Below are 57,409 nucleotides of genomic sequence, written 5' to 3'. Positions count from 1 at the left end.
TTTTTCATTATGGGAGGCTACCCTTATGCGGGCGTTATCATCGGATCCTTCGCCACGCATTTGACCGGAAAGAGCGAGGAAACATGGTGGTTGTGGGCAATTATCCTCTGGGCGGTCGTATCCGTTCTGGGATACTTTCGTATCACACTGTCGGCACGGGTTCTCACGTTGGCCCTGGTGTGCGAGATCCTGCTCGTGGCGGTCTGGGAAGGCGCAATCGCACTGACCAAAGGGTATTCCTTCCTGTCTCCTGTCTGGCTTTCTCCGACAGCCGTCATGTCGGGGTCCGTTGGACTCGCGATCCTGTTTGGCGTCACGTGCTTTGCGGGCTTTGAGGCGACAGCCGTATTTCGCGAGGAAGCGAGAGACCCGGAAGTAACGGTGCCGCGGGCGACGTATCTCTCGATCATCATCATGGCATGTGTGTTTGTCTCGGCCACGTACTTCTTTATCGTCGCGTACGGTCCCGCAGGCGCGCTCGCCAAGGCAGGCAGCGAGCCTGCGACGGCTGCGCTGGACAGCATAGCGGGATACCTCGGACATGTCGGGCAGGCCGCGGTGAGCGTACTGATGTGCACGAGCATGTTCGCCTGCCAGCTTGCGTTGCACAACATCCTCGCGCGCTATATCTATTCGCTGAGTATCGATGGTGTACTGCCGCCCGGGCTCGGTGCGATTCACAGCCGGCACGGCTCTCCGTATCGGGCTTCGCTTCTTGTCTCTGTTCTGGGCGTTGTTTCAGTCACTGTCCTGACCGTGACAGGCGCCGACCCGTTTACGGCCTATGCTGCGCTGGTGGGCATCACTGGGTTCACGCTCATCCTGTTGCAGATCCTGACGTCCCTGTCGGTCATTCTCTTCTTTCGACGCAGTCGCGTACATCCGGGACGATGGAAGACGATGTATGCGCCCGCGGCGAGTCTCGTCGGCCTTGTCATGACAGGCTGGCTTGCGATCAGCAATATCGAGATGCTGACCGGCAATCTGAGAGTCGCGCAATGCCTGCTCGCCATCATTTTTGCCTCGCTGATTGGCGGAATTGCTTACGCCAACCGGCTCAGGTCAAGGCGTCCCACAGTATTCGCGGCTATCGGGAGAAAAATGAGGTAGCGCTGCAATGGCGGAGCGCGTGCGGACTTTCGTCTCGCGCGTTCCGTCTGGCTGGACGTTTCGCATTGGGATTCAGCCTGAGAGACGCGACGAATATAATAAGGATTTCGAATGAACAATAATCCATTGTGGCGGCGCAATCGAACGTATCAATTGCGGCCGCCAGACTGTATCCGCTGGTGAAGCCGCCCGGCGCGAATGTCATTCGTATCCCGTTGCTTTGCTCAGGACGCTGCCCCGCCAGGAGGAAGCCCTGCTTTATCGATCCCTCGATTTGCGGATGGTAGACGTTCATAAAATTTTCAAATAACTCGCGAGTTTGCCGCTTACCCTGACAAATTCGTCCACTGGACGTTTACCCGCCCTTACAGGATCGTTGCCATGTTCTCGTCCATCCGCGCTCGTATCCTTGCTGCGAGTGTCGCCATTGTCGTATTTGCGCTCGTTGCCTCCACCCTCATCAACTATTTCATCGCACGGTCCTACAACGACGACGCGATCGACCGGCATCTGAGCTCCGTCGCGAGCGGCCACGTGGTCGGGATCGCCGACTGGGTCGTGACGAAGAGCCGGATGATCGTGTCGCTGCAGGACGCCGCGCTGGCTCCCGATCCGCTCCCGGTGTTCAGGCAGGTGGCCGCGGCGGGTGGTTTCACGAATGTCTACGCGGGCTACGCGGACAAGGTGTTCAGGTTCTCAGATCCGACCGGCATCCCGCCCGACTACGACCCGACCGGCCGCCCGTGGTACAAGCAGGCCGCGCAAGCCGGCAAGCCGGTTGTCGAGCCGCCTTACGTGGACGGGGCCACCGGCCGCCTCATCGTCACGTTCGCCGTACCGATCGTGCGTGACGGCGCGCTGAAGGGCGTCGTGGCAGGAGACGTCGCGATCGACAGCGTGATCGCCAATGTGAAGTCGATCCATCCGACGCCTGCCAGCTTCGGCATGCTGATCGACAGCAGCGGCCACATCGTCGCGCATCCTGACCCGAAGCTCACGCTGAAACCGGTCACCGACGTGTTGCCCGATCTCGGCGGCGTAAGCGGTGCGGCGCTGGCGAGCGCAAGCGGGCCCGTGGAGATGAGCGTCGGCGGCAAGACGAAGCTGGTGCGGGCGCAGCCGGTGCCGGGCACTGACTGGTATGCGCTCGTCGCACTCGACAAGGCGGACGCGACGGCTGGGATGCGCTCGCTGCTGACCGCGTCGCTGATCACGCTGGTCGTGATTGTCAGCGTCGCGTCGCTGGTCGTCGGCGCAATCACCGCGACCGCGTTCCGCCGACTGTCGCAGGTGCGCCAGGCAATGGCAGCGATCGGCTCCGGCGCCGGCGACCTGACGCAGCGCCTGCCGGCCGACGGCCACGACGAGGTCGCGGACATCGCGCGTTCGTTCAACAGATTCGTCGACAAGCTGAACGACGTAATGCGGCAGATCCGCGACGCGAGCGAATCGGTGCGCACGGCCGCAAACGAGATCGCGGCGGGCAATCAGGATCTGTCGTCGCGTACCGAATCGGCGGCCGCGAGCCTTGAGGAAACGGCTGCGTCGATGGCAGAGATTACCGCCACGGTCGGCCAGTCAGCGGCGGCGGCCGGCAAGGCCGACGAACGCGCGGCAGCGGCATCGCGGATCGCGTCGCGCGGGGGCACGGTCGTATCGGCCGTCGTCGCGACGATGGGCACGATCGAGGAGGCGTCAGGGCGGATCGGCGACATCATCGGGGTGATCGACGGGATCGCGTTCCAGACCAACATCCTGGCGCTGAACGCGGCCGTGGAAGCCGCGCGTGCGGGTGAGCAGGGCCGTGGCTTCGCGGTCGTCGCGCAGGAAGTCCGCAGCCTCGCGCAGCGCAGCGCGCAGGCCGCGCGCGAGGTGAAGGTGCTGGTCGAGTCGACAGTGGCGAGCGTGTCCGCAGGCTCGGAGCAGGTGCGCGAGGCCGGCGAGACGATGCGTGAGATCGTGTCCAACGTTACGAACGTGACGACGATCATCTCGGAGATCACGCAAGCGGCGAACGAGCAGACGCGCGGCATCCAGGAAGTGAACCGCGCGGTCACGCAGCTCGACGAGATGGTGCAGCAGAACGCAGCGCTCGTCGAGCAATCGACCGCCGCCGCGACGACGCTCCAGACGCAGGCGAACGCGCTCGCGTCGACGGTCGGACTGTTCAGGGTCGTCTGACGCCGCCCAGTCGGGCAGCAGGCGCCGCTTTCGCGTTCGGAAGCCTAAGGAGGAATTCGGCTCGCGTATCAGCGCGAGCCGGTTGTACGGCGTCTTGAGGGTGATCCCGGGCGCTTACACAGCGCGCGGCATGTTACCGTCGAAGGGACGAAACACTGCGGCGAGGAAGCAATGATGCGCAGGATGCAGCATCGCGTCGGGCGGCAACGATATTATGTTCTCGGGCGTAGGGTTGAGCGGCAGTGCCTGTTTCGGCAGGTTGGCGTGGACTCCGTCGTCCGCGAGCAGGTACGCGCGCTCGAGCGTGTTGTGTAGCGCGATGGACTGAACGCCGCCGCGCCGGCGCTTCATCTCTTAAGCGCGGTTGCCTACCCAGACGGAGACACTGCGTTAAACCCAACAGCCATGGGAATATGACGGCGAACGCGCCAAGCCAACCCACAAGGGACACTCACTCTTGCGGGAAGCGATCACACAGATGTTTTCGGCATACCTCGATCGCCACCCGTTCCGATCTGTTCAGATCGACCCCGTCAGGATGCCTTCGCCGGCTGCTCACGTTTTTTTCATGCCCGTACGCAACGACCGCGAAGGTTCAGGAACGACGCCTTGCAGCCTCCGCTCAAGAGCAGATCGGCAATGCCAGTGATCGGAAAATCGTGAGATGGATTTCGGGGCGCATTGAGCCGGAGACTGCGGCTCTGTTCGCGACGGTCCTTTTGAATACGGTTGCGGACCGGCTCGTTAGGCCGTCTGCCATCTGACCGGTGAACTCCGCACCCTGCGGGTCCGGACATTTCTGGACGAAAATTCAGATGACCCGTTGCGAGCGGAACACGTCGATCTCTTCCGCGGCGTAACCGAGCGAGCGAAGGATCGCATCCGTGTGCTCGCCCAGCATGGCCGGCTTCTCACGGATCCCGCCCGGGGTCTCCGAAAGGAACACAGGTGCGCGCGCGAGAGGAACAGTACGGGGAGGGGTGCCGTAGTCGATCCACTCGAAGAGACCAGTTGCCTCGGCTTGCGGATGCCTGACCAGCTCACCAGGCCGGAGAACCGGACCTGCGGGGATTCTCGCCGCTGCGAGCTCGGTCAACGCATCGGAGCTCGTTCGGCTCTGGCACCACAGCTGCATGCGATCGCTGATGATGCCGCCATTCAGGGCGCGCGAATCGTCCGATCTGCAGCGTTCGTCGTCCAGCCAGCCGGGTTCTTCCATCAGCGCAGCCCAGCGTTCGAACAGCGGTTTGCCGACCACCTGACAGATGATCCAGCCGTCTTTCGTCGCAAATATATCCGCCGGCGCGGCGGCGAAGCTGCGATTGCCGACGCCAACCCGGTCTCGTCCTGTCAGCTCTGCTTCCATTGCGAATGCGCTACCTAGCATTGCGGCTGTCGCGAAGAGCGAACTGTCAACCACCTGGCCACGCCCCGTCGTTTCGCGCGCAATTAGCGCCATTGCCGTGCCGTACGCGCAGTGAAGCGCTGTGCCGAAGTCGCACCAGAGAATCTGGGTGCGACTCGGCTGTCCTTCGTGGCCGCTCAGATAAACGCCGCCCGACATCGCCTGCCCGATCGAATCGAACGCAAGATGACCGGCCATTGGCCCGCTTTGACCGAATCCCGTCGCCAACGTAAGGATCGTTCTGGGATTGGCGGCAGAGATTGAGGCGAAGTCGAGCCCCATCGCCTTCAGTGTTGAGGGAGGGAGATTCGCCACGACTACGTCGGCCGTCGCGACAAGCCGCTTGACGACTTCGCGGCCTTCGTCCTTCATTGGATCGAGCGTCATGGACTTCTTGTTCCGGCTCATTTGCAGGAACAGGGCTCCCTCGCCAGTCTCCAGTGCAGGCAGCAGGAACCGGTCCTCGCTGCCGCCGATCTTCTCGATACGGATGACCTCTGCTCCGAATTCCGCCAGCAGTGTGGCACAGTAGGGGCCGGCAACATAGCGTCCGAAATCAAGCACGCGAATATTGTTGAGTACGCTCATGGTGGCTATCAGATAGCGCCGGTAGCGGACTGCCAGTAGCGCGCCTTGACCTCTTTCTTGAGGATCTTGCCGTACGCGTTTTTCGGAAGGTGGTCAACGAAATCGACGGCCTTTGGCTTCTTGTAGGAGGCGAGCCGGCTACGGCAAAACTCGATTACATCGTCGGGCGATATGGCCGCGTTTTCCCGTAGAACAACCACTGCCTGTACGGCTTCCCCCCATACACCGTCCGGAACACCAACGACGCATGCTTCGGCGATGGCTTCATGCTGCAGGAGTACTTCCTCCACTTCGCGCGGGTAGATGTTCGAACCTCCTGAAATGATCATGTCCTTCACGCGATCGGTGATGAAGATATAACCCCTGTCGTCTCGGTAGCCGACGTCCCCGGTGTGCAGCCACCCGTTCTTTAGGACTTCGTCCGTCGCTTCCTTGCGCCGCCAGTAACCCGGAAACACGATGTCTCCGCGAACAGTGATTTCGCCGGCAACGTTCGGTGCGACTTCTTTTCCGTGTTCGTCCACGATACGGACCCGGACCCCCAGGCTCTCGCGGCCGACGGATCCGAGTTTCCCGAGTCCGTCGGGCGAGTTCAGGTCGTACTCGGATTTGTGCATCCCACACACGCCGCTCGGAGCCTCGCTCTGTCCATACCCCTGTCCGATGATCGGTCCGAACACCTCGATCGCGCGACGCAGCACCTCTGCATACAGTGGCCCACCACCGCAGAGAATATTTTTAAGGGTTTTAACGTTGTAGCTTTCGAGATCGGGGCAGTTCAGTAGCATCTGCACCATGGTTGGCGCCATAAAGCTCGACGTGGCCCCGAAACGCTCCACCGCCTCAAGAACCTTGGGCGGGTCGAACTTCTCCAGGCCGGGGAAGATCTGTGCGGCGCCCCTGGCCAGATGTGAGAGACCCACGCTGGTGGTTGCATGGGCCATCGGTGCGAAATGGATGATCCTGTCCGTTTCATCAACGTCGCTCAGGATACTCAGCAGCCTGCCCGTCACCATGTTGACTAGGTTCCGGTGCGTTTCCATGCATCCCTTGGGCTTCCCCGTCGTCCCGGACGTATAGAACAGCCAAGCCACCTCGTCGGGGTCGATCAGCAGGTCTGGCCGAGCATCGCCAACGCCTTCCATCAGGTTACCGTAGTACTCGAAGCCGGCGACGGGATCCATGCAGATCCAGTGCTGCACACAGGTATGCCGGGCACGAAGCGTCTTGACTGTTACAGCGAACTCAGGCGAAAAGACGAAGAATGCTGGCGTCGAATCTTCGATCATGAAGCTCAATTCGTCGACGTGAAGCTTGGGATTGAACGGTGTAGCTGCCATCCCGGCATTCAGTGCTGCAAGGAACATCTCGAAATGCTCGAAGCGGTTCACGGACAGTATGGCCACACGGTCACGTTGCTGACCACCCTGAAGCAGGCTAGTCGCAATCCTGTTGGCGCGTCGTGCGGCTTCCGCGTAGGGGATCGACGTTTCCGGTGTGACCCACAGGGGCCTCTCTGGGAATTGCATCGCGGAACGGTGGAGCAGATGGGCGAGATCCATTGCTTCAGCTCTCCGTGGACGGGAAAACCGGGGTACGCTTTTCAAGAAATGCGCTAAGCCCCTCCCTGGCATCGGGCTCCATGAAATTGAGGCCTTCGTAGGCGACCGAAAGGTCAAAGATCGGCGCCGCCTGTCGCACCCAGTGATTCAGGCATCGTTTGGTCCAGCGGAGCGCGCGCTGGGGCTTTCTTCCCAGCGCATCTGCGATCTGCAGTGCGGATTCAAGGACTTCGTCGGCTGGCTTGCACATTGACACGAGGCCAATCCGTTCCGCTTCCTGTCCGGTGAGAACGTCCGCCGTCAGCAGGTACAGCTTTGACTTTGGCAACCCGCAGTAAAGAGGCCAGAGCATCGTGGCATGATCGCCGGACGCGACCCCGATGTTCATGTGCGCATCACAGAGTTTCGCCGTCTCGGAGACAATCGAGATGTCCGCGCTCAGGGCGACGGCGAGACCCGCACCTGCGGCGGAGCCATTGATGGCTGACACCACAGGCTTATCCAGATGGATCATGTTGTAAACGATCCGCAAGGCCTCTTCACCCGTCTCGATATGGCGTTCGATCCTGCCGAGCTTGTCGATGCCTTCAGCGAGGTCGCCACCGACAGAGAACGCAGCTCCTGCCCCGGTGATAACGGGCACGCGTACGTCAGGGTCGCTCTTGAGGGTCTGCCAGACTTCCGCCAGTTCATGGTGAAGCACGCTGTTCGCAGCGTTGCGCGGAGGCCGGTCAATCGTGATCAGCAGCACGCCGTTAGGTTTCTGTTCAAACCGGAGGTGACGATAGTCAGAGTAGTCCATTTGAATGTGTCCCTCGGCGCGCCCTCGGCGTGCCGGATAGTTTGTCCAAGGAACATTCTCGAAAATTCATATCTGCATTGCCATCAATGATTCGCGAAGCAAACATTGGGAGAAACGAAGATTGGTGCGTGCTCCTCTGTCAGGGGTTGCCGCAGTGAGCACTCGAGCCTGTGTCCAAAGACAATAGTTATTTTGGCGAACGATCGTTCACAAATTTTGGTTTTGCGCTACACTTGTATGCAAGCCCTGATTCCACATGAAGGGCGTCGATCTACAGGGGCTGCACGATTATCGGTAGAAGACGGGTTTGCTTCCGCCGACGACTTCGAATTGCAGTTGTGCCGCAAGCTGGTCCTGCCGGTCCGATTTGCGGTGCGACGAGTGCATCGAAGAAGAAGGCGTCTGCTGACCTTTGGCGAACTGCATGCGCACGTAATCCGCGCACTGCACGCGAGTGCTGAAGGAGACCGGGAACGTGTGCGACCGCTTTGCCGAGGAAGCGCAGCGCATTGATGCAACGGAGCGCCTGCTCGTTGCATCTGTGGCGTCACGACGCCGGAAGATGCGCGAGCCCTCACCGAAAAAGGCATTGGTGTGATGCCGCTGCCTGTGCCCGCCGCACTGAAAGAGCCGCTGCAATAGCCATCGCTTGCAGTGCTCCTGGCGGCGCAAGGCCGCGGCCAGGAGACACTGCGCATGGACCTGAATTATTCCCCCGCGGACGACGCATTCCGCGAGGACTTCGCGAGCTGGCACAAGCTGCTCGGCCAGCGCGGCTGGTCGGCGCCTGCATGGCCCGCGGAATATGGTGGCCCGAACTGGAACGCGACGCAGCGTCATATCTGGGACGAGGAGTGCGCCCAGCTCGGCGCGCCGACGGTGCTGCCGTTTGGTGTATCGATGGTCGCGCCCGTGCTGATGAAGTACGGCAGCGAAGCGCAAAAGCGCCACTACTTGCCGCGCATTCTCGACGGCACCGACTGGTGGTGCCAGGGGTATTCGGAGCCGGGCTCGGGCTCAGATCTGGCATCGCTTCGCACGCGCGCCGAGCGGGTCGGCGATCACTACGTCGTCAACGGTCAGAGACCTGGACGACGCTCGGCCAGCACGCCGACATGATGTTCTGCCTCGCGCGCACGGACAGCGGTGCGAAAAAGCAGGAGGGCATTTCCGTCCTGCTGATCGACATGAAGACGCCTGGCATCACTGTGCGCCCCATCATCACGCTCGACGAAGATCATGAAGTGACCTTGATGCTCCATTAACGGGTTGATACGTCGTGAATCTCCTGCGGCGCAAAGAACGCATAGCCCAATCGAATATTTGTTGGGAGAAGTGGCGATGCCTCTCCCATTGATATGCCAGAAGTCATCAGCATTTTGCGATGCTGAAACGCAGCGTGGGCGTCGATACGCGGTTGTTGATATGCGAGGCTTCGGCGGCACAGTTGACGTGGTCCAACTGACCGCGCTGTGTGGGCCATTATTCGTTCGCTGCTGAGCCGAATCGAAAGCTTGATGCCGTCACCCCACCGAAAATATTGTCCTCGTGATAGATGCAGTGGCCTGCTTCCGTCGTAGCGGCACCGACTGCCACCATCAGGGGCAGCAGGTGATCTCCCCTAGGATGAGCGAGGCGCGCGGCAGGGGCTTTCCCCCAATCTATAAGGCGCGCGAGCCTGTCAGCGGGGGATGACCTAATGAGTGTGTCCTGCAGCCAACCGTCGAACGCCTGAGAAGGCGCGCGCGCGGGCGGACCGAAGCACCGAAGGTTGTGGTAGCTCAGTCCGCTGCCAATGATCAGCACTCCTTTGTCTCGCAATGACGACAGGGCGGATCCCAACTCAAGGTGTTGCGCTGGGTCGAGCCGGGCTTGCAGCGAAAGCTGGATCACTGGTACGTCGGCGTCCGGGTACATGACGGCAAGCGGCGCGAACGTGCCGTGATCAAATCCGCGCTCGACGTCCAGCCGCGCCGGCAGGCCGGCCGCCCCGATCAGGGCGCGGACGCGGCTGGCGAGTGCGGGTGCACCTGGGGCCGGGTAGATCACGCTATAGGTGTGAGCGGGAAAGCCATAGTAGTCGTAGACCATTGTCGGCTGTGGGCTCGCCATCACGCTGAAGACTTCGTCTTCCCAGTGACCTGAGATCATGAGCACGGCTTTGGGCGTCACGCCGATCTGACGAGGGATGTCCCTGAGCGACATTTCAAGTGCGCGCATGGCATGGCGCAGATCGTCCATGTATGGCCAGGGACCTCCGCCGTGCGAGATGAAATAGGTAGGAAATTTCATGTGTTGAATCTCCGGAGTCACGCAGATTTCAGGTGCGCGCCGCTATCGGTGCCCGTTTGCTGCGACCCCATAACACGAACGCACTAAGCGGCAGCAGCACGAAGTTCAGCGGCAGCACGGAGGCTTCGCCCCGCGATAGGTGAAAGCCAATGGCGAGCACCTGCAGGGCCACGCATCCTAAGGCAGCCAGTACCGAGAGTCCGGGACGGATGCGTGTGAGCGACGGTAGCAGGATGCCAAGTCCACCAGCCAGATCGACGAGCGCGATGAAGCGCACGAAGGTCTCCGGCAGTGTGCCTGTCCACGGCATCATGTGGCTTAGCTGCGGGATCGGCGTCAAGAGCTTGGTCAGTCCCGCGCCGCAGAACGCTACGGCAAGCAATACCTGTGCGACCCAGAGGGCGATGCGCAGCAGTTTGCCGGTGACGAGAGGTGGGTTCGTTGTCGCGTTCATTTAAGTTTTCCTTGATGAGAGTGATCGGTGGTGGCCACGAAGCGCTGGCTGCGTTTGCCCCAGAGGGCACTAAAGGAGATTATTCTTTCCACTTAAGGAAATCGATGGCTTTAAAGTCATCGAATCATTTCTCAAAAAGGAAACCATGAGTGAGCTTGATCTGACCGGTATTCGCGTCTTCCGCGAAATTGTGGAATGTGGAAGCTTTACCGCGGCTGCTGAACGTCTGGGCATGGCCGCGCCGATGGTCAGCAAACATGTTGCTCGGCTCGAGCGGCAGCTTGGCGCCCGTTTGCTGAACCGGACCAGCCGCAGGATGAGTCTGACCGAAGCGGGTAGCTTGTTCCACGACCAGTGTCGGCAGGTGCTCGACACGTTGGACGCAGCTGTTGCATCGGTTGGCCAGACCACCGGTGTACCGCGGGGTGAACTGAAGGTTAGTGCTCCGGTCTGGTGCGCCACTTCGCACTTTGCCCAATTGCTCGCGGATTATCGGCATGACTTCCCGGAAGTGCGCCTTGACATGCACCTGAGCAACCAACTGGTCGATCTGGTTTCGGAAGGCTTTGACGTCGCGCTGCGTCTGACGGGAGAGCCTTCACCCAACCTGATCGCACGCCGTTTGTGCAGCGTGCCGTTCCGGCTGGTTGCCACGCCAAGTTGTTTGGCCCGCGCGCAGGGTGAGAACAGTAAAAGCGGGCATCGGCCGATCGAAATGATCTTGCCCAACTATCTGCAACTGGAGCGTCTGAAGTTGCCTGGGACTAAAGAAGGAGACTCGATAGAAATGCTAGCCGTGATGAAATCCAGCGACACGACGCTGACCTATCACGCGGTGCTGGCTGATATGGGGGCGGCCTTTCTGCCAGGCTGGTTAGTAGACGAGGATATTGCCAAAGGGCGCCTCGCCCTCGCGCAAAGGGGCGATAAAGAGCTTGCGGGTTCCCTCTTTGCCGTCTACTCCAGTCGTCGACACCTTCCGCCGAAGCTGCGCAGCTTCATTGACTTCCTGAGTGCCCGGCTTGACCCTCAGGTCGCAACTGCACCAGTCGTAATTTGAACTCGCCGTTGAGAACCCTCAATGTCAGGAACTGACTTCGGGAAGGTGATAAGCGTCGAGTCGGACGGCGCGCCTTTTTGCACCGCGGCAGTTTTTTCTGTTGTGGGTGGTGTTCTGTCGCCGTTTTTGTCCAATCTGATGCTCGTGATCTTGACCGGGAGCAGTGAACGCGCCGGACAGGGGGTGATGACGGGCCTGAGGGCAGCCTTCCTCACTGGCAGGCAAGCTGCAGCTGGAGGCCAACGACATGAAGAGCGCCGTCGCGCAGCCACGCTCGGGGTCTGTCTGATTTCAAGCGCCTGCGGGCGGAACACGGTCATTCGTCTCCTGTTTTACCTAGCACTAGCTGCCAGACGAGCACGTCGGGCCTCAATCGCTCGTGCCACTCGCGATGATGTCTTTCTATCCAGCGATGCCGAAATGAACGCGCCGGCATCAGCGAGAGCCGATAGATCAATACCCGTCTGGATGCCAAGCTCTTGACACAGGTAGACTACGTCCTCTGTTGCGACATTGCCGGTTGCGCCTGGAGAATAAGGGCACCCACCGATGCCTGACACCGAGCTGTCGAATGTCGCAACACCTGACTGGAGCGCCGCGTATACGTTTGCAATGGCCATTCCCCATGTCGCATACGCATTGGCCCCGGGTACCGTGCTGATGCCGCGCAGCCGCAGTTCCTTCACGAGACGGTCCTGCAACGTCAGGTGGGCGCGCTCGACACGGCCCTTGGCCGGACTGCTGTTTGCACAGATTGTGTCGATGTTCAGCTCGTACATCGCGCGGCCGAACTGCGTCACGCTGTTGCCGGTCCTGCTCGCAGCCGTATTCCGGAACACGCTCGCCTTGTCGCTGTAGAACGCGCCGGGCTTGCCGTAGCGCTCGATGTACGCACGGGTCGCCTCAAAGTAGCTTCTATGGGGAATTGGAAGTCAAGCCCCTCGGGATGACCGTTTCAGATTCCTTTTTCGATCCGCAAGAGTTGTCCACCGCCTGGTGGCGGGTCTTTTCACGTTGACCATAACGCCGGCAGGCGGTGGACAACTCTTGCGTTGGGTCTCAATAAATTGTCGTCAACTTTCTTCCCCTCCGTCTGGCTCTTTAACTGGTTTTGAGGTCAGAGCACTCTATATCGGGGCATATGCCCGATCTAACTTCTATCCGTGCCGGCACCAGCGCCGGTCACCCTATACCGCATGCGTTACCGCAGGCAGCGCTCCGTTCAGACGCGCCCCATCTGAAGGCCGATTACCGTTTGGGTAATCCCGCTACTTCGCGGGCGCGTAAACCTTAAAACTCTTGCCACTTAGCGATGCAGAAGCTTCATGCTCCGACCACGGCCCGGGTAGTCTTCAAGGTTGCTCCGAGTGGAATCTCTCCATGTTCCACGTATCGCCAGAATGCGATCGCGAGACGGCGAGCTAGCGCGACAATGCCGATACGTCGGGCACGCTTTCCAGCATCAGCAAATCGCTTACGGAACCATTGGCTTAGCTGGCTTGCGGGCTGGAAGCGTAGCCAGCTCCACGCGAGTTCGACCATGAGCCAGCGGCCGCGTCTATTGCCTGCCTTGCTGATGCCTTGCTCGGTTTCGCTGGTCCCACTGCTGTATGGCGTGGGTGCGAGACCTAGGCTGGCAGCAAGCTCTCGACGGTTGCGAAACTTGCGCCAGCCAAACAGTTCCTTGAGCAGAGTCCATGCACTTCCGGTACCGACACCGGTCAGGCGCGATAACGCTGCAACTGAGGGTTGCGCGCCGCTGCGGACCTGACGCTCCTGATCTGCTTCGAGCGTCTTGACCTGTTCAATCACTAGCTTAAGTCGCTCACATTCACGCTCGATCTCGGCACGTAGGGAAGGGAGCAACTGCAAGGCGTGCTCAGCCCACCAACGCGCCCAGTTGCGACCACCTACGCGATCTACGCGCAGGTTGTGCAGCACCAGGAGAGATCGTATCCGGTTGATATGAGCGGTACGCTCGTGCCGCAGCCGCTCGAGTTCACGATGCAAACGTCGCTCATCTTCCTGCTCTGGGCTGGGGACTCGCGCGACCGCCCAGACACGATGTTCACCCGCGTAGTAGCGCATCAGCATGGAAAGCAGTTTGTCGGCGTCAAGTCGGTCGGTCTTGGCGCGTCGCGCGCGCCGGTTCACCTCGATGCTTGCGGAATCAACCACAAGATTGGCAATGCCTTGTGCGGTGAGCCAACGGTGCAACCAGAAACCGTCACGGCCCGCCTCGTAGCAACTCAGCACCAATGCGTCCGAATGCAGATGACAGCGAGATCTGGCCTTGGTGATGGCGCTCAGGACGGAAGCGGTGTCGCCGGCCGGCACCGCGCAACGGCTGGGCGCGCGTACGCCATCACCGAGTGATAGCTTCCAGTTCTTCTCGCCAAGTTCAAAGGCGACAAACAGCCTGCAGGTGACCGCAGTTTCACGTCCTTGCAGGGCTCTCTCGGTTGTGTCCATTTGCGTGCTCCTTTCGAGAAACGGTCCAGATCAACCGTTTTACTCCTAGGGGCTTACGCTGGCTGTTCTTCATAGTATCTGAAGGTCGACTCGCTCGCCGTGAAATGCAGCGCCATCAGCCGGCTCGTCGCATCGTCGACATACACCAGCAGCGTGCATTGTGGCGCCCGGTCCTCGAACCACGGATGCTCGCTGCCGTCGATCTGGATCAGCTCGCCCAGGCACGACCGCCGCGCCCGCGGCTGGTAGACCTTCGGTGGCCGCTGCCGGCGCGGCACCCATAGGCCCGCGTCCGTCATCAGCCTGCGGACCGTTTCCTTCGCCAGACGTATGCCGTGGCATTCGTACAGCTTCTCGCAGGCCAGCGTCGGGCCAAAATCGGTGTAGCGCTCGCGGATAATCGCCAGGGCACGCTGGGCCGTGTCGTCGTCCAGCCGCCGGTTCCCTGGTCGGCCGCGTTTGCGCGACACCAGGCCCGCTGCGCCTGATTCACGGTATCGGATTACCAGCCGCTCGATCTGCCGCACGCTCAGGCCCAGCCGTTCGGCAGCACGTCCAGGTTTCAGAAGGTGATCCACAACAGCCTGGATCACCTTCAGTCGGTCGAGTTCGCGCATGTTCAATGTCACCAGTGCAGCTGGGTGCATGGCCGGCTCCGAAGTCCCACGAGGAACCGGCAAGCATACCGAGGTCCAAACACGACATTTCTAAATGGCTAGAACACGACATTTCTATAAAGCTACTACATGTTGTCCTGTTGCTAATTTCTTTTATGTAAAATTAAGGATTCCTATCTATATCTCGCGCGACAATTAACTCATCAGAGACTCTGCTACGGCGACCCCGGAATCGGAGAATCGCTCTTCCCCTTCAAGAAATTCAGCAACTGGCGCTCAGCGTCCTGTACCTCGTGAAGCCGCGCTTTCGCGAGCTGGGCGTCATGCAGGCACAGCAGCGCTTCAAAGTCACTGATGACGTCAGGCTCGAGCCGCCATTCGCCAGTTTTGTGAGCGTGAGCCAACGTGTTCTCGACGGCATATTCCGCGATTTTGAACTGCTCGGCCGGCAGATTCCCATAGCCGGCCCGCTGCAGGTACCAACCGAGGTACACCGCACGCATGAGCTCATTGATCAAATGGGTATTGCCGTGGCCGTCGCGGCATGCAGCCAGCGCCAGATGGCACGCTAGTGAACGTTCAATGGCAGAAGACCGGTCCATCGGCAACAGATGCGCCTTTGTCAGGGATCGATGACCTTGACCGCGGCTCGACTTGTGCTGCCTGGATGACATTTTTGAAGTTATGGCTTTAGGGGACGCGGGAAATTATAACGAATTCCTGTCACGGATCCTGTCTCGGCCCGCTGCACAGGCCACGCGATGATGGACGTCTGCAGTTGCGTCGGGTTGCGCGAACGAGGCGCGGGTTGCGCAACCTGGGCCGTCGACGCGTCGAAGCGGGCCGCGAGTTCGTTTGCCTGATAGGTCTCTTCCCTGGCTCCATAAGCCGGAGCAGGCTCCCGGAAGTGAGTTTCATCGAAATTTCCTCAACATCACCCCGCAGTTTACCGCGCGTATCTTATTCGCCGTTTCCCCCAACGCCCCACAGCGCTGCACGATGCATCATTGCATCTTCGGGTATAGCGAAGCTGCCAAACTGGCCGCCGCCGCATGAGAGAGCACCCACCGCGACTTGCCACTAACCATGGGGTTCGCGATCGTCCCCCTGGATGAGCGTATTCATACGGAGCGCGTCGTGTCCAGCCCTTTGATCGATCTTTCACTGACGAGGATTTCGTTGCCGGCATGACCTGCGATTCCTGCAGGGTTGGTTGTATTCGGCGAATAATGTCCGTACATCGTGCGCTGCAAATAAGCCGTCGCCGACGGTGCCAACGACGGTGAAATCCCAGCATCCACGAGGGCAGACGTGCCGGGCTAAGAGACGCACTTCAGGGGCCGTTCTCGACACCGCCGTATTTCGAATTTACGGAACTCTTCTGGTCACTCCCGACGGATTTGCATTGATTCAAAAAATCCCCTCGGGCGCTCGACGTGCCACTCAGATCGAAATGCCCGTGGTGATAGCGCACAATCGAAAAATAGTCACGCTCATACTGATTGCATTGGCCGCCGCCATTGCCACCGTCCATGAGCCCTGCCAGGCACAGCACCACACCGCAGGCCGAGGTGTTGTCGTCGTCGGCCGTCGCCATCGTCGGGATGGCCGCCGCGCTGCAGATCAATACAGCGATCAATAGTTTCATGAGATCTCCAGTCAGATGGACAGCAGTCGCAGCGCCGCAAGGGCTCCGACCGTGAGCACCGCTGAGCCAAGCATGGCGCACGCGGTCCATACGGCCAGTTCGATTCGGCCGATGCCGCGGCCGCGCTCTTCGCGCAAGACGTCGCGTAGCAGATCGCGGCTTCGGCCGTTGGCTTCGTCGTACTGCCTGAGCGAGATCTCGCCAAGCAGTTGATCCCGGGCTTCCGAAAACCGTCCCGCTTCGGCCAGCACATCGGTGCTCGATGCTGCGAACTGGTTGAGGAACTGCTCGTAGCGAGACGTGAAGCGCAGCAGCGTAAGTTCACCGTCGTCCTTGAACTGCTTGCCCGTGGTATCGAGCAGCTCGGACAGGCCCTTCACGTCCCGTCGCAGCAGCGACAGCTCACCCAGTACTGCGCCGATCAGTTCCTCGCGGATCGAATCGTCCGATGCGCCCATCAATGCACCACGAGTTTGAAGACTGCGTCCAATTCGGTGGTTACCCGTGTGGCCAGACGTTTGATTGCAACCAGTTGGCGAATCTGTGCGAGATGTTCCTCGGGCTCCCCGCTCTCCATTGCTTCGGCGTTCATCGCGACATAGTCGGTCGGATCGTTGCGAATATCGATGATGGAGCGATCGAAAGCCTTGATCTTTTCGTAGATAGGGTTCTCATACATCACCGCATCACGATTCAAGACGAAATTGCGGTTTTCCGCGTAGTAGTCGAAAATTTTCGAGAAAATCTTTGACACGTCGTCTTTCGGGGTGACCGTGTTAAACACGACGCGAATGCGGTTTGCCGGCACACCGATTTCTCCGGTGAGTGCGCGCAATGTCGAAATTGTGTCGACCTGTTGTTTAAGCGCAGGAACGGTCGGTACCACGAAGGCATCGAAGTCTTCGTGAGAACCTTGATAGTCACGCATCAGCGAAACAAAGTCTTCGACATTCGATGCCCCGATATCGACCACGGCATGTCGCAAGGTCATGAGTTTGTCCTGCAGTTCCCCAAACTCCTTCCCACGCATCGCCGATCCTTTTTCGCTGTCGTCTGAGTTGATCGACTCGACAGGAATCACCTGGGCACCTTCCAGCCGTGGCGCGAGAAGATGATGTGCAACGGTACTCTTGCCAACATTGCCTGAGAAGTTGATTACAGCGATCTTCATGATGATTTGCTCCTGTTGTTCGAATTGACGATGACGGTCGCGAAGTGATCGCGGCCGCACGTTGTTCTGCGCCGCTTTATGGTTCCATTTCGAGCGTCGGCCCGTCGTGTTCGGCGGTCTGCGACTGCGGGTCCTGTCCGCGCTCCGGCGTCGCCTGTCGGGTGGTCTGCTGTGCTGCGGGAGTTTGGCCCCGTTGCTCCCGCTCGATCTGCTCGCGCACGGCCGCGATCGTTGCTTCGCTTACCTGTGGCATGGGCACGTCCAGTGGCCGGTTAGTTTCGCGCGCCTCGGCCACGGCGCTTTCGAACTCCCCCATTAGCTTCTCCTGCTGCTGCTCCGGCAGACCCTTGATCTCGTCACGCAGCACCTCGCGCGCGGCCTGCGCCTTGATGCGCTCGCGTGCCTCATCGAGCGTCTTCTGCTGTTCCTTCGAGAATTTCCAGTCTCCGCTCAGGAACCGCTCACGCGCCTCATTGATCTGTCGGCGCTCATCAGCTTCGCGCCGCGCGCTGGTCAGCGCTTCGCGCTGCTCGCGCGTGGGCAGACCCGGCACATCGGGCGAGAACACCAGCCATTCGTTACGCCGGCTCTCGACTGACTTTGGCGCGAGTTCGGTACCCTTCTCGTCGAACTGGCGCTGCTGCGCTGTTACCGTCTTGCTGCCGCCCTTTTCCAGCTCGATCCGCTGACCGGGCTGCACACCGCTTTCGCCGATCGCGCGCTCGATGTCCAGTCCCCAGACGGTGCGCTCGCCATCCTCTGTCCGCACCGTCGCGTAGTAGCTGGCGTTCTGCTTTTCATCGTGGTTGAACGGGGCGGGACCGTGCGCCACCAGCACCCCCGCCGTGACACCGGCCGGCGTTGGCGTGCCCTGAACGGGACTCGCCGGCGCAGCCGCAGATGGTTGCGCGGCGGTCGTCGGGTTGCCTCCGGGCGCGGCGTTTTCACGCCCTGTTGTGGCCGTTTTCGCCGACCCCGGCGCTGCGGGTTGCTTTTGCCCCGCTGCATCTGTTGCCTCCATCTCATTCGTGCGCGCCTTGTCCGTATCATTGGATTTGTCACCGGCCCCGATGCGCATCGCCTCGCGCGCAGCGGTCAGTGCCGCCCGATCCTGCGCACCAGGCTTGAAGCCACGCGACGGTACACCGGCGAGTTCGGCCGCGATCCAAGCCTGCCGACGAAACTCTTCGCTGCCCTTAAGCTGCAGTTCACCCCAGTTCTTTGCCTTCGCGACTTCGACCATGTGCGCGATCACGTCGCGGTCCTCGCTGGCCGTCGACAGAGAGCGGCCCTTGTCCTCGAAGTGCACCGTCTCGCTTTTGCGATCGAGAAACTTGCCCTCATGCGCCACGTACCGGTTAGTGACCGACTTCGGCACTTCATAACCGGTCTTCTCGAAAACCGGCTTCGGGCGGATGGTGTTCTCCGGCTGCTCGCCCTTCTTCCCGAGCGGTTTGCCGGTGCCGGCGGCCGGCTTCACCGCCTCGTCGGTGGCTGTGCTGGTCGCTGCGTCGGTCGATGAGTCGCGCTTGAGCAGCTTCTCGACCTTCTCCCGATCGGCCGCGCGGATCTTCTTCAGGCGCTCTTCGGTTGCGTCATCGACCGACGTTTCTGGAGCGCCGGGCACAGCGCCCGCGTCCGGCTCGTTCGCCGGCGGCGTGACGCGCGCGCGAATGGTCGACGCATCGTCGGCGTTTGCCGCGTCGCGTTCGCGGTAGTCGATCCCGTCAGCGGGAAATTCGATCTCGTTCATACGGTCACTCCTTGCGGTTCAGGTTGTGATTGAGGTGCTGCGGTTTGCGCCGACACGGCGGCCGCCGCGTCCGGCAGGACTTCTCGCAGATAAGGCATCAACTGGAACAGCGATGCGCGGATGCTGTTACGGTTGGCCAGGTGGACAGGCGCGAGCACTCCGATTTCGTGCTCCCGGACGTCACGCCCCTGACCGGCCGACTGTCTGGCGGCGTCTGCGGCCGCCGCTGCCTGCTGCGCACGTCGGGCCGCGTTCTGTGCCTGCCACCACTGCTCGACGTCGATCTTTGGCACGGGCGCGCATAGCTCGCGCGCGACGAACGCAGCATGTTTCATCTGCGTTTCGTCCGGAAACTTCGAATCGAAACCGAACCATGCGCGACGACGGTTGCTCTTCTCCAGCTTCGCCATCACACCCTGCAGGTAGGGGCTTTGCCGCACGAGCCGGTCGACGAGTTCGGCGTCTTCATAAAAAAACGCCTTCTCGCACAGGATCGGCTCGCACCCCTCCATCGTGATGATCTGTTTGTTGTGCTTCAGCGCACGCAGCTCCTGCGGCATCATCAGTGCCCTGCCGTGCTCCGACTCATTGGTGCTGATCGACGAACTGCGGCCGCGACTGCGGCTGCGCGAGCGCGCCATCAGCGTGAAGGTCCCCAGCATCTTCGAATACTCTTCCGACTCCTTGACCGTGCGCGGCGCATACAGGCTGCGCATCTTGCAATTGATGGCGAGCGTTTCAGTGCCGTGCTTGCCGTACAGCTTCGGATCCTCGAGCTGGGACATGCCCTGAAAGATCAGCATCAGCCGGAGGTTGTAGCCCGCGATGAACGGGTTGGCCGTATCGATGATGTCGATCTTGCCGGGCGCTGCAAACTCGTCCAGAATCAACGCGCACTGGTATTTGAGCGCAGGATTCTCGGCAGGCAGCTCGCGCGTGTTCAGGTCGATCAGCTGCGAGAAAAAGAGATTGACCAGCAGCGCACCGGCCTTCAGGTCGCCCGGCTTGATGCCCACATAGATCGACATGCGCTTTTTGCGCACATCGGCCAGATCGAAGTCCGAGCGGCTGGTTGCCGCGTCGACCACCGGATTGCTGAAGACGTTCAGCGGCGCAGTCATCGTCGATACGATGTTCGCGAAGGCTTCCTTCGACTGCGACAGGAAGCGGTTCAGCGCGTCGAGACATTCGAAGGTGAGCGCTGGCAGCACGCCGGTCGCGTTCACGCGCGTGCTGACGATCGACGAGATGTGTTCACGGATCGCCCTGCCCTTGCCGGAGGCCTGCCGCAGCACCTCGCCGAACGTGCACGGCAGCGAGGGCGTTTCCAGCAGATACAGCACGATCCCGATGAACAGGTTGCGGGCGTTGTCGTTCCAGTACTTCAGGCGCGCGTCGACGTTGGATGGATACAGGTGTTCGCCGATCGTCATCACGTCGCCCACGCGCGCATATGCGGGTCGGCCTGCAATGTATTCGAGCGGGTTGTACGCGTGCGAGCGTCCGTCTTCCGAGAACGGCGCCCACAGATAGGTTTCATGGCCGCATGCCCGCCGATAGCCGGACGTATAGTGGTAGTTCTCTTCCTTGATGTCCTCGACCACGACGGAATCGGGATAGGTGAGAAGATTCGGGATCACGAGCGACGTGCCCTTGCCGGAGCGGGTGCCGGCGGCCGTCATCAGGAAATCCTGGCCGTAATACTTCAGGTATTCACCCTTGTACTTGCCAACAATGAACGGCGGATACAGATGTTGTGAAGTGGTCATGGCTATTTCCTCTCCAGCAGGCCAGCCTTGACGATGTCGTTACGGCTTGCGAAGCGTGCCTCGCCAAACTGCGCGAGGCGCTTGCGGCCCGACACGAGCGCCATCGTGATCACGGCCACCGGCAGGCCGGTGATGACCACTGACAGCAGCGTGCACACCTTGAGCGCGCGCACCACCGCAGGCACGTCACCGTAGGCATGCCAGTAGTCGTACAGCGTGAACACGCCCGCGCTGCCCTCCGGCAGCTTCTGCATCTTCGCGAAGAGCTGGCCACCGGCGAACTGCCCGAGGAACGCGAAGCCGCACAGGATCAGCAGGAAGACCACGACGGGGATCAGAATTCGAAGCGGTTTTGGCATGGTCGGTCCTCAGTGCGCGGCCGCGTCGATAGCGGCCTGGAATTTCAGATGCGTTGTCATGCGGCCATCTCCTGTTGTCGCAGATGCGCGCTCAGGTCGCGATGCAGGCGCATCGCGTCGCGCACGTTACCGAAGGGTCCAAGGAACTGGTTGCTGTTGTCCGCCGTACAGCGATTGATCGGCTCCCACAGCAGGTAGTGCCACTCGTCATAGACTGAGTACCGCGCGATCGTCCAGCCCGACGGGTGGACCAGCGCAAAGTCGCCGGACGGTCGCCATTTGCACTGGCTGTCATCGTACGACTCCGCGGCATCGGCAATCGCGGGAACCGGAAGATCTGCCTTCATTGCGGGAACTCTCCGAGTGGATCGGCGGACAGGATCCGCAAGGCGTCGCGCTGCGCGTCGTCCAGCCCGGCGTCGGTGATACCCTTACAGCCGTGCACGATCACGGCGCCGTAGAGCCGCGCCAGCGCGCGGACCTCTGTGCTGGCAGCAAATGCTTCGTCCGACGGCGACCGCACGCGCCATCCCTCGATCGCCGCCTCGATATCGCTGATCGCGAAGTTCATACACGGTCCTCCCTGCGGACGAGCCAGTGCGCCGTAAAACCGCGCGCCCATGACGCCGCATAGACAAAGCACAGCGCGAGCACGCCGTACTGATGTGCTCGCCACGCCATGTCGAACCAGAACGGCTGCGCGGCCAGCCCGAAGATGCAGGCCCAGCGCCGCCAGTGCGCACGCCGGTCCTGCGACAGAAACACGGCGAGCGCGCCGCACAGGCTGATCGCGATCTGTTCGATCATCTGCGCCGCTGCATCGGCGCTCATGAGACACAACCCAGCAGCTGCGCCTTGCCGATCGGGTCGTACCAGATCTCGGCCAGTCGCCTGTTGCGCATGAACAGGACGAGATCCACCGTGACCCGCACCTGGTCCATAATGAATTGCCAGTCGAGCGTCTGGCCGACCGCGCTCTGCTTGACCAGCGTCGCGATGCGCGAATGGGCCGAACGTGCATCGTTGCAATGCACCGTCGTGATGCCGCCGGGTTTGCCCGTGTTCAGCAGCGTCAGGTAGTCCCATGTTTCGTCACCTCGCAGTTCGGCGAGAAAAACACGATCGAACGTCATGCGCAGGGTGGAGCGCACCAGCTCCTTCGCCGGCAGCGTGTCGCTGAAGAACATATGCACGCGGTTCGGGTGATTCGGCAGCGATAGCTCCGGCGTGTCCTCGATCGTGCCAATCCGCTCATCGGACGGCACGAGGTCGGAGAGCGCCTTGTTCAGTGTCGTCTTGCCTGAGTCGGTGCCGCCGGCGAGCGCAATGTTCAACCGGTTGGTGACCGCCAGCTCGAGCATGCGCCTGACGTTGCGCTGACCCTGCGCCTCAAGCATCCCGAGCTCGAACGGCTGCAGGTCGAGCCCCGGTGGCATGTCGCGGCGCGGCGAGACGTCGCGATATCCCTCAAACCATCCGTTGGTCTCATACTCTTCAGCCGTAAAGCGCACATTCGACGGGATACGGATGGTGATCGAGATAGTGTCCTGCTCGCAGGCCGGCTGCATCAGAACGTGCCCGCGTTGCCCATCGGGCAGCACCACCGGGTGAATGGGCTCCTTCGTCGAGAACTTGCCGCCCTTCATCACCGTCAGGGCGTTCGCGAGCTTGAAGCACGCGTCGAGCGAGCAGGCAGGCGCGTCGTGTCGTCGCCATCCGGCACCGCCTTTTGTCCAGATCTCACCGGGACGGTTGATCGCCACCTCGGTGAGGCCCCCGTCGAAGAAGTTCGAGATACCCATCTGTTTGAGGAAGCTGCGGGCGATCGTGCCCTTCTCGATCACATCGATTACGGCTGCGCTCACTCGCACTCCTTTCTGATTTAGGGTCCCATCAGTCAATCAAAGTGCCGCGCAGGTTCAGCGAGGCGTGGTGCCCGTATCCTGCGGCTCGATCTGCACTGACACGCGATACGGGCATCGATCGTCCGGCACGCTGCTGGCAAGCTCGCGGAGCGTTTGCGCCGGCGACGTGGAAACCACGGTTGCGCTCAGAGGCGCGGCCGGCCGGGTCAATTTCCAGGCCGCACCGCCGATCGCCACTGCGCAGACCCCCGCTGCAAGCAGGACGCGCGATGTGCGTGGCGCCTGGCGATCGTAAAGTGCCGGGATCTCGACGGGTTGACGGTTAGTTGCGCGCGTTTCCATTGCGTGATCGGCCGCGTGATTGACTGGCTCATCGAGCGACGGCAATGCGCTGTCGCCCCACTCCGAGATCGTCAGCCCGAAACGCGCCCCGACGTTACGCAACAGGTTGCGTCGCAGCGGCGTTGACATGTCGTCGATCCGGCACCCATCGAGCGCCATGCAATCTTCGAACGCGTGCTCGTCGGCGATCTGACGCAGTGGCAACGCATCGGGAACCTCGCGCGCGCGCCGTGCATCCACCCGCTCGGCCAGCTGGCGGACCGTGTTGCCGTAGAAACAGAAACGCAGGGCGTTGCGTAGTTTTGTCTCGAACATGTCGCGATCGAGGCCATGCAGCGGGAAATCGTCCGGGTAGGTGATCTTCAGGTTCATGGGTCCGCTCCTCATTGCTCCCGGTTCTGGCTAACCGGGTTGCCCTGCGCATCGACGTTTTCATACACGCTGCTCAGGTCAATGTCGCGCGCTACAAAGATATTGATTACCGAGCCCTGGTTCGAATACGCCGTCGGCGGGATGTTGATGGTGTTACGCAACGTCTCCGCGGCCACGTCCTGGGTGGCGTTCGAACTGTTGGAGAACGTGATCTGCTGGCCGGACCCGGTTGCCTTGTTCGCGAGCGCCTGGCCGAAGTCACCGATAAGGCTAACCATCAGCGCTCCTTTGAAGCGCTGCCAGAAGTGCTCGTCGATGTAGGCTGGAATACCAGCGGCACCGAGCGGATCGGTAGCGGGCGAGTTCAGTGGAATGTGCACGTCGCCGTCGTCGATCTCATCCCAGATCGCGCCGATCACGCCCTGCCCCTGCAGGACCGCATCGCGCTGCTCGCCCTTCGCCATCGCACCCTTGCGAACGAGCAGCGTCGTGCCATCGTCGGACCACACGTCCTGCGCGATCGGGCATCCGATCAGGCCCGGCCGGTCTGTACGGATCGCCGTCGATTGACCACAGCGGATCATCGTGTTGCGACCGAGCAGGTAATGCCTGTTCGGTCGGAACGAGGCCTGCATCGGCTGCAGCTTCGATGGCTGCAACGACTGGTCGATCGCGGAGCCCTTACCGTCGCCCGCGTCCGCCTTGCTGGTTGAGCTGGGCGCACCGCCTGCACTGCCGCCGCGCAGCGCTGACATGCCCATCGACTTCGCCAGACCTGCCAGACCACCGGCATCGTGGCCGACGGCTCCAGTGCTGCCACTGTCGCCGTCGCCAGCGGCTTCATTTGATGCCACGGGACCATCTTTGCTCTGGCCGGAATCGTTGTTGCCGCTCGCGACGAGCACGCTGCCCTGCAGGCGGCGCTCGGCCGGCGTGAGCGGCCGCGGCTGGTTGCTCACGGCCACCGCCTGCCCGTTCGTCTGCGATGCCGCGCCGGCTGGCGTCGCGAGGTGGGAATTCGCGGCAGCGGCGGCCGCAGCCTCCGACGCTGCACGGGCCTGGTCTTCCGCGCGTTTGATACGTTCCTTCTGCGTCTCCAGTTCCGCACCGGCGTCACTCGCGCCGCTGTCTTTCGGTTTTGTCAGCGCCGCCTGTTTCGCGTCCTGATGCTGCTGGAACAGGCGCTGCAGATAGATCGTCACGCCCGATGCGCCCAGCGCAATAACGGCGAGCGCGACCAGCACCAGACGCAGCTTGCCCACGCGCGTTTTGCGACGGCCCGGCAGGTCGAGCGAAGGCTGCGGGCCGACGTCGGTCGCCCCCGCATGTTCCATTTCGTTTCGTTCAGTCATACCCTGTTTGCTCCCTGATCAGTTCGTCGATGCATCGGTATGGTCACGTGCGATGCGCGCGCTGCCCGGCACCGACGAGCCCGCACGGTTGTAATGGCCATCAGGCGAATAGCCGTCGTTGCGGATACCCAGCACCGACTGACCGTAGCGGATGACAAACGACTTCGACACTTCGTGCACGACGACCGTATCGCCCTCCATATGGAAGTTCGCCGTCGCCTCGCCACCGTCGGGAAGCTTCGTGAAGATCGTCGGCAGGTCACGCGCGGTTGAGTACTTGAAGAACGTGAATCGGCCGTCGTCCCACAGCGCGGTCGGCGCGAGTGCACGATCGCCGCGCATCATGTACTGGATATTGGCTGCGGGAACCGACGCCACAGGCGTGGATTTCGCCACGCCCACGCTCACGATCGATGCGGGAATAGCCGGCCCATTGTCCTGTTGACTGCCCAGTGCAGCGCTTACCGCCTGCTGACGGCGCAGCTGCGCGCTGGCCGCTTTGGCACGCGTGTCCGGATAGTCGAAACGCAGTATCCATGTCGCCGGCTGTGCGGCCGACACGTCAACAAGCGAGAGCGGATAGGTGCGCCGGTTGGTGACCAGCAGAAGATTGGTTTCCGGCTGCGGCGCACCCGGTTTGAGCATCGCGCCACTGTCGTTGATGGCCACGTGCCAGGCCTTGCCGTCTCCGATGCCCTCGCCGCTGTTGATGATGTGTTCACCTGGCTCGAACTGGATCATTACCGCACGCCCCGGCATGGTAGCCACACGATAGGCCTGGTCCGGATCGTAGGTCGCGCACTGGATGTGCGGGTCTGAACCGCAGCTGCGCGGCGTTTCGAGCGCTCGCGCGCGAATCGGCACCAACGCGAAGCCCAGTGCGACCGCCGCTGCGCTCGCTGACATCCGGATCGTTCGTCCTTTCATGTTCCACCTCCGGCTGCCGCAGAGCTCGACGCCGGCGCAGCATCAGCGGGCGCCCGGGTCCAGTCTCGCGTGACCTCGTAGCTCGTGCAGCGAAAACCGTCCGCGTTGAGATCCTGCTGATCCTGCTTTTCCGGAACATTCACACGCTCGAATGCGACCGTCGCAATCCAGTACGTCGGATCAGACCGTTTCGCTGCGGGATTCAGCGGAACCAGCTGGCGCGAGAAAAATACCTGTGCGGCGGGCGCGAACGTGATCGAGCCGACGTGTGCGATGACACGCGCCTGATCCTTCAGAAGCTTGAGCGGGCCCACCGGGCCGCGCACCAGCCCGTCATAGGCTTCCTTCTCGTGGTCGTCGCTCATGAACATCACCGCGGCGTGCGTGTCCGAAATCGTCTCCCAGTCGTAGCTCTCGCGCAGTTCGACGTAACGATGCAAATCCGCGCGATCGGTCTTCTCGGAAAACGTAACGTGTCCGTTCGCGGTTGTCGGCAGCACGTCGACCTTACCGGTCGACGAGTCCACGCGCAGCACAGCCGGCGGATTCGGCCGCTTTAGGAGTCCTAAAGCCCCCATACCAGAAACAGCGGCGAGAGCGACAACGCCCGATAACACCGAGCGCCGGTCCGCAATACGGGCCTTCTCTTCGGCTGCTTCGACCTTCGACTTCTCGAAGGCCTGTGCCTGTTTCAGGTACCAGCTGACCACATCGCGCTCACCTGACTCAACACCGCTCACCGGCGCGTCTGCGCGCGTGGTCGACCCGCCCGGGCTTCCCTTACGTTTGCGCGCGTTCGCTCCCGACGCAAACCATTGCCTGATAGTCGATGCCATCCTGTTCCTCACTTCGGTTCCGTATGGCCCGACTGCTGGGCCAACGGTTGATTGACCGGTACCCACTGACCAGTCGGCTCGGGTGGCTTTGGCGCCGCGCTGCACGCCTGCAGCGCGAAGGCCATCAGTAAAATAGCGACAGGAGATTTCATGGTCTCCGTTTCTCCTTTGGATTGAGCAAAACAGGCGTATTGCGTGGCATCTAGTAAAACAGCTTGATCGATACCATCGCGCCGATCGTTGCCACGACCGCCGCGATAAGCCACCAACGTGCGATCGTCCTGAATAACCTGATCATCTTTTACGCCTCACTCAAGCTACCGCCGGTCTTCGGCGATCCGCCGCCGCCCATTTTTCCAAGCGAGCCGGCAAATCTCGCGACGCTACCCAGCTTGCCCACCATCGTCGAGATACCGACACCGCCCGCGAGAGACGAAGCCAAACCCGGCAGGTTAAGCGAGATAACCCAGAAGGCCAGCCCCATGATGTCCAGGTCAATAACCTGCGCGATAGAGGGAGATCCGTTCAGCGGCACCACGCCCATCGCGAAATTGACTTCGAGTGCACATGCAGCCGCGAAGAGCGCGACCAGCAGGGTGTAGTTCATGCATTGGCCGACCCAGTTCCAGAAGAACTGTCGCGATGGTGGGAAGAGCGCCGCTGAGATGAACAACGGACCGAGTGCGAGCAGAAGCCCAAGCGCAAACTTCGCCAGAATGATGTACGCAATGGCTATCGCCATGAACGGGCCACCGAAAACGATCATCAACGCGATCGTCCAGATGGCCGCAATAACCTTCAGGCCGGACGCCTGTGCATAGATCGCCTGCGCTGCGTTGATGTATGCATTGAGCAGGTTGTCGAGGCCGGACACCGGGTTGCTACCGTTGGTCAACGCGCCGGCCATCTGTTCGCCAAAACCATTGAAGAATGGAACGACGTACTCACTGTAGAACCGGATGTTCATCCCGCAGGTCAGGATGAGCGCCCAGGTTGCCATGCGCATCAGGAAATCGTTGATCGGCTCGTCGTTGCGCCCCTGCCAGTACGTCCAGAGAATCAACAGGACATAGATGCTGAAGCAGGTGGCCATCAATGGCGAGATCAGCGCAATGATGTTGCTCGAACCGGTCGAGATCGTGTTCAAAACGTTCTTGTCGAACGAATTGGTCATTGAGGTGAAAAGCTGGACGTCTGCCACGGATATCTCCTGCTTCGGTCAGTGATTGATGGACGAGCCGGATTACTTCAGCCCGGCCGCGCGGGCTTCGGCATCGTCGCTTGCAGCGTTGATACCCTTCGCCTTACGCTCAGCGGCAAGTTTCTCAGGCGTCGTGCCGAGAAACGCCGCATCGAACTTCAGATCCTGCTGCTGCTGTTGCTCTTCCTGCAGGTTGTGCTGGTGACGATCCCACGCGAGGTATCCGAGGTAGCCGGCGATCGCGACCAGCAAAGCGATGATTGAGCCTAGAAGTGTCTTATTGACCATTGGTTTTCCCCAGGAATGCGTTGTCGAATTCACGGTCGCGCTGCTGTTCGGCAAGCTGCAGCTCTGTTTTCTGCAACTGCGCGGTGAGCTGCAGGCGCGTCTGGTCATTTGTGACCATCGCCTCTTCGGCCGCCATCCGGTTCTGCAGATCAGCCTTTTGCGCCGGATCCTGCGTCATGTTGGACTGCTGCATGAGCGCCTGGATGTTGTTCAGGCGCGCCATCGTCGCGCTGTACGCCTGCTCGTTCATCGCCTTGTTGGCCGCGAGCGTGTCGTAATAGCGCTGCTGACCGGGCGTGCTGGCGCCGGTCATGCTTTCCTGCTGCTCGATCGACCGCATCGACGAACTGATACCCGAGAGACCGCCGTTTTTCGCCTGGTCGTAAATGTTTTGCCACTGTTCCGGAAGGTAGTTACGCAGCGACGCATCGTTCATGATGTTGCCGAAACTGCTGTTGCCAGTCAGCGCACGGTACTGGTCTTCCTGATTCTGGATCTGCTGCCCCAGCTGCTCGACCTGCATCATCTGTTGCGCGAGCTCCGCCGGCGAGATGGTCGGCACACCCTGCGCGTGAGCCTGTGAAAACGCACACGCGCACAACAACGCGACCAGACTGCGACGAGGCCAAAGCGTAATTCCCGGCAGATAGGCAAAGGCGCTCATACCGGCGCGCGTTGATCGTGCCCGCAGCGCCCCGCGAAGGTTCCGGATCGCTGGGTCAATCGGCCAGCGCACGGCCGGATAGACATCGGTGCTGTTCATCGTTCCCTCCTTGGGTTGCAGCACATCAGGCAAAAACTTCGTCGCCAACCGGCTGATTAACCGGTGGATAAATCTGCGCAAGCTCCGCACGTTTGCGCTCGAGGCCGCGCTGCAGTTCGGCGGACCACAAACGCTCATCGGCGCCGTGCTTCGCCGCGAGCCGCGTGCGCAGCTTGCGTTCGAACACGCGCTCCAGATAGACGGGCAGCCAGACGTCCGGATCGTCGCCAAACTCGGCGCGCACCCCGTCGCAGATCAGTGCGTTCTCGCGATCGCCAGAGAACACCGCAATCGCGTCCTCAAGCCCGTTCAGGTCAAAGCTGGCGAACGCCGACTGGTTGCCCTGCTTGATCAGGAAACGGTGCGACTGTGGCGTGAGTTTTTTGAATTCCTTGAACTCCTTGCAGGTCATGCCGTCACGCAGATAGGCATCTTCTTCGGCCGCCGGATCGGCCAGCCAGATCTTCGTGGCGACCAGACTGCGCAGCGCGGGAAACAGGTCTGCCGCACGCTGCGCCTGTTCCGGCTGTTGCGTGATCAGTCCCATGAATTCCCCTTCTTTACGCCCGCTGGCCAGCGTTTCCTCGATCTGCTCGCGGATCGTGCGAAAGCGCAGCGGCAGCCAGTACTCTTCGATCACCGTCAGCATCAGGGTGCCCTCCCGACGCATCAGTTTTTTGAGATGGAACAGATAGGCAAATGCGGGCTCCGACGGCTCATAGTTCTCGACAAGAAACGCCTCAACATCGAAACCGATCCAGCGTTGCTCGCTCATGTTCAACGAGAGATTGGGCGGGTTATCGAACACCCACCAGAACCGGCCGCCCTCCGACTTGCACCAGATCGACAGACGTGCGCGCAGGCCGTCGTCGCCTTCGTCCGGAATGCTGTCCAGTAGCAGGCTGAAGCGGCGCAGCCGAACGTCATCGACCCCCATTACCGCATCGACGGCGTTGCGGCAGTGAATCTTCTCGCCGGCCGTCAGGTCAATCTTGATTGGCTTACCCTGATGGTCGACACCATTCTTGCGGCCGCAGAGTTCGACGAGCCCGTACAGGAATTCGCGATTGTCTGGTGTGTCGGCGAGCTCGAACGGCGCCCATCCGGTCGGCTTGCCTTTCTCCAGATAGACATAGGCACCGCCCATCGCCCGGATGAACACTTCCCAGCCACGGCCCTTGTCCAGCACGTACAGCATCGGATCGAAGCGGGACAGCATGCCAGTCGCCGCTACGATGACCGTAGATTTCCCGCTGCCCGTCGTGCCTTTCGCTTCAAAATGCCCGGCGACCTTCTCCGAAACGTTGATATCCCCCAGCCGGCTCGCGTGCGAGCTGTAGTTGTACACGCCCGAATCCGAGCGAAACGGGATGACGGCTGACCCGTCACCGATCGGGTTACCTTCCGCCTTGCCTGACGAGTAGTCATGGCAGGTGTACATCGCCGCAAAATTGCGCGAGGACTGCACTTTCGGCCGCGGTTTGACTCGCGCCCCCGGGACCTGCGAGAAGTACGTGAACGGAGCGGACCCCGTCGCGGGTGACCATTCAACCCCACACTCGTTGCGTGAGCGCGATGCAAACCTGTCGGCGTTCTCCAGCGCCTCTTTCGCTGTTTCGCCGTAGATAACCGCCGCGCCGTGATACTCACCGAACGACAGCTCACCCGTGTTCACGTAACCCTGTGCGTCGCGCAATTCCTTGACCTGATGCTTCGCCTTGTCACCGGCCGACTCCAGCTTGTTGATTGCCGAATCGATGGTCCGGTTGGACTCGAAGCCCGTCATGCAGTTGAACGTATGCGTAATCGTGAATTCCATGTTCAACGTGATCAACGGGTCGAGCTGCCCCCAGCCCGGCTTTTCCGGGCAACTGCGAAGGTCGAGGCAGGTTGCAACGCGCCGGTACGCCGGCACGTCGCTCGCCCCGATCTCGAGCGTGTTGTACCCAAAGTGCAGATGGCTCGACGGGATGACATCGGTGCCGGGTTCCGCTGCGACCGGCAGATCGCCAGTCTTCCCATTGACGAGATAACTGACGAGCCCATACAAGGGCGAGAACAGCATCTTCGTGCCGTTCATGTGCTTGCGCTCGTACACTTCAAGCAATTCGGCTTCATACTCGGCGAACTGCAGCAGCGCCTGTTGTGCGAGAGACCCGATTTCTTTCAGCCCGTCGCCGAACTCCTCGTATTTCAGGATCAGCGACAGGTAGTAGTGGTTCTCGAAGAACTTCTCGTCTCCGAAACGTCGCCCGATGTACTCGCGTACGAACCACTGCAGGAAGCGTCGCTTGAACCGGTACACACGATCAAAACTCACGCGCTGTCGCACGAACGTTGCGTGATAGCCAAGGCGGCCACCCAGGTCGCGACCAAGCTTGCTGTACGCTTCCGTATCGCGATCGAACATGCGCTCCATCGCGACGTTCTCGTGCACCTCGAACGGCACGCCGCGCATGGCCAGCGTCACCATGAACCGGTTGCCCTCAAGGTGCTGTACGTGTTTCGTGACCGGATGCCCGTACTTCGGAATCCAGTCTTCCACGGCGCCGATCGCGCCGAGGATGTCGCTGGTGACGGCGGGTCTGCTCTGCATCAAGCCTCCGGATCGAGCTCACGCAGTCGGCGCTCACCCTTGGACAACGGTTTGAAAAAATCGCGGTAGACGCGGCGTTGCCGTCCGTATCGCAGCGGCGCGAGCGTAGCGGTATTGCCGAAGCGCGGGGCAGCTTGCCCGGCATTTAGCCGCGCGCGGACCCGCAGCTGCCAGAAGTAGAAGCGGCAACGCAATTCCAGCCACATGATCCGCAGGCCCTGATCGTCGGTTTCGCAGATGTGCTTGAAATACAGCAGCACTGGAAAGCCCAGGAAGACAAACAGTAGACCGCCTGGTCCGACGAAGAAGGAAATCAGCACGCCGACAAACATCGACGCGACGACGACAACCAGCATCGCCATATAGGGAACGCCCCAGATGGCCGCCGTGCGGCCAAGGCCGTTGAATCCGGGATAGCGGGTTTTTTCGTCCGACATGGCGTGCTCAGCTGAACATGTTCCACAGATACGGTGCGAGCACGCCGACCACCGAGCCCACCGCCGCCACCTTGCCGCACATCGTCACAAACTCGCTCCAGTGCGCGCGATCGGCCCAGCACTCCGCCCCTTTCCACATCAGCACGCAGGCCGCGACGACGCCAAGGAACGAATAAAGCCAAATCTTGAAGGTGGTCGCACCCTGCGTCGCCGAATCGAGCCCACCACCCGCGAATGCAAGTTCCGGACCGATTGCGATGCCGAGGGCCATCATCTGACGGATATGGGTTGCGATTCGCCGCATTGATATGCGATATGAATAATCTCTCAGTGGTACTAATTTTATGGTCGCGAGCTTCGTATTGCGATTCATGTCTTCTCCTTTCATGGTTGAGATCAGGCCGCGTTGTCGCGGCTCAGGTCAGTTGCAGTCGTTGTCACAAGCGGAATCGCCGAATGCATCCCATGACGGGTGCGGTGCGTCCTGCCGTTGTTTTGCGCCACTGCGGCGCGCGGAAGATGTTTTGGCATCGGGCGCTGCTGCGCTTGCTGGTCTGTCGGAGTGACTGTTCATCACAACAGGAATCGCAGGAACGACATTGGTTGAATCTTCCGCCGTCTGAGCGTTGGCAACAACGCGCTGTACGTAACTGGTACCGTTGGCGTCGGCAGTCTCGCCGCGCGTGAAATTGCCGCTGTAGTAGCAGCTGATAGCAGCACGTAATGCCGGCGCACCCTGCCCCAGTGCCGCAGTCGCCCGCTCATAACAGTCGTGCAGTATCGCGCTGCCCGCGCGCAGGTTCGCACACGGATCGAAGGCCGTTTCGTAGGTCAATCCGTAGCGGGCAAGATTGGCCTTGTTGACCTGTCCAAGCCCCATGCTGAAATTGATGCCTTGTGCACTGAGCGCCTTTGCCGTCGTCACCGCTTCAGCGCGATCGCGCGGCTGGCGAACAAGGTGGCCACCGACGACGCCGATCGCGTATGGATTGAAGCCGGACTCAGTCCTCACGACCGCCTGAAGTGTCGTGGGGTGGACGTTCGGCGCGCATTGCTGGGCCAGGGAGTTGAAATCAAGCATGACTTCCCCCTTCACCAACGCTCGATCGTTGGCTGCGCCCGAACGAAATAATGGCTTTAGCCATTGTCGACCTCTCAGGTTTCAACAACTGGTCAGGTCGGCGCCGATGCTCGCAACATCGACGCTGACCGCTCCTACACCCTCACCTACCCTTCCCTGGCTGGCAGTACCTCGCAAAGATCTGGCTCGCGCGCCTCCTCACGATTTACAACGCCGTCTTTCAGGCCCAGCAGGACCGCCGCGTTGTGCGCGTGGCCGCGCTTGCCCTTCAGTCTGCCCTGCAACACGCCGTTAACGATGTTGCGGGGGATTCCGTGTTTTACTGCCCAGCTCGAAACGGAGACTCCACACCGGTCGAACTCTGCGCGTACCTCTTCCAATGTTTTCAGTGCCATGCGGTGGCCCGTATACTGATCGGCTAGGAAAAATTGCTACCAGTATGGGACATTTTTGTGCCATTCGCAACAAATAAGACCAATTTATATGCCATCTACGTTTGGTTTGCGTCTAGCCGAAGAGCGTGACCGGCTCGGACTCACTCAGGGAAACATCTCCGAATGGACCGGCATCAACCGCAAGACACAGTCTGCCTACGAAAAAGAACAGCGCTATCCGGACGCTGGCTATCTCATGACCCTGCTTGAGCACGGCTTTGACGTGTCGTACTTGCTGAGCGGGAAACGAGCTCCGCGCTACGGCGCCGTTGATGAGCAATTGCTACGAAGCGTTTTCACCATTATCGAAACAAGTATCTCCACCGCTGGGCATTCCATGGACGTTGAAAAGAAAGCCAAGCTGTTCGCACTCGTTTATCAGACCGCCTCCGAAACTGGTCAGGTGGATCCGCTCGTCGCGCAGAAGGCACTCGACCTTCTTTCCTGACTATTTAATTACGCGGTAATCCGCGCCATCACACAGGAACGGCAGTGACACTATGGCGCAGCGGCAATGGCGAATTCAAGCCACCGAATTAGTATGCGCAAGTCAATGTTAAGTTATGCTGATTATTTTGCTGAGGCGTGGATGCTGCGGATTACGGCGACAGGTCAGTCAAGTAGGCCGTGGGCGGCCGCTTTTTCGACGGCATCTGTAATTCTCGTTGCGCCCGTTTTTCTGGTGATCCGTTGGTAGATTGTTTTATAGACTGTATGCTTTGACATTCCCAGTTGATCTGCGACATGGGATGCGCTTGCGCCATCGCGCAGCATCCGCAGGATCTGTGTCTCCTGTTCGCTGAGCTCATACTTCGCCAGCGCATTCTGGCGAACCTGCGACACGCGCCAGTCCAGGAGTTCCGACGAGATGGCGCGGAATAGCACCCGGTTGTCCCACAGCACGCCCTCGCCAGCGGGCGCCCGGATTGAATTGCTCACATGTAGCAGCCCAACCAGACCATGGCCATGGATATGCGCCGGGGCAACGATCCCGCTCGCAAAGCCGTGCATGCGCGCCTCTGTCACCAGCCAGTGATCGACGCGATGCACATTTACGTGCGACGCAAGCGCAGGTGCAACATTCGTCCTGGCGTATGTCACGTAAGGATCGTTCATGTACCACAGCCTTGCGATGTACTGTTGTGACCAGGCAGGTCTGCAACCAACGAGGTAACGGGTCTCTACGGAATCGCCAGTGGCAGGATTCGCACCGTTAAAACGGATCCATTGGTAAGTGAACTGCATTCCGCCCAGACCCGCAATGATGGTGCGCACCTTGGACAGCAGCGCACCTTCCGTCGCGCACATTGAAAGCTCGCCAATTGACCTTACGGGGTCGCCGGTTTCGACCTGCCTCAGGCGATCTCCCCCCATGGCTGCGACCCACTTCTGCCGGATACGATCGTAACTTCCCTGCAGGCGCGTCTCATATGGATCAGCTGTCGCAAAGTCCGATAGATCGTCCATGGTATCTATCGCGACAATCTGGCTGAATGACGCACCATCGCTCCGGATTAACCTGCGCGTCAGGATGGAGTCCTGAGACAGACTCAGCTCCACGCACTCGTTGAAAATGTGGTGTTCATCTTCATGCAGTGGCGCGGGTGTAGCCGCCTCGATCACTTTCTCCTGCATCGACGCACGCCTCTACATCGATGAACTCGCCGCGGAGAAGGCATCAGTAACGAACCGACCTTGCACCTCAGCTTCGGGGAATTGCGTGAGCCACGTGAACTGCTCCTTGCTGTCCACACCATGAACGAGGACGCTCAATTCCATCTCGCTACAGACGCCGACTATGCCTTTAACGAGTGCTCGGGAAACAGGCTCAGAAGGTACGCGCCCCACAAACTCTTCGTCGATGCAAAGGCCATCAACAGGCAGCTTCGCCAAATTCGGAAATGCCGAGTCGGCCGTAAGCGCAGCAAGAATCTGCACGCCTGTGGAACGTATCGCCTCCAGCTTGTCGAGAACATGTGCTGCGGTCTGATCCAGGCGGTTCTGGACGATCAGCCGCAGGGCTGACGGCTCCACCGCGTGCTCTCGCAAACATTCGGATACGCAGCCAGCAAGGTCACCGTCAACGAGCTGCGCATACGGCACATTCAAGGTAACGTGCTGAACACCCTGCCCAGCGGCACGCCACTCTTGCAGCTGCCGGCACGCCTCGGTCAACTGGAACTCGCCGAGTTGGACACCGAAGCCGGACGACTCGACCATTGAGAAAAGCTCCCGTCCCTCCACAGGGGCCGCGCCGTCGCGATTCCACTGCACCAATGCAAGAAGGCCGCGTGCCGCTCCGTCGACGGTATAGCAGTCCCGGTAGTCCAGCGCGAATTCTTTCCTGAGAAACCCATACTGCAGCGCCTGATAGAACTCCAGTCCGCGCTCAGCGCGTTCGGACAGTTCGGGCGTATATACATGACACGCACTGATATCCTTGCCTTTACCAACGGCCTTTGCCGCATACATCGCGAGGTCAGCACGTGTAAGAAGATCGAATGCGTTGTCTCCGTGATGCACGTGCTCGACCACCCCAATGCTTGCCCGCATCCGATAGCTATTCGCGCGCAGCACATAGGCGAGTTCAAAGTCTTCTACGACGCGGTTTGCCAGCTCCTGCGCTGTGAAGCGGGCAAAGTCACCGACGACGACGATCACGAATTCGTCGCCGCTAACCCGAATGACCTCCTGCTCATCACCGGCGACGCGCTGGAGGCGTTTCGCCACCTGCTTGAGCAGTTGATCCCCGTCCCTATGTCCGAGGGAGTCATTGATTCGCTTGAAGTTATCGAGATCGATAAAGAGAAGCGCGAGACGACCAACGCTTTTCGGAGTCGCCATCAGATGGTCGAGGCGATCCATCAGGTAGTTCCGGTTCCTCAAGCCGGTCAACGTATCCGTATTCGCAAGTTCGGCCAGGCGATCGCGAGCCCGTCGTTCTTCTGTGATGTCGATGCCCGAACAGATCAGAAACGTCTCGTCAGGACGATCTCCCGTTCTGGCGAATTTGTTGCGGAACTGGAACAGTCGCGGACCCCTGATCGTTTTTACCGTCCGTTCCACCTCGTACGCCTCGCCGCGCATGAAAAATCTTTCTATGTTCTGACGGGACTCACTTCCGTCCTCGTCGGACATGAACAGCTCCCACGCATTTTTCCCGATTACGTCGGCTTCCCTGAGGCCGGAAAGCTCTTCGGCGAACCGATTGAACCGTTGAATAGTGCCGTCGCGATTCAGGATCACAACCAGTGAATTGACTTCCGACAGGACTGTCTCTGCAAATGACAGCCCGCGCGCCAGATCACCCGCGACAGCTTCAGCATTAATGCTCGGAGAGGCCGTTCCGGCCCACCTGGTTCGATCGATTTTCCGTCCGACCAAGTGAAGACGAAACTTCTTTTCAAACAGCAGCGCGTCGACAGTCACACTCGAGGTGACACCGGCAAGTGTACGGATCTGTGTGGCCTGCTCGGATGAAAGCTTTACAGCCGCGACGACCGGCCCGGTAATCGGGCTCAGTTCGAGGGCATTGCTATCGTGAGACAACTGCCAGCGCGGACTCAGCGTTTCAAACGTTGCCCGGAACAGGTCTATCGCTTCGGTTTCGTACATGTCCATCCGAAGAACCATAAATCGTCTAACGAATCGAATGGGACGTCTTTTACAAAACGTTACATGCTAGGCGATCATTTTTATGCGGCTCGCATACAGGCATAAGGATGCGTGCTTCATCGCCGTTGTGGGTATATGTCTCCGAACGAACTGACGTGCAACGATTTCCAAAGCTCTCCTACGGAAAGGACCGCTTCTGAACGCATCGCGGACATCTAACCTGCGGATGGCCACCGGCGAAATGATGAGGGCACGCGGATTAAGGGCCGCATCCACACTTCCTCCTTACGCGCGAGATATGCCGGGACATAGTGGCTGGCCAGTTTTTCCGCACAACGCTGCATTAGGTCCGCGACGCCGTCGACTGATTTCGGGCCGAGCACCCTAACGATCAGATCGCCGTCTGGTTGCTCGCTTCGCGGTCTGTGATTCGCCCGACTTGAACTCTGACACGCACTTGCAGAGCTCCAGCTCCAGTTCGGAATCCTCATTACATACGAGGAGATCGACGGCATCGATATTGCCTGCGACCCAATCCATCTTCTCGAGATCGGAGCCCGTCCGACCAGAAGGCGTTTGCTTTGCAGAAAGGAACAACACCGCTTTCCTTCGACTGGCAGACAAAAGTGGCCGGCAGCTCAGGCGCTGGATTAGCGAGGATGCCGGCATTCCCTATTCAGCGTGGGCGCTGCTTTGCGATGCGGCCGGGCTTGGCCGAATATCGGATGCGTAACCACATCTGTCGCGAAAGAAAATGGAAGGCCGGCTTGGCACCTCAGAGTTGGGTTCCTTGCTAGACGGACTTTTTTCTTTATCGAACTACCTCGACCAGCGCTCCCCCGTCGTTTACACGGAGCACATTGCCTTCGGGCGTCATTATTCGGGGAAGGTCTGCCGCGCGCGACACCGCAACCTTCTTAGGACCAGTCCCTGCGTGCTTGTTCGCTAAGTACTTCACTACCGGGTCTGCGACCCGGCGCGGTGTAGCGTTGGATGTGTGACGTGAGGGAACCGCAACCTTCCCTGGTTTCGGTTTGCCGTTGCCGGACGACTGCATCCGCGCCTCAGGCGGGTTCCAGATTTCAACGTAGTGTTCGCCTGCGACTCCGGTCGAAGCAACTGCAAGCAGGATTGCGCCCACGCCCAAAAATCGAAACATGACCTCTCCTCAGTTTGCATGCGGTTTTATGCACGGCAGGAATTCGTGGTGCCCACGCAGGAGCCGTCGCAACCGACGCAGTAATGACGGTCGCGCACTGCCCGGTCAACAGCCCAGAAGTTGGTTTGCGCCGGCGTAGCGGTGCCAACAGTATGGCCATTTTCGCATGCATAAAACGTCGGCTCTCCAGCCTTGCCGCGGCGAATGGCCTCATCGATTTCCTGTTCGCCAAACGCCGCTTTCAGGTCCGCAACAAACGCCACAATTTCTGGCATCGGATGGCTAACGGGCTTGCGAACGCGCAGATCCATGGAGCTTCTCCCGAAAAAAAGTGTCCGTTCGCTGCTACGAAAATCCGTGTAGGATACTGTACATCCATACAGGTTTTTGCGCAATCCAATGACCCTCCCGCTGCCAGTCCCGGAAGCAATACACCCATCATTGTGGCGAGCTTCGCAGCTGGCCGCCGGCTTCGATCGGGTGGTGTCGTGCGGCCACGCCGCGCTGACCGCCGAGCTGCCGGGTGGCGGCTGGCCCGTGGGCGCGCTTACCGAACTGCTGACGCCGCAGCCGGGCTGCGGGGAGCTGCGTCTGCTGCAGCCCGCCCTGGCGAACGTCGCGCCCCGTCCGCTGCTCCTGCTGCAGCCGCCGCATCGACTACAACCGGCCGGACTGGCGTGGCTGGGCGTTCCCGCAGGACAGGCCTGCGTGCTGCGCGCACCACGCACGGCTGATGCGCTGTGGGCCGCCGAGCAGATCCTGCGTGCCGGCACCTGCGGCGCCCTGCTCTTCTGGCAGGCCGAAGTGCGGCAGGAGGCGCTCCGGCGCCTGCATCTGGCCGCGCAGGCCTCGGACACGCTGCTGTTCCTGTTTCGCCCACTCGCGGCCGCCCACGCGACGTCGCCAGCGCCGCTGCGGCTTGCGCTGCGAGCCGCCAGGGGCGGTATTGAAGTGACGTTCGTCAAGCGCCGCGGACCGCAGCGCGACGAACCCGTTTTTGTTCCTCTCGCACCTTCACCTGCCCTGTTGAGCCGATATGCAACTCTGGATCGGCGTACATCTGCCGCACCTCGCCATCGAGTCGTTTCTCCCGCGCTGGTCGATGCCACGCCATGAGACCGGCTTTGTCGTGCTGGAGACGGACCGCGTTGTCGCGCTCGATCGCGCTGCGCACTCGGCCGGGATCGTGCCCGGCATGCGCCGCGGTGGCGTGTTGACGCTCGTCCCCGACGCGGTCATCCGGGAACGTGATCTCACCCGTGAAGCGGAGCTTGTTCGTGGCGTGGCGTTCGCCCTGCTGCAGTTCACCCCCCATGTGGTGCTGGCGGAGGAATCGGTCGTGCTGGCCGACGTCTCGGCGAGCCTGCGCCTCTTCGGTGGCATCCGGCCACTGCGCCGGCGGGCGGGTGAAACGGTGACCGCGTTCGGCGTGACCGCGACACTTGCCGTTGCCCCTACCGGGCAGGCTGCGTGGCTCTTCGCCCGGTCCTCAGGTGGCATTGCGCTCTCGCTGCGATCCGTCGACCGCAGACTGCGTCGCGTGCCGTTACCTGCCCTGCCGCCGGCGCGCCCGTACGCCGAATGGTTCGACGGTCTGGGATGCGCAACGGCCGACGACGTCCGGCGACTACCCCGCGCAGGCCTGAAGAAGCGCTGCGGCACGGCGCTGCTGGATGCGCTCGATCGCGCGACGGGCGCGGCGCCCGAAGTGTACGAATGGCTGGAGTTGCCCCCCGCCTTCAGCGCGCGGCTCGAGCTGCCCGACCGGATCGAGCATGCGGAAGCCGTGCTGTTCGCGGCGCGGCGGCTGATCCTGCAGATGACCGGCTGGCTGTCGGCGCGGCAGCTGGCGATCGCGCGGTTTGTACTTGAGCTCGAGCATGAACGCGGCCGGGCGGCGGTGCCGCCGACGGCAATCGAGATCGCGCTTGGCGAGCCGACGTCACGCGAGGAACACCTCGTGCGCCTGCTGAAAGAACGGCTGGGTCGCGTCGAACTGGCCGCTCCGGTCATCGCCGTTCGCCTCGATGCAAAGGACGTGCGCGAAGCGGACGCGCCGAGCGAATCGCTGTTCCCGGAGCCCGGCGGCTCGCCGCAGGATCACGCGCGGCTGACGGAGCTGCTCGTCGCCCGGCTCGGCGCGCAGAACGTGCTCAAGGCGGCTCCAGTTGCCGACCACCGCCCGGAAGTCGCCGCACGCTGGCTTCCCATCGGCGAGACCGTCCGGTCGATGCCGCCACCGTCCAGCCTTCCGCGGCCGGCGTGGCTGCTCGACAGTCCGGTGCAACTCATCATGCGCGGCCACCGCCCGTTCTACGGCACGCCGCTGCGCATGGTCTCGCCGGGCGAACGGATCGAGGTCGGCTGGCAGGATGGGCACCCGGTGACGCGAGACTATTTTGTCGCGGAGTCCGAAGACGCGGTGCACTACTGGGTCTTCCGGGAGCGCGTAAGCGCCGTCCAGGAACGCGAGCCGCGCTGGTTCCTGCATGGCCTGTTCGGGTGATCGCCCATGGCGCCGACCTACGGCGCACTGCCCGACTATGCGGAGCTGCAGTGCGCGTCCAACTTTTCCTTTCTTCACGGCGCATCGCACGCCGAGGATCTCGCCGCTCGCGCCGCACAGCTCGGGTATGCCGCGCTGGCCGTCACGGACGAATGCTCGCTTGCCGGCGTTGTGCGCGCGCACGTCGAGGCGAAGAAGGCCGGGCTGCCTTTCATCGTCGGGTCGCACTTCCACCTGACCAACGCCGACGGCTCGCCTGCCCTTTCGTTCACCGCACTGGCGATGACGCGCGAAGGCTACGGCAACCTGTCCGAGCTAATCACGCTCGGCCGCATGCGCGCACCCAAGGGCAGTTACCGGCTCGCGCCGCTGGATCTCGCGCACCCGGAGAAGCCCTTCGGGCACCTGCGGGGACTGTCGGACTGCGTCGCGATCCTGTCACCGGACTACCCCGCCGATGAAGACAGACTGGATACGCAGGTCGAGTGGTTCGTCCAGACCTTCGGCGATCGCGCATGGGTCGCACTGACATTGCACGCGCGTGCAATGGACGATATTCACCGCGGCACCGTCGAACACGTCGCGGCGCGTCACGGCGTTCCCGTCGTCGCGACCGGCGCGCCCGTCATGCACGTGCGTTCGCGCAAACCGCTGCAGGACGTGCTGACGGCGATCCGGGTTGGCAGACCGGTCGCCGAATGCGGCTATGATCTCGCGCCCAACGCCGAGCGGCACCTGCGATCGCGTCTGCGGCTCGCCAACCTGTATCCGCAGCGCGCGCTCGAGGAGACGCTGCGAATCGCTCGCCTGTGCACGTTTTCACTCGACGAGCTGCGCTATGAGTATCCGGACGAGCTGGTGCCGGTCGGCAATACGCCGACCAGCTACCTGAGACAGGAGACCTACATCGGCGCACATCGCCGCTGGCCAGCGGGCATCCCGCATCAGGTACAGCGGCAGATCGAACACGAGCTCGCGCTGATCGGGGATCTGCGCTACGAGCCGTACTTTCTGACGGTCTACGACATCGTCCGGTTCGCACGCAGCGAAGGCATCCTGTGCCAGGGGCGCGGCTCGGCGGCCAACTCGGCCGTTTGCTTTGCTCTTGGCGTGACCGAGGTGGATCCTGCGCGCTCGTCGATGCTGTTTGAGCGGTTCATCTCGAAAGAGCGAGGTGAGCCCCCTGACATAGACGTCGATTTCGAGCACCAGCGCCGAGAGGAAGTCGTGCAGTACATTTATCGCAAGTACGGGCGCGATCGCGCTGCGCTGACGGCCGCCGTGACGACGTACCGCCCACGCAGCGCGCTGCGCGAATCGGGCAAGGCACTCGGCGTGGACCCGGCAATCGTCGACCGCGTCGCGAAGGCCCATCAGTGGTTCGATTCGAGCGGCGATCTGCTCAACCGCTTCGCCGAGGCGGGCCTCGACGCCGGGTCTCCGCTGATCGTGCAGTGGGCAAATTTTGCGGCTCTGCTGGTAGGCTTTCCACGACATCTGTCGCAGCACAGCGGCGGCTTCGTGATCAGTCGCGGTAAGCTGTCGAGGCTGGTGCCGATCGAGAACGCTGCGATGGCCGACCGCTCGATCATCCAGTGGGACAAGGACGACATCGAGGCGCTCGGTCTGCTGAAGATCGACGTGCTCGCACTCGGTATGCTGTCGGCCATCCGCCGCGCGCTCGACGTCATTTCGGAAAAACGCGGCGAGCCATTCGAACTGCAGGACATTCCTGCCGAAGATTCCGAGACCTACAAGATGATCTGTCGCGCCGATACGGTCGGCGTATTCCAGATCGAATCGCGCGCGCAGATGAGCATGCTGCCCCGCCTGCAGCCGCGCTGCTTCTACGATCTCGTGATCGAGGTGGCAATCGTACGCCCGGGCCCGGTGCAGGGCGGCATGGTGCATCCCTACCTGCGCCGGCGGCAGGGACTGGAGCCTGTCACCTATCCGAGTCCGCAGATGGAGCAGGCGCTTTCGCGCACGCTCGGCGTGCCGATTTTTCAGGAGCAGGTGATGCAGGTCGCGATGCTCGCGGCAGGATTCACTGCCGGCGAGGCTGACCAGTTGCGTCGCGCGATGGCCGCATGGCGCCGCAAGGGCGGACTCGAAGCCTACTACGATCGCATCGTGAACGGGATGCTCGAGCGCGGTTACGACCGCGAGTTTGCCGAGGCCATCTTTGCGCAGATCCAGGGCTTCGGCGAATATGGCTTTCCGGAAAGTCACGCGGCGAGCTTCGCGCTGCTGGTCTACGCGAGTGCATGGCTGAAGTGTCATGAGCCGGTCGCGTTCCTCGTCGCGATGCTCAACAGCCAGCCGATGGGATTCTATTCACCCTCACAGCTCGCCCAGGACGCCAGGCGCCACGGCGTAAAGGTGCTGCCCGTCGACGTGACGCTCAGCAACTGGGACTCGGTAGTCGAGGGCCGATCGACTCGCGCGCCGGTCCGTCTTGGCATGTCGCTGGTACGCGGGCTGAAAGAAGAAGCCGCCGCGCGCATCGAGCTCGCTCGTGCGGTGCGGACGTTTGTCGACGTATCGGACCTCGCGCGTCGGGCGCAGCTCGATCGCAAGGACCTGCAAGCGCTCGCTGCGGCCGACGCGTTACGCACGCTCGCCGGCGACCGGCGAGCGGCACTCTGGCATGCCGTCGCTGCGGTACCGGACCGGGATCTGCTGAGCGGCGCGACTGATGACGACGCGACGCCGGTGCTCGCGCCGATGACCGAAGGCCAGCAGATCGCCAGCGATTACCGGACCCTCGGTCTGACGCTCGGCAGGCACCCGCTGGAACTGCTCCGCCCTCGCCTGCTCGCTCAGCGCCTGCTGCCGGCGTCGACGCTGGCCGGATTCCGGAACGGGCAGCTCGCACGTGCCTGCGGCATGGTGACGGTCCGACAGCGGCCGGGCACGGCCAAGGGTGTGATGTTTGTCACGCTGGAGGATGAGACCGGCCAGGTCAACGTCATCATCTGGCCGTCCCTGCTCGAAAAGCAGCGACGCGAAGCGCTCGGCTCGTCACTACTTGCCGTGTACGGCGTCTGGCAGCGGGAGGGTGAGGTTCGCCATCTCGTCGCGCACCGGCTGGTCGACGCGTCCCCTCTGCTCGGCTCGCTCGTCACGTCGACACGAAACTTCCATTAAGAACCGGCGTACCATGTTTGCGCACCTTCTTCCAGGGAGAGTCACCATGTGCTATTCAGCCCAGATCCAGGCGGACTACCGCAAGTACGTCAGGATGTTTGGCGCGCACATGAGCATCCGGGAGTTCGCACAGCTGTACTGGGAACGCGCAGAGGGCAGCAACGCCAAAATTCCGAAGGCGATGGACGCCTCGTTCTCGGTTCCCCAGACCGACGAGGAACGGCGGATCAAGGAAGCGATTGACCGGTTCACCCGCGACCAGGTCCCAAAGCTGGAGCAGGAACTGTTCAAACAGCGCGCGCGACTCGCCGACGCAGAACGCACCCTGCAGAGCAAGACGACGAAGGCGGCCACTGAAAGCAAACGGATCGCAACCAACAGGATCGAGTCGGCGCTGCGCGGGCTCGACGATCTCCGTCGCACCGAACTGAAAGACCGCGACTCGCGAATTTTCCCCGGTAACTATGCTCCGGTGATGGTCATGGAAGACGGCAAGCGCGTCATCAAGCCGATGCGATATCACTGCCGCCCGGCTGGCAAACCTGCGTTCTACGACAAGAAATATCCCGGACTTTACAACGCCAGGTTTGACAACCTGGAAGGCTTCTGGAAGGGACTCTTTGGGTATTCGCACGGTCTGATCGTCGCGAACGCGTTCTATGAAAACGTGAAACGACATCGTCTGGAAGGGCGCGAACTCGCCGACGGCGAACTGGAGGAAAACGTGGTCCTGGAGTTCAAGCCGCAGCCTGCTCAGGACATGCTCCTCGCTTGCTTGTGGTCGCACTGGCAGGCCCCTGGTGAGCCGGACCTTCTGTCGTTCGCTGCAATCACCGATGAACCACCACCCGAGGTTGTCGCTGCTGGCCATGATCGCTGCATCATTCCCATCAAGCCGGAGAACATCGACGCCTGGCTTTGCCCGGACCCCAACAATCTCGCGGCGCAGTATGCGATTCTCGACGACCGCTATCGCCCTTACTACGAACATCGAATGGCGGCCTGAGCAGCGCAAGTCGAGAACGACATCGGGCCAAGCCTCGGTGCACATAAGCAGGTCGGCCCGTCGCTCAATAACGAAAGTCTCCGTGCGGCCAGTTGCCGCAGTTCACCGCCACGAGAAATGCAACAAAGTCACTGAAACCGGGGAGAACAGGGTGAGCGACGACGAATGGGTAAGCGAGCTAAAACGACTGGTCGAAACCGCAGAGCAGGAAGTAACGACGGCGGTCGTCTTGCATGAGTCTTGGAAGCCAACCGTTCGGAACACTGAATTGTTGGAGCGCATGGGCGAGTCGTTCGCCACGCACACCTTCAATATCATTCGATGGGCTTTGCGCCGAGAGGTGTTACTTGCATTGCTCCGTGTCTGGGATACGCATCAGAAAGCGGTTAACGTTGCACGGATCATTGCCGAACTGCGAAAGCCCGATGCAATGGAAGCGCTGATTTCTTCCCGGTGCGATCGGGACTCGCCACTATCTCACCATCTCGCTGAACATCTTCGGGGACACCTACCCGAGAAAATCGAAAGCGCGGGTGCGTTGGTCGATAAGTACACGACCAAAGACGGTGAGGCCGCAGAGGTCATGACGAAGCTACTCAGGCAACGCAATGTCTCTTTGGCACATCGTCAGCGAGAGCCGCAGAAGGCGACGGGCGGTAATGCCACGGATGACGAGATTGAAGCCTTCTATCAGGACACGTGCCGCATTATCGAGTACCTTATGAACATCGTGCGCGCGACGTCGCTGGACATGACCGATACAGCGAGCGTCTATGCGCATCACGCTCGATTCTTTTGGGCGGCGGCACGGGGCGAACGAACGCCGGGGCATCCAAACTATCGCGAACCCATTCGACCTGAGGATATCAACCAATGAAGTTCGTCCCGGGCGATGATACCGACCGTGCGCTATGCGCCACGATCAGCCACGAGTATTTGAGATGCGACGACGCTCTACACGAGTTCGCACGGTTGCGTCAGGAGATGATGACACGGGGCGATGACAGGCGTCTGGCCTACACGGCCTATAACGCCTATTCCCGATTTATTCACCACCTGTACGAGTTCAATATGGCGTGTGCGCAACGTGATTTCAATGATACGTCGTTTCAGCCGAAAAGCGATGATGTGGATCGGTTGATTGCCTCGCATGCTGATCGTGCGATACGGAATATGCGACGAGCTTTCAATCAGGCTGTATACGGGCAGCGGCCATTCGAACCCTTCCCTTTGCTGGTCGAATTTGCAAAGGCTTTTCGCATAGCACGCAACACGTCGAACGGTCATGCCAAGCATCAGCGATACACTCTGAACCTGTTCGAGTTCTTCGAACGCTATCATCGATACCTGCTCGCCATGCATAGCACCGCTCGCCACATGTGGTTGCAGCAGGGGGACCAGTTCCCGGATTGGGGAGAGATCACAGCGTTTTCCGTGGTGGTAAAAGCAGCCCCAGCTGTTTCAGACGATGACGGTCAAACACCTACCGCTTGACCACATGACGACGGGCAACTTTGAAGCAACGCATCGGCCCGCTTTGCGGTGTGGATCGTCGACCGGAAACAAGCCGATGTCGTTGCATCGAACGACAGGGATGACAAAGCCCCCACACAAGCATATCGGCAAGAATCAACCAAGGAAATTTCGAGTTCGAGTAATACACGTGTACTTTTGCAGAAGAAAAGCCGCATTGAGACGGAGAGTGGTCGATGAATTTCGAAGAATATGAACGCGATGGGCAGCACGTGTATGCGCAGATGTCGACAACCGTGGCGGCTATCCTGACGGCCGCGATCAACGCCGAGAGAGACCAGTATCGGATGCAACTGGTGAAGGCGCGCGCCAAGCAACCCGTCTCACTGCGACGGAAGCTGCAGCAACAGAGACTCGCCGAAACGACGACACTCGAGACGGAAATCAAGGATCTTGCGGGTTGTCGCGTAATCTTCTACACGAACAGTGATGTCACCCGGTTCATCAATTCCGGGATCATCCAGCAGAACTTCGAAGTGCTCGACGTGAAGATCCACCATCCGCGACGCGACCTCGAGGACGCGACAGAGCTTTATACCTCGAACCACTATATCGTGGCGTTGAATCCAGAACGCATTGCGTTCCCGGAGTATGCAGACTTCGCCGGGATGCGTTGCGAGATCCAGATCCAGACCATTCTCAACCATGCTTGGGCGGAAATGGCGCACGACACAATATACAAGGCTCCCGAACTTGCCAACTTTGGAGGCAAGGCGTTCGACGGCATCAAGGCGAGGATGAAAAAGGTCGCCCAGAAGTACCTTGTTCCTGCCGGCTACGAATTCCAGAAAATCGCCAGTGATTTTCAGCGACTTGTCGATGGAAAAGCGCTTTTTGATGGCGATGCCCTGGAGGCAATAGTTACGGCAACCGACAACAACGCGCGTCTCGATGCAATCGAGAAACTTGCGGACAACGTCCTTCCCTTTTATGACGACCTGCAAGCCATCTATCCGGACGTTGTCCCGCGTTTGCTTGCAGCCGTGGAGCACGCACGCGCAACGCCCGAAAAACAGATAGAGACTCCCGACGGGATGCTGCCCGCAACGACATCGAGCGATATCGTTTTTGCTGCCACGGACATCCTGAAACACTATCGTTACCTTGACGTCGATTCGACGTTCGATGCGCTGTGCAAGCTCTATGGACAGGCTGCGAACAGCGGCGAGGTGAAGAAACTGCTTGAACTAGGTAAGGAGCTGTCAAGGCATCAGCTCGAGGTCTGGCAACAATATGGTTCGGTCGTGCAAGAGATGTTGCTCGTGCGTATCGAGGCGTTGAGCGGAGAACAGCGTATCGCCCTGCACTCACTGCTGACGCCGATGCTAACTGAAATCCTTGGAACGGAAATCAGAGGGACGACAGCGAGTTCTTCCGCGGTAACGTTCCACACCGGATCCGTTGTGGCGTCCGATCGGCTTCGTGCAATCCGGACGAAGGCGATCGAATTGCTGAAACAACAGTTCCGTCTGGCTCGCACGGATGAAGAACGTCACTCCGTTCTTCAGGCGCTCGAATCTGGAACGCGGCTTCCCTACCAAAGCGTGTACAGCAATGAGCTTCAGCGCATGGTGATGGACGACATGCGCACGGTCATTGAGTTTCAAACCGAGGTGGCCGATTCGTTGAGCCTCGAACTACTCAGGCAAGCCGAGGTCTGGATTCACCGGTGCTACTGGAACCATGTCGAGCTCCCCGCTGCACTGCGCGACGTTCCAGAACTCGCTGCAGCGCGTGCCGATCTTGTGGCCGCGACAATTGCCTTCCGTGATACTGCTAATGCCACAACCGACTTCGTGATCTATAAGACCCTGGTCGGGTACGATTCGGTACTCCAACCGGCATGGCACGATGAGGCCTTCCGCTATACACAGCCTGCCGAGTACCGGACTGAACAGATCGATGGGTTTGTCGCCGAAGTGGACGAAACAACCGCCGAAACTTGGTTCGACAGAATCAAGCGGTACGCCCGTACTGAATCTGACGACCTGGCCACATTCCCAGAATTTGGCAAATTTCTCGAACGTCTGGGCGAGACCAAGCCGGCGATCGTCCTGGGCTACATTGCTCGGACCGAGGGGCCACTCGCAAGGTTTTTGCCGGCCATGCTCACGGGGCTGACGAGAAGCACGGAGCGCGCGACGGCGTTTTCACAGATCGACACGTGGCTGAACGCAGGCGAGCACCTGCGACGAATCACCTGGTATCTGCAATTTGCGGATCCGTTCGACGAGACAGTCCTTAAACGGGCGCTCGACAGCGCTATCCAGCATGGAGACCAGATCGCTGTGCGCAACGCGCTCGTTGCGGCTGAGCGCCAGTTTGCTGATCATCCCGGCACACTCGTAGATGCTGTATTTCTTCCCGCGCTTCGATATCTCGAGACATGCGGAGACTTCAGTTGGCTCCACTTGCCCCTGCAGACGTGGTATCGGAGCCCAATCATCGGCGCACTCGACAAAGCGCAGGCAGTCACTGTGCTTGATACGCTGGTTCGCTATCCGAGGCTGGAATCATCAGTCGAAAATGTAATCGCCACCATCGCGGAAAAGTGGCCAGAAAGTGTGGTGACGTTCCTTGGAGTTCGCCAGACACTTGCCCGCTTGGGTGACGTCCCTCCGAATTATGATGCAGTGCCCTTCGCCGTCCACGAACTTAATTCACCGCTCGCGGCCGTTCCCGACGTGGTGTTGGAAGGGGCGCGGGCCTGGTTCAACGACGACCCGCTGGTCTTTACCTACGACGGAGGGCGTTTGCTTGCCTCGCTGTTTCCCGATCTCGCGGGAGGACTGAACGAGCGACTCGAGAGGCTCATCGACGGCGGGAACGAACGCGACCTCGCGTTCGTCCTTTCCGTACTTCGAGCCTTTTCAGGCCGCACCTGCATCTATGATCTCACTCGCAAAATCGTGGCTACCCTCAATGCAGGCAACCCCCTGCTCGAACAGGTTCAATTGGCTTTGCGGGAGACGGGCGTTGTACATGGCGAATATGGCTTCGCCGATCTCTACGCGGAGCGCAAGGCGTTGCTGGGACCTTGGCTGACCGACCCTAGCGAGCGGGTTCGCGAGTTTGCTGAAGAGCAGATGCGCCTTCTCGATCAGTTGATCGCCGCCGAACATCGCTCCGTTGAGACAAGAAGCGCACTACGCAAGCTGCAGTATGGCGAGGAACTCGACGGTAGGGCTGGGGATGAGTGATCAGTACTGAGACCCGCAGCCGATTCTCTTCAAGCGTAGGCCATATTAATTCTGTCACCAGTTCTCGTGGTCACAGCCGATGATCGCGCGGCCGGATACCGCGTGAGAATGTCCGACAAGGTTGCCAAGTCTGCCCGCGCAGTTATCGGCGGCTTTTTAGCGTAGATGGGGTCTTGGCCGCCGTCGCCCGGTCGGGTGGTCGGACTTCGACGCACGAGGCTAGCAGCCGCCGGTGGTTTCTCGGGGCTAAAATGCATCTAAGGCGTACCGAGCGGCTCTTTTGCGCCATCATCAGCGAGCCTTCCTGCTATGTCGTCCCTTTGAAAGGGAGAACAAAATGTTGCCCGACAACGAGGATGAGGATGAAAACGAGGGATTGCGAGCGAACGAGGAGGATGACCAGGAGCTACCGTCACAACATTCGCTGGTCGTCGCTCCAGGATGTCCTTCTGCCAGGACGTCGGCGTCTTGACATGGCGCATTACTGAACGTGCTCCATGTATCAGTAGCGTGCGCACGTAGGGGTCACTGTACGAAAAATTGGCCCTCTAGCTTCCGAGGTCGGCTTGCCGCCGGGTCGAATGGCCGAAACCGGTCGCGCGCTTTCGATCGCGACCGCGGAGGATGTAGCCGTCCATGCTGTTTGCATGAGGCACTGAGCGGTCCAGACCGTGTCAAAACGTGCGCTTCATTCGAACGCTGTCCAAACGGGCTTGCGAGAAAGGCCTACAACGGCTTTGGCGAGTGTCGGCAATGGTAAAGCGACCCTTCAAAACCTTGCGATTTTCCGTTTTGACACAGCCTCGGCCAGTTGCGGCCACTTGCTCATCCCGCAGTGCCGTCATTCGAAAGGTCGGTTCAAACCCGAAATCTGCCAGACAGGCTACGAAGTGTTTTGCGTTTCCCATAGCGATAGAGCTCATGGAACTGTTCGTAGCGCGACATATAGGACAGGGAGGCGAGCTCTGCAACATTTCGGCTAAAATCGCTTCGAATCAAAAATTCTAAATGGAGAGAGCTTTGGCCGGAGAGACCAGTTCCATCGCCAAGATGGCGGTGCACGTATCCAATGAGCTATTCGAGTGGTTTCGCTGGCGTCGAATTCCACTTCCCGACTTAAATTTCGATTGCGTCAAAACTGCCACCCACGCCCCGGGGAAGGATAGTCACACGCATCCCGTCGATGCAGTGTTTCACTATGTCGATCCGTATTTAAACAAGATAATTTATTTCAATACGGATCTTAAGAGTTACGCCAGCAATAGCATTGATGCAAATCGGATGTATGCGGCTCTAAAATCGCTTGCCTTAACAATTGATTGTGCGCGTGTTTCCGAGGAGTGGCAAGGCCGATATCATCTCATGGGAGATATCCCTTACGAAGTCCGTGGGATGTTATTTGTTTATAACCATGACGCCGAGTACGATAAAAAGTTTTACGACGTTCTATCAACACCTGTAAAGCGTCAAGGAGCAAAGGAAAAGACGTCGGTTAAACTGGAAACTTTGCCCATTGCGGACGGGCAAGTAATTCACGTATTCGAACCGACTCTCATTAGCTATTTGACGACGGTCGTCACCGATGCGCACAGATTACACACAGCTGGTACGTTTCCTGAGAAAAATTATGAGTTTTACTATCCGGATCTGAGGCTACATAAAGCGAGTGGTGCTGTGTATGAGCGACCGGCTACTGCAGAGATGATGGCTGGACCATATCTCATTATCAGACACGATCAAATCAAGAAGCTCAATGAAGAATCGGGTGAAATAGAAATCCGATATCCTGAGGGATATGTCATATACTATAATCGCCCCGGAGAATCGGCGGAAGAATTTGCGTATTTCCTGGATGTATTATCCGGATATCAGATTTTAGATGGCCATCACAAAATCAGGGTGAGAGTCGCGCATCACGCGCCTGCCACTGATCCCAAGAGCAATTTTAAGCGGGCAGTTGCGCTCTACGCGCAGGAATGGGGCTTTGATAAAATCAAACTCAACAGACTGGAATCAATAGAAATCGAACTAATTGAAATCTATAGATACTCGTTCTCGAAAACAAATATTGGGTGGGAGAGATAATGCGAAACGGTACAATATTCAGCGCAAGCGACAAATCAATCAATGACGCGCTTAGCCAAAAAACCGTCACCAACGCGGACCTCCGTGATCTGTTTCTAACGAGAGGGGTATTGATCTCCAAAGATTCCAGTCGAAAAAGCCTTGCATTCCACTTCTCACGTTTGACGCACGATTTTAACGACTATCAGCGCCTGGCCAGGATTTTCGGAAGCTCCGTCCATCACGAAAAGCTTGCAAGTACCAGAATTGAGTCGCAGGTGAGTATTTCAACTTTCGAGAATAGTGCGCATGAATTGAAGGCAGATTTGGAAAAGGACGGTGCTGTTGTGAAAGTCTACGCGACACAGGGCAATCGCCTGGATATAGAGATTAAATATCAAAAACTTCAATTCAACAAAAGCGAGTTTCGGCAAGTCGTGAGCCGTACGGCTGTTATTTCGGTACAACGAGAAGGAAGTGACCTTGTCATTCATGGACCGCACAACGACGATGTGCATGAATGGATCGGTAAGCTTGCTTCGATCGCTAGTGAAAAGAGCGGCGAATCGCTTGAGTTCACCGATATCCAGCTGCCACCCACATTTTCCGCGAAGCAAAAATCTGATTTCTTTATTAATCTCGCGAAAGCGATGGTTGGCTATAATTTGCACGACGTGACGGACGTCTATGTATCAAAGCCCGATCCAAGCTCCGGTGATGATGACGACGATGAGGCTGAGCCTGTCCAGACAGGCATTCATATATCGAAGGCATCGCTAAAGGGCCAAGGGGTACTTCAGTCTAAAGAGCTTCAGCTTCTGGCGAAAAAGGGGTTTTACATTAGTCGAATGGTATGGACTGGAAGAAGTCCTTCGTTCGATTCCGATCTCTATGAATTTGAAGCGCAATTCTCTTCGCCCGACGACTGTACCGGATTTGTTTATTTGCCAAGAGGCTTTTATAGACACGTGGATGGGATGGAGTTTGCGTCAACCAGAAGCGGGCTTACAAACGACGAACAATATCGCTTGGGCAAAGTCGTTGAAGCTGCCGCTCGCACTACGTTGGCTGGCCTTTAAGGGGTGGCAATGAACAAAGCAAAGTGGCTCAAAATAGAAATCGAATGCACCCACAAAAAAATAGTGGATTTGGTGAGACTTGCCCAGTTCAACGAGCGGGTTGGGTACGGTTTCGATCTTTCTTTTCGTGATGGGAAGAAGGTTGGCTTAAGGTTTATCGAGAAAATCGCTTCCGTAGAGGTGATCACTGATCCGTATGGAGTAAGCACTAGTGTCGAGACCACGAGATACTCATCAATCCAGTTTCAGCTGTATGTATTCTCCGCAGGAGATACCACTCGATACTTTATGGAAGTGAATTCGCCACCGCGTTCCCTTCGCACCTTGGTCGCCGCTCTCGCCAACACTGCACCGGGCGTCACGGTGTCCGAGGTTGATATTCCGGTGTTGGATGTTTTCGCTGTGTTACGGAGGTCGTCAATCACGGCGCGCTTGACGCGTATCAAAGCGTCTCAATTAAAGTTGACTGAGGACTCGGTGGCTAAGGTTGACGTCGTCTCGACCAAAAACGCTGCGGCTGACCTGAAACGCTTCTTCCCCAGCAATGACGTAACAGTCGATAAGATTCGCGTCGACCGGCCATTCGGCTCATTGGCTCATGCCGTCGAACTAACCCGGACGGGCTTAATCTCCGTCGATGCAGCATACACGGAGACGGCATCGCAGTTTGTTCTTGATCTGCTCACCAAGCATTATCAAGAGACATCGAAAGAGGAGTGGTGATTCGTCTTGTAATTGCAGGCTGCCGACTCGCTATGCCGTTGTGCGCCAAGACTGGTCACCTTAAATCGACAGCATCGTTCGGCTGGACTACCATGTCGGCTCACCGTGGGACAGATACGGCATGCACGCCCTGAGTAACTTGATGGGAAAAACGTAGCTCGCATGATGGCCCGCGTCACGACGAGGTTAAGAAAAATGACTCTCGCAATTCTGGAGATGGTTATCCATCTCGTAGGGATAGCGGTTGAGCTTTGGTCTCTTTTCAAGAAAACCAACTAAACCGTTGATTCACGTCCCCGCTTCGGCGGGGATTTTTTTCGTCTGCTGCTAACATCGAATTGCTCTGCATGCATGAAACTGGCCGCGCTGGCTGGGCGGCAACTTCAAGCCGGTCAGCCCAGCGTAGAAGTTGGTGGCGATCATGCCATACTCAGCTTGGGAAGGCGCGCGCCAACAATGCTTGAAAGGTGGCCTCGGCTTTTTCGAGCGCCGTGCGCTGCTGAGCCGCCAGGTCGGTCAGGGCTTTGCAGTGCTCGTCGAACTTCTCCTGCAGGTCGATGGGCGGACGCGGGATCGGAAACGCCTTCAACTCTTTGCTGTTGATGTTCGACTGTCCGACGGCACCACGCGCCGTCGCGAACAGCACACGCTTCATGTGCGGCGAGTTCAGGAACGCCCACAGGTAGGTCGGATAGGCAATCAACCTGTTCACCCGAAGGCGGATGAAATACGAAGCAACGATCGCTTCGGTCATGCCGTCCCAAAGGCCCGTCTTGCCGACAAGCTCCTTGCTGTTGGTCCGGTTGAAGAGAATGTCACCTTCCAGCAGCCCGAACCGTTCAACGTCTTCCGGCCCCAACTCGACGTACTTCAGATCGCTGAGATCCAGAGCACCTTCGTACGTGACGTTGCCCATGCGGATCATCGGCAAGCCGACGGGATCGGTGTGCGCCTTTGCACTGCTTCCGTAGTCCGCGTTGCTGAGCAGTTCGCCGATGGTCGTCATTGGCCAGTCCATCGGGTTGGTTGCCGGATCGCCGAACATCTTGGCAAAGGTGGCTGGCAGCAGATCAGCAACCCGGCGTTGCGCCTCGATGCGCAAGCGCACGATGCTTTCGGCCCGCGACAGAAGCTCAACGATCTGGTTCTGTTCCGGCGCGCTTCGCTGCGGTAGCTCCTGATCGAGCACCTGTCCGTCGGTCACAGCCGGGTAGAGCGCACCCGCGACCAGCGCCTGCAGGCCTATGATGAAGCGCTGCGAGCGTGTGAAGAAAAGGAGGTATCGGGACGAGACGTCTTCCTTTGCTCGTAGCACGCAGAAGCCCGTGCTCGCAACTTCGCCGTCGAGGTTGTCGGGAACCATAGCGACCGCGTTCAGGTTCGGGCGTACTGTCGAGACGAGAACATCGCCAGCGCGGATCGCCTTGCGAGCGCGAGTCGGCGCCTCGCTGCCGGCGATGATCTTGGGGTCTCGGATGACCTTTGCGATGTTATCGACCGAGGCGACGTCCACGTAGGTGAAGCGCCGCTCCGGCTCTTTCGTCGGGTTGATCGTACCCGTGGCGACCGTCACTAGGTCGCGCAACTTCATTTGCTCGCTCACTGGGACATCTCTCCCAACGCTGCGCGCAGTGCGGCCACTTCTTCGACGATCTCTGTTTCGATCGCTGCCAGTTCGTCCAGTAATTCCAGCGGATCGCGGTGCTCGGCCGCTGTCTGGCTCGCTGGACGGTAGCGACTGGCGGAAAGGTTGAAATCGGCACCTTTGATCGCCGCGGTATCGGCGAACCACCATTTTGCGGTCCACTCTTGCGTCGCCTCGCGCTCTTTCCACGTCGTCAGTCGCGTGGCGCGATCGCGATACGTGTCGACGGCGTCGGGCAGGTCATCATGCACGATCGGCTGGTCGTGGTTGGCGTCCAACTTGTAGCCGTCGTTATCGACGTGGTAGAAAAGGACGTTTTGCGTCGCACCGCTTTTGCGGAAAATCAGCACCGAAGTTTTGACGACCGAATACGGTTGGAACACGCCGCCAGGAAGAGAGATCACTGCCTCCACGCGATTGTTCTCGATCAGTTGGCGCCGCAGTTCGCGGTGCGCCAACGTTGAACCGGAGAGGACGCCTTCCGGAACGATGACTCCGCAACGGCCGTCTGTCCGCAGACTGTCGATCATGTATTTGAGGAACAGCAGTTCCGTCGCGGTACTGTTTCCGACCTTTACGTCCTCGACAACGCGGTCTTTGTCCACGCGTCCGGAGAACGGAGGATTCGCCAGGATGACTTGGTAGCCGTCCGCAGGCAACGAAAGCTCTTCGCGCTTCGCCGCGTCGAGGGAAGTCGTCAGCACGTTACGAAGCAGAACCCGCACGTTGGGGAGGCCGCGCAGCGTCAGGTTCATCGTGGCCAGGCGGACCATCTTGGGGTCCACGTCGTTGCCGTAGAACGTGCCGGTTTGCAAGGCGGAGTTCTGCGCGGCGGACAAGCGATCACCCATACCGCGACGTTGAACCTTGCCGTCGAGTTCGACATCCTGAATCGTGTTCTCGGACGAGTTCGCCAGCCGGATGTGGTTGTAGGCGGCGACGAGGAAGCCGGCCGTGCCAGCGGCGGGATCGTAGACCGTCTCGCCGATCTTCGGATCAACGATCGCGGTGATCATGCGAATGACATGCCGCGGCGTGCGGAACTGTCCAAGTTCGCCGGCCTGCCGGATCTGCCGGAGAACGTGTTCGAAGAGGTCGCCCTTGGTGTCAGCGTCCGCGTCGTCGAGGCGCAAGTTGTCAACGAGGTTCACGACCTGCGTGAGCACCGTCGGATCGACGATCGAGAGACGCGCGACATCCATGAAGTTGGTGGCGCTGCGCTCGCCCATCTCGGCGAAGAACGCGAAAACCTCATCCCGCACAAAGCGCACCAGCGCCTCGCCCGACATCGCTTTCGCCCACACCGACCATTTGAACCGGTCACGCGGGATGACCGTCTGACCGTTGTCGGCGTTCAGCGGGTTCTTGACGTTCCAGTCTCCGCTGAATAGGCTCTGGTACGGGCGTTTCATGACCCGCGCCTTCATCTGGTTGTCGCTGTCGATGCCTTCGACGAGGTAGAAGAAAAACAGGAACGACAGTTGTTCGGCGTTCGACACAGGATCGGGATAACCGCCGCCGTAGAGGTAATCGCGGATCTGGTCGATCGACCGACGCATGTTGGGTGTGAGAGGCATGTCCTACCTTAAAACGATGTTTGATCAGTGTGCGGTGGGCTGCGGCGCGTCACCGCCGTCGTCCTTGGGCAAAGGCTCGTTGAAGAGCGCAGTGTTCAGGCTGTCGAGAAAAGCTTGGATTGCGTCGCCGCCACCGAACACCCGTCGCGCTTCTTTCAAGCCACCCATCTGGTTGAAGGTATGGAAGAAGGCGAAGTGCTCGGGTAGCAACTCCGTGAGGTCGTCGGCGTTGGCGCGGATCTGCGCGCCGAGGATGCGCAGCCAGCGGTCCTGTTCTGCCTTCACGGTCTGCTGCAACCGCCACGCCTCGAAGCGGGCGCCCAGTTCTTCGGCGCGCTGCTGCGAGACCTCTGGGAACTGCATGTTCCCGTCTTCGTCCATGGTGATCCACTCGCGCGTGGTCGGGTCGATGTGA

At 60.0% G+C, this 57,409-nt stretch carries 51 protein-coding genes and 5 pseudogenes (2 of these 56 only partly in view); 16 read left to right on the top strand and 40 right to left on the bottom strand.

Features of this window, described 5'->3' with window-relative positions; all coding sequences use genetic code 11:
* Positions 1-1,110, top strand: partial view of an APC family permease gene (locus tag R8871_RS35695; RefSeq protein WP_217468934.1) — the 3' portion only. 390 nt of this gene lie to the left of the window's left edge; 1,110 of the gene's 1,500 nt are visible here — the last part of the coding sequence; the start codon falls outside the window, past its left edge; it ends in the stop codon at positions 1,108-1,110.
* A 381-nt stretch (positions 1,111-1,491) separates the two neighbouring features.
* The gene (locus R8871_RS35690; RefSeq protein WP_175054605.1) at positions 1,492-3,291 is read left to right on the top strand and encodes a methyl-accepting chemotaxis protein; all 1,800 of its coding nucleotides are present in this window, start codon (positions 1,492-1,494) and stop codon (positions 3,289-3,291) included.
* Between the two features lie 114 nt (positions 3,292-3,405).
* On the opposite strand, the gene R8871_RS35685 is transcribed toward R8871_RS35690, so the two are convergent.
* The 4 genes from R8871_RS35685 to R8871_RS35670 form a co-directional block, all read right to left on the bottom strand.
* On the bottom strand, positions 3,406-3,642 hold the full coding sequence (locus R8871_RS35685) for a hypothetical protein (RefSeq protein WP_175054604.1): 237 nt from the start codon (positions 3,640-3,642) through the stop codon (positions 3,406-3,408).
* A 460-nt stretch (positions 3,643-4,102) separates the two neighbouring features.
* Positions 4,103-5,284 (bottom strand): CaiB/BaiF CoA transferase family protein, encoded by a 1,182-nt coding sequence (locus tag R8871_RS35680; protein WP_175054603.1) that lies wholly within the window; start codon positions 5,282-5,284, stop codon positions 4,103-4,105.
* An 8-nt stretch (positions 5,285-5,292) separates the two neighbouring features.
* Positions 5,293-6,846 (bottom strand): class I adenylate-forming enzyme family protein, encoded by a 1,554-nt coding sequence (locus R8871_RS35675; protein WP_175054602.1) that lies wholly within the window; start codon positions 6,844-6,846, stop codon positions 5,293-5,295.
* Positions 6,847-6,850: 4 nt separating this feature from the next.
* A complete protein-coding gene (locus tag R8871_RS35670) occupies positions 6,851-7,648 on the bottom strand; it encodes an enoyl-CoA hydratase/isomerase family protein (RefSeq protein WP_175054601.1) in 798 nt (265 codons plus the stop codon).
* Between the two features lie 256 nt (positions 7,649-7,904).
* Here R8871_RS35670 and R8871_RS38600 point away from each other — a divergent pair.
* Positions 7,905-8,290, top strand: a pseudogene (locus R8871_RS38600) (DUF1178 family protein).
* Positions 8,291-8,344: 54 nt separating this feature from the next.
* Positions 8,345-8,895 (top strand): annotated as a pseudogene (locus R8871_RS35665) (acyl-CoA dehydrogenase family protein); the annotation flags it as partial.
* A 235-nt stretch (positions 8,896-9,130) separates the two neighbouring features.
* Here the strand turns inward: R8871_RS35665 and R8871_RS35660 are convergent.
* Both R8871_RS35660 and R8871_RS35655 read right to left on the bottom strand, forming a co-directional pair.
* On the bottom strand, positions 9,131-9,940 hold the full coding sequence (locus tag R8871_RS35660) for a DODA-type extradiol aromatic ring-opening family dioxygenase (protein WP_175054600.1): 810 nt from the start codon (positions 9,938-9,940) through the stop codon (positions 9,131-9,133).
* Positions 9,941-9,968: 28 nt separating this feature from the next.
* The gene (locus R8871_RS35655; protein WP_175054599.1) at positions 9,969-10,394 is read right to left on the bottom strand and encodes a DoxX family protein; all 426 of its coding nucleotides are present in this window, start codon (positions 10,392-10,394) and stop codon (positions 9,969-9,971) included.
* A 145-nt stretch (positions 10,395-10,539) separates the two neighbouring features.
* Between R8871_RS35655 and R8871_RS35650 the strand changes: the two genes are divergently transcribed.
* Positions 10,540-11,454, top strand: a complete 915-nt coding sequence (locus R8871_RS35650; protein ID WP_175054598.1) for a LysR family transcriptional regulator — start codon at positions 10,540-10,542, stop codon at positions 11,452-11,454.
* 332 nt (positions 11,455-11,786) lie between these two features.
* On the opposite strand, the pseudogene R8871_RS38595 reads toward R8871_RS35650, so the two are convergent.
* The 27 genes and pseudogenes from R8871_RS38595 to R8871_RS35510 form a co-directional block, all read right to left on the bottom strand.
* Positions 11,787-12,365: pseudogene (locus tag R8871_RS38595) on the bottom strand (hypothetical protein); the annotation flags it as partial.
* Between the two features lie 412 nt (positions 12,366-12,777).
* On the bottom strand, positions 12,778-13,926 hold the full coding sequence (locus R8871_RS35635) for an IS110 family RNA-guided transposase (RefSeq protein WP_175054597.1): 1,149 nt from the start codon (positions 13,924-13,926) through the stop codon (positions 12,778-12,780).
* Between the two features lie 74 nt (positions 13,927-14,000).
* A pseudogene (locus R8871_RS35630) lies at positions 14,001-14,543 on the bottom strand (helix-turn-helix domain-containing protein); the annotation flags it as partial.
* Between the two features lie 215 nt (positions 14,544-14,758).
* Complete coding sequence (locus R8871_RS35625) at positions 14,759-15,145, bottom strand: hypothetical protein (protein WP_175054620.1); 387 nt, start codon at positions 15,143-15,145, stop codon at positions 14,759-14,761.
* 731 nt (positions 15,146-15,876) lie between these two features.
* The gene (locus R8871_RS35620) at positions 15,877-16,191 is read right to left on the bottom strand and encodes a TrbM/KikA/MpfK family conjugal transfer protein (RefSeq protein ID WP_171928305.1); all 315 of its coding nucleotides are present in this window, start codon (positions 16,189-16,191) and stop codon (positions 15,877-15,879) included.
* An 11-nt stretch (positions 16,192-16,202) separates the two neighbouring features.
* The gene (locus R8871_RS35615; protein WP_175054596.1) at positions 16,203-16,649 is read right to left on the bottom strand and encodes a hypothetical protein; all 447 of its coding nucleotides are present in this window, start codon (positions 16,647-16,649) and stop codon (positions 16,203-16,205) included.
* Positions 16,649-17,362: a StbB family protein gene (gene stbB / locus R8871_RS35610; RefSeq protein WP_175054595.1), complete on the bottom strand. Its 714-nt coding sequence runs from the start codon at positions 17,360-17,362 to the stop codon at positions 16,649-16,651. The genes R8871_RS35615 and stbB overlap by 1 nt, the downstream gene beginning before the upstream one ends.
* A 76-nt stretch (positions 17,363-17,438) precedes the next feature.
* Positions 17,439-19,115 carry an LPD7 domain-containing protein gene (locus R8871_RS35605; protein ID WP_175054594.1) on the bottom strand — a complete coding sequence of 559 codons (1,677 nt, stop codon included), beginning with the start codon at positions 19,113-19,115 and terminating at the stop codon, positions 17,439-17,441.
* Positions 19,112-20,884 carry a type IV secretory system conjugative DNA transfer family protein gene (locus tag R8871_RS35600; protein ID WP_175054593.1) on the bottom strand — a complete coding sequence of 591 codons (1,773 nt, stop codon included), beginning with the start codon at positions 20,882-20,884 and terminating at the stop codon, positions 19,112-19,114. Before R8871_RS35600 ends, R8871_RS35605 begins: the two co-directional genes overlap by 4 nt.
* 2 nt (positions 20,885-20,886) lie before the next feature.
* Positions 20,887-21,243, bottom strand: coding sequence for a hypothetical protein (locus R8871_RS35595; RefSeq protein WP_175054592.1), 357 nt, complete (start codon positions 21,241-21,243; stop codon positions 20,887-20,889).
* 56 nt (positions 21,244-21,299) lie between these two features.
* Positions 21,300-21,590 (bottom strand): hypothetical protein, encoded by a 291-nt coding sequence (locus R8871_RS35590; RefSeq protein WP_175054591.1) that lies wholly within the window; start codon positions 21,588-21,590, stop codon positions 21,300-21,302.
* Complete coding sequence (locus tag R8871_RS35585) at positions 21,587-21,814, bottom strand: DUF3717 domain-containing protein (protein WP_175054590.1); 228 nt, start codon at positions 21,812-21,814, stop codon at positions 21,587-21,589. Before R8871_RS35585 ends, R8871_RS35590 begins: the two co-directional genes overlap by 4 nt.
* Entirely contained in the window at positions 21,811-22,074 is a 264-nt protein-coding gene (locus R8871_RS35580) for a hypothetical protein (protein WP_175054589.1), read from the bottom strand. Before R8871_RS35580 ends, R8871_RS35585 begins: the two co-directional genes overlap by 4 nt.
* On the bottom strand, positions 22,071-23,108 hold the full coding sequence (gene virB11, locus R8871_RS35575) for a P-type DNA transfer ATPase VirB11 (RefSeq protein ID WP_175054588.1): 1,038 nt from the start codon (positions 23,106-23,108) through the stop codon (positions 22,071-22,073). Before virB11 ends, R8871_RS35580 begins: the two co-directional genes overlap by 4 nt.
* A gap of 54 nt (positions 23,109-23,162) precedes the next feature.
* Positions 23,163-23,822: a hypothetical protein gene (locus tag R8871_RS35570; RefSeq protein WP_175054587.1), complete on the bottom strand. Its 660-nt coding sequence runs from the start codon at positions 23,820-23,822 to the stop codon at positions 23,163-23,165.
* Between the two features lie 11 nt (positions 23,823-23,833).
* On the bottom strand, positions 23,834-25,174 hold the full coding sequence (locus tag R8871_RS35565) for a TrbI/VirB10 family protein (protein WP_175054586.1): 1,341 nt from the start codon (positions 25,172-25,174) through the stop codon (positions 23,834-23,836).
* A gap of 18 nt (positions 25,175-25,192) precedes the next feature.
* The gene (locus R8871_RS35560; protein WP_407673249.1) at positions 25,193-26,080 is read right to left on the bottom strand and encodes a TrbG/VirB9 family P-type conjugative transfer protein; all 888 of its coding nucleotides are present in this window, start codon (positions 26,078-26,080) and stop codon (positions 25,193-25,195) included.
* A gap of 17 nt (positions 26,081-26,097) precedes the next feature.
* Positions 26,098-26,937, bottom strand: coding sequence for a virB8 family protein (locus R8871_RS35555; RefSeq protein ID WP_175054584.1), 840 nt, complete (start codon positions 26,935-26,937; stop codon positions 26,098-26,100).
* Between the two features lie 8 nt (positions 26,938-26,945).
* Positions 26,946-27,203: a hypothetical protein gene (locus R8871_RS35550; RefSeq protein ID WP_246287990.1), complete on the bottom strand. Its 258-nt coding sequence runs from the start codon at positions 27,201-27,203 to the stop codon at positions 26,946-26,948.
* Positions 27,204-27,238: 35 nt separating this feature from the next.
* Positions 27,239-28,111 (bottom strand): type IV secretion system protein, encoded by an 873-nt coding sequence (locus R8871_RS35545; RefSeq protein WP_175054619.1) that lies wholly within the window; start codon positions 28,109-28,111, stop codon positions 27,239-27,241.
* A gap of 69 nt (positions 28,112-28,180) precedes the next feature.
* Positions 28,181-28,426 carry a hypothetical protein gene (locus tag R8871_RS35540; RefSeq protein WP_097397545.1) on the bottom strand — a complete coding sequence of 82 codons (246 nt, stop codon included), beginning with the start codon at positions 28,424-28,426 and terminating at the stop codon, positions 28,181-28,183.
* Positions 28,416-29,189 carry a type IV secretion system protein gene (locus R8871_RS35535; RefSeq protein WP_175054582.1) on the bottom strand — a complete coding sequence of 258 codons (774 nt, stop codon included), beginning with the start codon at positions 29,187-29,189 and terminating at the stop codon, positions 28,416-28,418. Before R8871_RS35535 ends, R8871_RS35540 begins: the two co-directional genes overlap by 11 nt.
* Before the next feature lie 25 nt (positions 29,190-29,214).
* Entirely contained in the window at positions 29,215-31,785 is a 2,571-nt protein-coding gene (locus R8871_RS35530) for a VirB4 family type IV secretion system protein (protein ID WP_175054581.1), read from the bottom strand.
* Positions 31,785-32,222, bottom strand: a complete 438-nt coding sequence (locus R8871_RS35525; protein WP_175054580.1) for a VirB3 family type IV secretion system protein — start codon at positions 32,220-32,222, stop codon at positions 31,785-31,787. Before R8871_RS35525 ends, R8871_RS35530 begins: the two co-directional genes overlap by 1 nt.
* Positions 32,223-32,229: 7 nt before the next feature.
* Positions 32,230-32,526, bottom strand: a complete 297-nt coding sequence (locus tag R8871_RS35520) for a hypothetical protein (RefSeq protein ID WP_246287984.1) — start codon at positions 32,524-32,526, stop codon at positions 32,230-32,232.
* A gap of 117 nt (positions 32,527-32,643) precedes the next feature.
* A complete protein-coding gene (locus R8871_RS35515; RefSeq protein ID WP_175054618.1) occupies positions 32,644-33,303 on the bottom strand; it encodes a lytic transglycosylase domain-containing protein in 660 nt (219 codons plus the stop codon).
* A gap of 146 nt (positions 33,304-33,449) precedes the next feature.
* A complete protein-coding gene (locus tag R8871_RS35510; RefSeq protein WP_175054578.1) occupies positions 33,450-33,698 on the bottom strand; it encodes a helix-turn-helix domain-containing protein in 249 nt (82 codons plus the stop codon).
* Positions 33,699-33,786: 88 nt separating this feature from the next.
* On the opposite strand from R8871_RS35510, the gene R8871_RS35505 reads away from it, so the two are divergent.
* The gene (locus tag R8871_RS35505; RefSeq protein WP_175054577.1) at positions 33,787-34,185 is read left to right on the top strand and encodes a helix-turn-helix domain-containing protein; all 399 of its coding nucleotides are present in this window, start codon (positions 33,787-33,789) and stop codon (positions 34,183-34,185) included.
* Positions 34,186-34,349: 164 nt separating this feature from the next.
* On the opposite strand, the gene R8871_RS35500 is transcribed toward R8871_RS35505, so the two are convergent.
* The 3 genes from R8871_RS35500 to R8871_RS35485 form a co-directional block, all read right to left on the bottom strand.
* On the bottom strand, positions 34,350-35,372 hold the full coding sequence (locus R8871_RS35500) for a helix-turn-helix transcriptional regulator (protein ID WP_175054576.1): 1,023 nt from the start codon (positions 35,370-35,372) through the stop codon (positions 34,350-34,352).
* Positions 35,373-35,384: 12 nt separating this feature from the next.
* Entirely contained in the window at positions 35,385-37,352 is a 1,968-nt protein-coding gene (locus tag R8871_RS35495) for a diguanylate cyclase domain-containing protein (protein ID WP_175054575.1), read from the bottom strand.
* A 1,185-nt stretch (positions 37,353-38,537) separates the two neighbouring features.
* On the bottom strand, positions 38,538-38,822 hold the full coding sequence (locus R8871_RS35485) for a hypothetical protein (RefSeq protein WP_175054574.1): 285 nt from the start codon (positions 38,820-38,822) through the stop codon (positions 38,538-38,540).
* 88 nt (positions 38,823-38,910) lie between these two features.
* Between R8871_RS35485 and imuA the strand changes: the two genes are divergently transcribed.
* The 7 genes from imuA (at position 38,911) to R8871_RS35450 (ending at position 49,906) form a co-directional block, all read left to right on the top strand.
* On the top strand, positions 38,911-39,627 hold the full coding sequence (gene imuA, locus R8871_RS35480) for a translesion DNA synthesis-associated protein ImuA (RefSeq protein WP_175054573.1): 717 nt from the start codon (positions 38,911-38,913) through the stop codon (positions 39,625-39,627).
* Positions 39,548-41,017, top strand: a complete 1,470-nt coding sequence (locus R8871_RS35475) for a Y-family DNA polymerase (protein ID WP_175054572.1) — start codon at positions 39,548-39,550, stop codon at positions 41,015-41,017. The genes imuA and R8871_RS35475 overlap by 80 nt, the downstream gene beginning before the upstream one ends.
* Before the next feature lie 6 nt (positions 41,018-41,023).
* On the top strand, positions 41,024-44,167 hold the full coding sequence (locus R8871_RS35470) for an error-prone DNA polymerase (RefSeq protein ID WP_175054571.1): 3,144 nt from the start codon (positions 41,024-41,026) through the stop codon (positions 44,165-44,167).
* Positions 44,168-44,213: 46 nt separating this feature from the next.
* Positions 44,214-45,173 (top strand): SOS response-associated peptidase family protein, encoded by a 960-nt coding sequence (locus tag R8871_RS35465; RefSeq protein WP_175054570.1) that lies wholly within the window; start codon positions 44,214-44,216, stop codon positions 45,171-45,173.
* 151 nt (positions 45,174-45,324) lie between these two features.
* Positions 45,325-46,050, top strand: coding sequence for an AbiU2 domain-containing protein (locus R8871_RS35460; protein ID WP_175054569.1), 726 nt, complete (start codon positions 45,325-45,327; stop codon positions 46,048-46,050).
* On the top strand, positions 46,047-46,667 hold the full coding sequence (locus R8871_RS35455; protein ID WP_175054568.1) for a hypothetical protein: 621 nt from the start codon (positions 46,047-46,049) through the stop codon (positions 46,665-46,667). The genes R8871_RS35460 and R8871_RS35455 overlap by 4 nt, the downstream gene beginning before the upstream one ends.
* A gap of 215 nt (positions 46,668-46,882) precedes the next feature.
* Positions 46,883-49,906, top strand: a complete 3,024-nt coding sequence (locus tag R8871_RS35450; RefSeq protein WP_175054567.1) for a RelA/SpoT domain-containing protein — start codon at positions 46,883-46,885, stop codon at positions 49,904-49,906.
* 404 nt (positions 49,907-50,310) lie between these two features.
* On the opposite strand, the pseudogene R8871_RS38590 reads toward R8871_RS35450, so the two are convergent.
* A pseudogene (locus R8871_RS38590) lies at positions 50,311-50,433 on the bottom strand (IS110 family transposase); the annotation flags it as partial.
* Positions 50,434-50,926: 493 nt separating this feature from the next.
* Between R8871_RS38590 and R8871_RS35445 the strand changes: the two are divergent.
* Genes R8871_RS35445 through R8871_RS35435 form a run of 3 tightly spaced genes read left to right on the top strand, consistent with a single transcriptional unit; the run spans position 50,927 to position 53,772 of the window.
* Positions 50,927-51,991 carry a hypothetical protein gene (locus tag R8871_RS35445; RefSeq protein ID WP_175054566.1) on the top strand — a complete coding sequence of 355 codons (1,065 nt, stop codon included), beginning with the start codon at positions 50,927-50,929 and terminating at the stop codon, positions 51,989-51,991.
* A complete protein-coding gene (locus tag R8871_RS35440) occupies positions 51,991-53,049 on the top strand; it encodes a hypothetical protein (protein WP_175054565.1) in 1,059 nt (352 codons plus the stop codon). Before R8871_RS35445 ends, R8871_RS35440 begins: the two co-directional genes overlap by 1 nt.
* Before the next feature lie 9 nt (positions 53,050-53,058).
* Positions 53,059-53,772, top strand: a complete 714-nt coding sequence (locus R8871_RS35435; RefSeq protein ID WP_175054564.1) for a hypothetical protein — start codon at positions 53,059-53,061, stop codon at positions 53,770-53,772.
* Between the two features lie 430 nt (positions 53,773-54,202).
* On the opposite strand, the gene R8871_RS35430 is transcribed toward R8871_RS35435, so the two are convergent.
* The 3 genes in view from R8871_RS35430 to R8871_RS35420 are tightly spaced (at most 42 nt apart) and all read right to left on the bottom strand, a layout consistent with a single transcriptional unit that may run on beyond the window.
* The gene (locus R8871_RS35430) at positions 54,203-55,375 is read right to left on the bottom strand and encodes a restriction endonuclease subunit S (protein ID WP_175054563.1); all 1,173 of its coding nucleotides are present in this window, start codon (positions 55,373-55,375) and stop codon (positions 54,203-54,205) included.
* Positions 55,372-56,976 (bottom strand): HsdM family class I SAM-dependent methyltransferase, encoded by a 1,605-nt coding sequence (locus tag R8871_RS35425; protein ID WP_217468933.1) that lies wholly within the window; start codon positions 56,974-56,976, stop codon positions 55,372-55,374. Before R8871_RS35425 ends, R8871_RS35430 begins: the two co-directional genes overlap by 4 nt.
* 42 nt (positions 56,977-57,018) lie before the next feature.
* Positions 57,019-57,409, bottom strand: the end of a protein-coding gene (locus R8871_RS35420) for a DEAD/DEAH box helicase family protein (RefSeq protein ID WP_175054561.1). The gene runs 1,751 nt beyond the window's last position; 391 of the gene's 2,142 nt are visible here — the last part of the coding sequence; its start codon lies beyond the right edge, outside the window; its stop codon occupies positions 57,019-57,021.

The organism is Paraburkholderia sediminicola, from assembly GCF_902859805.1.
In the GTDB taxonomy this organism is placed as follows: domain Bacteria; phylum Pseudomonadota; class Gammaproteobacteria; order Burkholderiales; family Burkholderiaceae; genus Paraburkholderia; species Paraburkholderia sediminicola.
Note: the sequence above shows the minus strand (reverse complement) of the source record. Positions and strands in the feature narration are given on the sequence as shown.

What these genes read in the sequence shown, in the direction of transcription:
- R8871_RS35690 (WP_175054605.1), top strand. Translation starts at nt 1,492, where the DNA reads ATGTTCTCGTCCATCCGCGCTCGTATCCTTGCTGCGAGTGTCGCCATT.
- R8871_RS35685 (WP_175054604.1), bottom strand. Translation starts at nt 3,642, where the DNA reads ATGAAGCGCCGGCGCGGCGGCGTTCAGTCCATCGCGCTACACAACACG.
- R8871_RS35680 (WP_175054603.1), bottom strand. Translation starts at nt 5,284, where the DNA reads ATGAGCGTACTCAACAATATTCGCGTGCTTGATTTCGGACGCTATGTT.
- R8871_RS35675 (WP_175054602.1), bottom strand. Translation starts at nt 6,846, where the DNA reads ATGGATCTCGCCCATCTGCTCCACCGTTCCGCGATGCAATTCCCAGAG.
- R8871_RS35670 (WP_175054601.1), bottom strand. Translation starts at nt 7,648, where the DNA reads ATGGACTACTCTGACTATCGTCACCTCCGGTTTGAACAGAAACCTAAC.
- R8871_RS35660 (WP_175054600.1), bottom strand. Translation starts at nt 9,940, where the DNA reads ATGAAATTTCCTACCTATTTCATCTCGCACGGCGGAGGTCCCTGGCCA.
- R8871_RS35655 (WP_175054599.1), bottom strand. Translation starts at nt 10,394, where the DNA reads ATGAACGCGACAACGAACCCACCTCTCGTCACCGGCAAACTGCTGCGC.
- R8871_RS35650 (WP_175054598.1), top strand. Translation starts at nt 10,540, where the DNA reads ATGAGTGAGCTTGATCTGACCGGTATTCGCGTCTTCCGCGAAATTGTG.
- R8871_RS35635 (WP_175054597.1), bottom strand. Translation starts at nt 13,926, where the DNA reads ATGGACACAACCGAGAGAGCCCTGCAAGGACGTGAAACTGCGGTCACC.
- R8871_RS35625 (WP_175054620.1), bottom strand. Translation starts at nt 15,145, where the DNA reads ATGGACCGGTCTTCTGCCATTGAACGTTCACTAGCGTGCCATCTGGCG.
- R8871_RS35620 (WP_171928305.1), bottom strand. Translation starts at nt 16,191, where the DNA reads ATGAAACTATTGATCGCTGTATTGATCTGCAGCGCGGCGGCCATCCCG.
- R8871_RS35615 (WP_175054596.1), bottom strand. Translation starts at nt 16,649, where the DNA reads ATGGGCGCATCGGACGATTCGATCCGCGAGGAACTGATCGGCGCAGTA.
- stbB (WP_175054595.1), bottom strand. Translation starts at nt 17,362, where the DNA reads ATGAAGATCGCTGTAATCAACTTCTCAGGCAATGTTGGCAAGAGTACC.
- R8871_RS35605 (WP_175054594.1), bottom strand. Translation starts at nt 19,115, where the DNA reads ATGAACGAGATCGAATTTCCCGCTGACGGGATCGACTACCGCGAACGC.
- R8871_RS35600 (WP_175054593.1), bottom strand. Translation starts at nt 20,884, where the DNA reads ATGACCACTTCACAACATCTGTATCCGCCGTTCATTGTTGGCAAGTAC.
- R8871_RS35595 (WP_175054592.1), bottom strand. Translation starts at nt 21,243, where the DNA reads ATGCCAAAACCGCTTCGAATTCTGATCCCCGTCGTGGTCTTCCTGCTG.
- R8871_RS35590 (WP_175054591.1), bottom strand. Translation starts at nt 21,590, where the DNA reads ATGAAGGCAGATCTTCCGGTTCCCGCGATTGCCGATGCCGCGGAGTCG.
- R8871_RS35585 (WP_175054590.1), bottom strand. Translation starts at nt 21,814, where the DNA reads ATGAACTTCGCGATCAGCGATATCGAGGCGGCGATCGAGGGATGGCGC.
- R8871_RS35580 (WP_175054589.1), bottom strand. Translation starts at nt 22,074, where the DNA reads ATGAGCGCCGATGCAGCGGCGCAGATGATCGAACAGATCGCGATCAGC.
- R8871_RS35570 (WP_175054587.1), bottom strand. Translation starts at nt 23,822, where the DNA reads ATGAACCTGAAGATCACCTACCCGGACGATTTCCCGCTGCATGGCCTC.
- R8871_RS35565 (WP_175054586.1), bottom strand. Translation starts at nt 25,174, where the DNA reads ATGACTGAACGAAACGAAATGGAACATGCGGGGGCGACCGACGTCGGC.
- R8871_RS35560 (WP_407673249.1), bottom strand. Translation starts at nt 26,080, where the DNA reads ATGTCAGCGAGCGCAGCGGCGGTCGCACTGGGCTTCGCGTTGGTGCCG.
- R8871_RS35555 (WP_175054584.1), bottom strand. Translation starts at nt 26,937, where the DNA reads ATGGCATCGACTATCAGGCAATGGTTTGCGTCGGGAGCGAACGCGCGC.
- R8871_RS35545 (WP_175054619.1), bottom strand. Translation starts at nt 28,111, where the DNA reads ATGACCAATTCGTTCGACAAGAACGTTTTGAACACGATCTCGACCGGT.
- R8871_RS35540 (WP_097397545.1), bottom strand. Translation starts at nt 28,426, where the DNA reads ATGGTCAATAAGACACTTCTAGGCTCAATCATCGCTTTGCTGGTCGCG.
- R8871_RS35535 (WP_175054582.1), bottom strand. Translation starts at nt 29,189, where the DNA reads ATGAACAGCACCGATGTCTATCCGGCCGTGCGCTGGCCGATTGACCCA.
- R8871_RS35530 (WP_175054581.1), bottom strand. Translation starts at nt 31,785, where the DNA reads ATGCAGAGCAGACCCGCCGTCACCAGCGACATCCTCGGCGCGATCGGC.
- R8871_RS35525 (WP_175054580.1), bottom strand. Translation starts at nt 32,222, where the DNA reads ATGTCGGACGAAAAAACCCGCTATCCCGGATTCAACGGCCTTGGCCGC.
- R8871_RS35520 (WP_246287984.1), bottom strand. Translation starts at nt 32,526, where the DNA reads ATGCGGCGAATCGCAACCCATATCCGTCAGATGATGGCCCTCGGCATC.
- R8871_RS35515 (WP_175054618.1), bottom strand. Translation starts at nt 33,303, where the DNA reads ATGCTTGATTTCAACTCCCTGGCCCAGCAATGCGCGCCGAACGTCCAC.
- R8871_RS35510 (WP_175054578.1), bottom strand. Translation starts at nt 33,698, where the DNA reads ATGGCACTGAAAACATTGGAAGAGGTACGCGCAGAGTTCGACCGGTGT.
- R8871_RS35505 (WP_175054577.1), top strand. Translation starts at nt 33,787, where the DNA reads ATGCCATCTACGTTTGGTTTGCGTCTAGCCGAAGAGCGTGACCGGCTC.
- R8871_RS35500 (WP_175054576.1), bottom strand. Translation starts at nt 35,372, where the DNA reads ATGCAGGAGAAAGTGATCGAGGCGGCTACACCCGCGCCACTGCATGAA.
- R8871_RS35495 (WP_175054575.1), bottom strand. Translation starts at nt 37,352, where the DNA reads ATGTACGAAACCGAAGCGATAGACCTGTTCCGGGCAACGTTTGAAACG.
- R8871_RS35485 (WP_175054574.1), bottom strand. Translation starts at nt 38,822, where the DNA reads ATGGATCTGCGCGTTCGCAAGCCCGTTAGCCATCCGATGCCAGAAATT.
- imuA (WP_175054573.1), top strand. Translation starts at nt 38,911, where the DNA reads ATGACCCTCCCGCTGCCAGTCCCGGAAGCAATACACCCATCATTGTGG.
- R8871_RS35475 (WP_175054572.1), top strand. Translation starts at nt 39,548, where the DNA reads ATGCAACTCTGGATCGGCGTACATCTGCCGCACCTCGCCATCGAGTCG.
- R8871_RS35470 (WP_175054571.1), top strand. Translation starts at nt 41,024, where the DNA reads ATGGCGCCGACCTACGGCGCACTGCCCGACTATGCGGAGCTGCAGTGC.
- R8871_RS35465 (WP_175054570.1), top strand. Translation starts at nt 44,214, where the DNA reads ATGTGCTATTCAGCCCAGATCCAGGCGGACTACCGCAAGTACGTCAGG.
- R8871_RS35455 (WP_175054568.1), top strand. Translation starts at nt 46,047, where the DNA reads ATGAAGTTCGTCCCGGGCGATGATACCGACCGTGCGCTATGCGCCACG.
- R8871_RS35450 (WP_175054567.1), top strand. Translation starts at nt 46,883, where the DNA reads ATGAATTTCGAAGAATATGAACGCGATGGGCAGCACGTGTATGCGCAG.
- R8871_RS35440 (WP_175054565.1), top strand. Translation starts at nt 51,991, where the DNA reads ATGCGAAACGGTACAATATTCAGCGCAAGCGACAAATCAATCAATGAC.
- R8871_RS35435 (WP_175054564.1), top strand. Translation starts at nt 53,059, where the DNA reads ATGAACAAAGCAAAGTGGCTCAAAATAGAAATCGAATGCACCCACAAA.
- R8871_RS35425 (WP_217468933.1), bottom strand. Translation starts at nt 56,976, where the DNA reads ATGCGTCGGTCGATCGACCAGATCCGCGATTACCTCTACGGCGGCGGT.